38 protein-coding genes and 1 tRNA gene (2 of these 39 cut by a window edge) are annotated in these 57,671 nt (G+C 44.3%); 33 read left to right on the top strand and 6 right to left on the bottom strand.

Annotated features, from left to right (window positions below):
* Positions 1-631: the 5' portion of a hypothetical protein gene (locus CGSMWGV1500E_RS0106025; RefSeq protein ID WP_004127054.1), read on the bottom strand. 329 nt of this gene lie to the left of the window's left edge; 631 of the gene's 960 nt are visible here — the first part of the coding sequence; its start codon is at positions 629-631; its stop codon lies off the left edge, out of view.
* Positions 632-840: 209 nt separating this feature from the next.
* Positions 841-916: transfer RNA gene (locus CGSMWGV1500E_RS04615), tRNA-Asn, on the bottom strand.
* A 203-nt stretch (positions 917-1,119) separates the two neighbouring features.
* Between CGSMWGV1500E_RS04615 and CGSMWGV1500E_RS06475 the strand changes: the two genes are divergently transcribed.
* Positions 1,120-1,734 (top strand): M23 family metallopeptidase, encoded by a 615-nt coding sequence (locus tag CGSMWGV1500E_RS06475; RefSeq protein ID WP_004127056.1) that lies wholly within the window; start codon positions 1,120-1,122, stop codon positions 1,732-1,734.
* Positions 1,735-1,867: 133 nt separating this feature from the next.
* A complete protein-coding gene (locus CGSMWGV1500E_RS04605) occupies positions 1,868-3,679 on the top strand; it encodes an AMP-dependent synthetase/ligase (RefSeq protein ID WP_004127058.1) in 1,812 nt (603 codons plus the stop codon).
* Between the two features lie 8 nt (positions 3,680-3,687).
* Here the strand turns inward: CGSMWGV1500E_RS04605 and CGSMWGV1500E_RS04600 are convergent, their stop codons facing one another.
* From CGSMWGV1500E_RS04600 to CGSMWGV1500E_RS04590, 3 genes are all read right to left on the bottom strand, one after another.
* Positions 3,688-5,502, bottom strand: a complete 1,815-nt coding sequence (locus CGSMWGV1500E_RS04600) for a hypothetical protein (protein WP_004127060.1) — start codon at positions 5,500-5,502, stop codon at positions 3,688-3,690.
* A 65-nt stretch (positions 5,503-5,567) separates the two neighbouring features.
* Positions 5,568-6,374, bottom strand: a complete 807-nt coding sequence (locus CGSMWGV1500E_RS04595; RefSeq protein WP_004127062.1) for a fructosamine kinase family protein — start codon at positions 6,372-6,374, stop codon at positions 5,568-5,570.
* 104 nt (positions 6,375-6,478) lie between these two features.
* Positions 6,479-6,934, bottom strand: coding sequence for a hypothetical protein (locus CGSMWGV1500E_RS04590; RefSeq protein ID WP_004127064.1), 456 nt, complete (start codon positions 6,932-6,934; stop codon positions 6,479-6,481).
* 240 nt (positions 6,935-7,174) lie between these two features.
* Here CGSMWGV1500E_RS04590 and leuS point away from each other — a divergent pair, with 240 nt between their 5' ends.
* The 20 genes from leuS to pyrE all read left to right on the top strand — a co-directional run bounded on the left by leuS (position 7,175) and on the right by pyrE (position 41,218).
* Positions 7,175-10,159 carry a leucine--tRNA ligase gene (gene leuS / locus CGSMWGV1500E_RS04585; protein WP_004127067.1) on the top strand — a complete coding sequence of 995 codons (2,985 nt, stop codon included), beginning with the start codon at positions 7,175-7,177 and terminating at the stop codon, positions 10,157-10,159.
* Between the two features lie 529 nt (positions 10,160-10,688).
* The gene (locus CGSMWGV1500E_RS04580) at positions 10,689-11,531 is read left to right on the top strand and encodes a ComEA family DNA-binding protein (RefSeq protein WP_004127069.1); all 843 of its coding nucleotides are present in this window, start codon (positions 10,689-10,691) and stop codon (positions 11,529-11,531) included.
* Positions 11,532-11,538: 7 nt separating this feature from the next.
* Positions 11,539-13,221 carry a ComEC/Rec2 family competence protein gene (locus CGSMWGV1500E_RS04575; protein WP_004127072.1) on the top strand — a complete coding sequence of 561 codons (1,683 nt, stop codon included), beginning with the start codon at positions 11,539-11,541 and terminating at the stop codon, positions 13,219-13,221.
* Positions 13,222-13,287: 66 nt separating this feature from the next.
* Positions 13,288-14,286: a DNA polymerase III subunit delta gene (gene holA / locus CGSMWGV1500E_RS04570; RefSeq protein WP_004127075.1), complete on the top strand. Its 999-nt coding sequence runs from the start codon at positions 13,288-13,290 to the stop codon at positions 14,284-14,286.
* A 42-nt stretch (positions 14,287-14,328) separates the two neighbouring features.
* Positions 14,329-14,901, top strand: a complete 573-nt coding sequence (gene tsaE / locus CGSMWGV1500E_RS04565) for a tRNA (adenosine(37)-N6)-threonylcarbamoyltransferase complex ATPase subunit type 1 TsaE (RefSeq protein ID WP_004127080.1) — start codon at positions 14,329-14,331, stop codon at positions 14,899-14,901.
* 113 nt (positions 14,902-15,014) lie between these two features.
* Positions 15,015-15,842 (top strand): tRNA (adenosine(37)-N6)-threonylcarbamoyltransferase complex dimerization subunit type 1 TsaB, encoded by an 828-nt coding sequence (tsaB, locus tag CGSMWGV1500E_RS04560; RefSeq protein WP_004127102.1) that lies wholly within the window; start codon positions 15,015-15,017, stop codon positions 15,840-15,842.
* Between the two features lie 25 nt (positions 15,843-15,867).
* Positions 15,868-16,398 (top strand): ribosomal protein S18-alanine N-acetyltransferase, encoded by a 531-nt coding sequence (gene rimI, locus CGSMWGV1500E_RS04555; RefSeq protein ID WP_004127104.1) that lies wholly within the window; start codon positions 15,868-15,870, stop codon positions 16,396-16,398.
* Between the two features lie 12 nt (positions 16,399-16,410).
* Positions 16,411-17,454 (top strand): tRNA (adenosine(37)-N6)-threonylcarbamoyltransferase complex transferase subunit TsaD, encoded by a 1,044-nt coding sequence (tsaD, locus tag CGSMWGV1500E_RS04550; protein WP_004127109.1) that lies wholly within the window; start codon positions 16,411-16,413, stop codon positions 17,452-17,454.
* Between the two features lie 70 nt (positions 17,455-17,524).
* Positions 17,525-18,661: a tRNA (adenine-N1)-methyltransferase gene (locus tag CGSMWGV1500E_RS04545; protein ID WP_004127111.1), complete on the top strand. Its 1,137-nt coding sequence runs from the start codon at positions 17,525-17,527 to the stop codon at positions 18,659-18,661.
* A gap of 9 nt (positions 18,662-18,670) precedes the next feature.
* Positions 18,671-19,228: a SixA phosphatase family protein gene (locus CGSMWGV1500E_RS04540; RefSeq protein ID WP_004127113.1), complete on the top strand. Its 558-nt coding sequence runs from the start codon at positions 18,671-18,673 to the stop codon at positions 19,226-19,228.
* 656 nt (positions 19,229-19,884) lie between these two features.
* Positions 19,885-22,251, top strand: coding sequence for a 5-methyltetrahydropteroyltriglutamate--homocysteine S-methyltransferase (gene metE, locus CGSMWGV1500E_RS04535; RefSeq protein ID WP_004127114.1), 2,367 nt, complete (start codon positions 19,885-19,887; stop codon positions 22,249-22,251).
* Positions 22,252-22,254: 3 nt separating this feature from the next.
* The gene (gene metF / locus CGSMWGV1500E_RS04530) at positions 22,255-23,109 is read left to right on the top strand and encodes a methylenetetrahydrofolate reductase [NAD(P)H] (protein ID WP_004127116.1); all 855 of its coding nucleotides are present in this window, start codon (positions 22,255-22,257) and stop codon (positions 23,107-23,109) included.
* 819 nt (positions 23,110-23,928) lie between these two features.
* Positions 23,929-31,164 (top strand): FIVAR domain-containing protein, encoded by a 7,236-nt coding sequence (locus CGSMWGV1500E_RS04525; RefSeq protein ID WP_004127118.1) that lies wholly within the window; start codon positions 23,929-23,931, stop codon positions 31,162-31,164.
* Positions 31,165-31,275: 111 nt separating this feature from the next.
* A complete protein-coding gene (locus CGSMWGV1500E_RS04520) occupies positions 31,276-34,476 on the top strand; it encodes a bifunctional [glutamine synthetase] adenylyltransferase/[glutamine synthetase]-adenylyl-L-tyrosine phosphorylase (protein ID WP_004127135.1) in 3,201 nt (1,066 codons plus the stop codon).
* A 129-nt stretch (positions 34,477-34,605) separates the two neighbouring features.
* Positions 34,606-35,874 (top strand): aspartate carbamoyltransferase, encoded by a 1,269-nt coding sequence (gene pyrB, locus CGSMWGV1500E_RS04515; protein WP_004127138.1) that lies wholly within the window; start codon positions 34,606-34,608, stop codon positions 35,872-35,874.
* Positions 35,875-35,938: 64 nt separating this feature from the next.
* Complete coding sequence (locus tag CGSMWGV1500E_RS04510; protein WP_004127141.1) at positions 35,939-37,351, top strand: dihydroorotase; 1,413 nt, start codon at positions 35,939-35,941, stop codon at positions 37,349-37,351.
* Positions 37,352-37,403: 52 nt separating this feature from the next.
* The gene (gene pyrF, locus CGSMWGV1500E_RS04505; protein WP_004127144.1) at positions 37,404-38,447 is read left to right on the top strand and encodes an orotidine-5'-phosphate decarboxylase; all 1,044 of its coding nucleotides are present in this window, start codon (positions 37,404-37,406) and stop codon (positions 38,445-38,447) included.
* A 95-nt stretch (positions 38,448-38,542) separates the two neighbouring features.
* Positions 38,543-39,439, top strand: a complete 897-nt coding sequence (locus tag CGSMWGV1500E_RS04500; RefSeq protein ID WP_004127147.1) for a dihydroorotate dehydrogenase electron transfer subunit — start codon at positions 38,543-38,545, stop codon at positions 39,437-39,439.
* Positions 39,440-39,443: 4 nt separating this feature from the next.
* Positions 39,444-40,463: a dihydroorotate dehydrogenase gene (locus tag CGSMWGV1500E_RS04495; RefSeq protein ID WP_004127150.1), complete on the top strand. Its 1,020-nt coding sequence runs from the start codon at positions 39,444-39,446 to the stop codon at positions 40,461-40,463.
* 62 nt (positions 40,464-40,525) lie between these two features.
* A complete protein-coding gene (gene pyrE / locus CGSMWGV1500E_RS04490; protein ID WP_004127153.1) occupies positions 40,526-41,218 on the top strand; it encodes an orotate phosphoribosyltransferase in 693 nt (230 codons plus the stop codon).
* Between the two features lie 89 nt (positions 41,219-41,307).
* Here the strand turns inward: pyrE and CGSMWGV1500E_RS04485 are convergent, their stop codons facing one another.
* Entirely contained in the window at positions 41,308-43,866 is a 2,559-nt protein-coding gene (locus tag CGSMWGV1500E_RS04485) for a BspA family leucine-rich repeat surface protein (protein WP_004127156.1), read from the bottom strand.
* Positions 43,867-44,063: 197 nt separating this feature from the next.
* Here CGSMWGV1500E_RS04485 and CGSMWGV1500E_RS04480 point away from each other — a divergent pair, with 197 nt between their 5' ends.
* From CGSMWGV1500E_RS04480 to CGSMWGV1500E_RS04430, 11 genes are all read left to right on the top strand, one after another.
* Positions 44,064-45,014: a hypothetical protein gene (locus CGSMWGV1500E_RS04480; protein ID WP_004127165.1), complete on the top strand. Its 951-nt coding sequence runs from the start codon at positions 44,064-44,066 to the stop codon at positions 45,012-45,014.
* Between the two features lie 127 nt (positions 45,015-45,141).
* On the top strand, positions 45,142-45,705 hold the full coding sequence (gene efp, locus CGSMWGV1500E_RS04475) for an elongation factor P (RefSeq protein WP_004111770.1): 564 nt from the start codon (positions 45,142-45,144) through the stop codon (positions 45,703-45,705).
* Between the two features lie 166 nt (positions 45,706-45,871).
* Positions 45,872-46,354, top strand: a complete 483-nt coding sequence (gene nusB / locus CGSMWGV1500E_RS04470) for a transcription antitermination factor NusB (protein WP_004127168.1) — start codon at positions 45,872-45,874, stop codon at positions 46,352-46,354.
* Positions 46,355-46,831: 477 nt separating this feature from the next.
* Positions 46,832-48,043, top strand: a complete 1,212-nt coding sequence (carA, locus tag CGSMWGV1500E_RS04465) for a glutamine-hydrolyzing carbamoyl-phosphate synthase small subunit (RefSeq protein ID WP_004127171.1) — start codon at positions 46,832-46,834, stop codon at positions 48,041-48,043.
* Between the two features lie 51 nt (positions 48,044-48,094).
* Positions 48,095-51,475: a carbamoyl-phosphate synthase large subunit gene (gene carB / locus CGSMWGV1500E_RS04460; protein ID WP_004127173.1), complete on the top strand. Its 3,381-nt coding sequence runs from the start codon at positions 48,095-48,097 to the stop codon at positions 51,473-51,475.
* An 18-nt stretch (positions 51,476-51,493) separates the two neighbouring features.
* The gene (gene pyrF / locus CGSMWGV1500E_RS04455; protein ID WP_004127176.1) at positions 51,494-52,405 is read left to right on the top strand and encodes an orotidine-5'-phosphate decarboxylase; all 912 of its coding nucleotides are present in this window, start codon (positions 51,494-51,496) and stop codon (positions 52,403-52,405) included.
* A gap of 16 nt (positions 52,406-52,421) precedes the next feature.
* Complete coding sequence (gene gmk / locus CGSMWGV1500E_RS04450; RefSeq protein ID WP_004127179.1) at positions 52,422-53,039, top strand: guanylate kinase; 618 nt, start codon at positions 52,422-52,424, stop codon at positions 53,037-53,039.
* A 116-nt stretch (positions 53,040-53,155) separates the two neighbouring features.
* On the top strand, positions 53,156-53,440 hold the full coding sequence (gene rpoZ, locus CGSMWGV1500E_RS04445) for a DNA-directed RNA polymerase subunit omega (RefSeq protein WP_004127189.1): 285 nt from the start codon (positions 53,156-53,158) through the stop codon (positions 53,438-53,440).
* Between the two features lie 156 nt (positions 53,441-53,596).
* Positions 53,597-54,817, top strand: a complete 1,221-nt coding sequence (gene metK, locus CGSMWGV1500E_RS04440; RefSeq protein WP_004127191.1) for a methionine adenosyltransferase — start codon at positions 53,597-53,599, stop codon at positions 54,815-54,817.
* Between the two features lie 66 nt (positions 54,818-54,883).
* On the top strand, positions 54,884-57,313 hold the full coding sequence (locus CGSMWGV1500E_RS04435; RefSeq protein ID WP_004127194.1) for a primosomal protein N': 2,430 nt from the start codon (positions 54,884-54,886) through the stop codon (positions 57,311-57,313).
* Positions 57,314-57,322: 9 nt separating this feature from the next.
* Positions 57,323-57,671, top strand: partial view of a shikimate dehydrogenase family protein gene (locus tag CGSMWGV1500E_RS04430; protein ID WP_004127196.1) — the beginning only. The gene runs 830 nt beyond the window's last position; 349 of the gene's 1,179 nt are visible here — the first part of the coding sequence; the start codon lies at positions 57,323-57,325; the stop codon falls past the right edge of the window.

The raw sequence follows: 57,671 nt of genomic DNA on the forward strand, positions 1-57,671 counted from the left end.
TGTTCTTGTCCTTGTCTTTGTCCTTGTTCTTGTTCTTGTCCTTGTCCTTGTCTTTGTCCTTGTTGTTATCCTTAGGTGTGGTATTCGTCTTTTGAGGAATAATGTTAGAGCGCCTAATCACACTGCTGGTTGTTTTCTGTATTTCCTTTTTCTCTTCCTTCTTTTCTTCTTTCTTATCTTTGTCTTCAGCTTTTGTGTCAACGCTATCTACTAATTCAATAGCTAAAGCTCTAATTTCTTTTGCTTTAACCGCATACCATTCAGAAGCTGCCAAAGCCTCAGCGCTTTGGCTACCAAGCTCTTCCGGAGAGTTTGCTGTGCAGCTTACAGCTTCAGGAGTTTTCTCTTTTATTATTTCCGCAAGCTTCTTGCCATTTTCAGACTTATCTTTCGAAAGCTTAATAAGAATTCTGTTTTTTACTAAAGCGTCCCACGTTTTCTTAGCTTTCATAACTTGGGCAACTTTAACTTCGCACTGTTTACGTGCAGCCTTTGTGCGCTCGGTTTGTTTTACGTACCAAAATGCGCCAAGTGCGCTAAGAGCTAATGCAAGTACAACAATACCTACAATAAGGATGATTAGCTTCTTCTTTTTGCCTTTATCGGCACTTTCGGAGGTGTGTTGAATCATTGTTTTCCTCTGTTTGTTAATGATTGCCCAATGCGTATCTTCTGATGACACATTTGTATCTATTTTACGACAAAGCTTTTAAGTTAGCCACTTTGTTAGGCGTATATCTTGTTGATATTTGAGGGTGTTGCCTTAAGCCTAATTAGCAATTCGCGGGGTATTCTCGTGTTTTTAAAAACAAAAAAGCCACTGGACTTCCAGTGGCTTGATGGCTCCTGCGGCTGGGCTTGAACCAGCGACCATTCGATTAACAGTCGAACGCTCTGCCAACTGAGCTACGCAGGAATATTTTGTGCAGGCTTACTGCCGCGCACAAGACATTTATATTACACGGAATTTTTGAAGATGCAAATATGGCGTGTTTTGGCGTGTCGAAATAGTGATTATAAGCATATGTTTTATCCACAATGCGCTAAAAGCTTATGATTTTGGCAAATTAGCTGCAAAACTTTTATAAAAGTCGCTTTATAAATATTTATGGGGGATATATGTGTATTCGCAAAAATTATGAATTATATTGCCGAATAGCTGCCTGCTTGGGGATTTTTATAATCTCAGTTATTTTATTAGATACGCTGTTTTCGCAATACGAAATGCAGCAAAATAATCCTGCTAAATACTACGCTTCTAAATCTTTAGGCGTATGCTGTAAAAGCTGCGCTCTTGCTAAAAGTTTTTATAGTGAAGAAACATGCAAATCTGCTATGAAGTGGCCGGTAAAGCCTCCTCGTATTGTAAAAGCTTTTAATCCGCCGCCTAAGCCTTGGATGGCTGGGCATCGCGGTGTGGATTTAGCAGCTTCAAAAGGAACTCCTCTTTATGCTCCTGCAGATGGTGTTATTAGTTTTGTTGGTAAAGTTGCTAGAAAGTCTGTTGTAACAATTAGGCATGGTGAGCTTACTTCTACTTTTGAGCCTGCGGTAACAAATCTTACTGTTGGAGTGTTTGTAAAGCAGGGGCAAAAATTTGCTCATGTTGAAGGTGGGTCGGATCATTGCGCAAATCGCTGCGTGCAATGGGGTCTAAAACGAAAGAATCGTACTTACGTAAACCCTGCAAGTATGACTGCTCGCAAAAAAATCGTTCTTAAGCCAGTCAACTAAATAGCATAATTAATATTCATATTTGTAGAAAACTGAACAAAATCTGCGTCAATCTTGTAGATATTGCCATAGTGTGAGGGTGTGAACAGCGTATAGTAAAGATTAATATCGATTATGCAACACAGGAGCGCATATGCAAGAATATTCTCGTCCACTTGATGAAGCTATTGATACAGATGTTAATATTTTTTCTCTGCTAGAAGATCGAGTTTCTCGCTGCGCGAATGATTCGTTAATTGAGTATGTTGATTCTTTAGGTTCGTGGAAGTCTTATTCTGCTAAAGAATTTCGAGATATGGTAGTTGCTGTTGCTAAAGGTTTTATTGCGCGCGGAGTTATGCCGGGGGATTCTATTTCGATTATTGCGCATACCTCATGGCAGTGGACGGTTCTTGACATGGCTATTATGTCTATTGGCGCTTTAACCGTGCCAATTTACGAAACTAGCTCATCTATTCAAATACAGCATATTGTTGAGGATTCTAAAGTTTGCTCAATATTCGTTGAGTCTGCCGATATGCTTCCAAAAATAGAAGCTGTTAAGGATGATTGCTCTACTCTTCACGACGTTTATGTTATAAACCGTGGAGCGCTTGATGCTTTTATTGAGTACGGTAAAACTGTAACTGATTCGGAGTTTTACGAGCGAGTTCACGCGGTTTGCGGAAGTGATTTAGCAACAATTGTCTACACTTCCGGTTCAACAGGCGAGCCTAAAGGAATTGAGCTTACGCATAGTAATTTTGCTTTTATTGCAAAGTCAGGCGTTGTTTCTATGCCAGATATTGCCTTAAAAGGTAATCCTCGCTTAATGCTGTTTTTGCCTCTTGCTCACGTGTTCGCAAGATTTATGCAATTCTTCTGCTTTGCTGGAAACGTTACGCTTGGTTTAACGAGCAATTTGAAAACAGTTTTGTCTGATTTTCAAACGTTTAAGCCGACTTTTATTCTTGGCGTTCCTCGTATTTTTGAAAAAATCTATAACGCTGCTTCGCAAAAAGCCGGCAGGGGAGTTAAAGGTTTTATTTTTGCTTATGCGGCAAAAGTTGCGCGTCAATGGTCTTATTCTCAGCAGTCTAAAGCGATGGTTCCACCTATGCTTGCTTTAAGCCACGCATTATGCAAAAAATTAGTTTATAAGCCACTTTTGCAAGTCTTTGGCGGTTCTGTTTCGTACGCTATTTCCGGAGGCGCTCCTCTCGATATGTCGATTGCGCACTTCTTTAACGGCATCGGTTTGCCTTTGCTTGAAGGTTACGGAATGACTGAAACTTGCGCTCCGTCTATGGTGAATCCTACAAGCGGATACCGTATTGGAACTGTTGGCTTGCCGGTAAAAGGCGTGTCTGTTGCAATTGCGGATGATGGTGAGCTGTGTATTAAAAGCCCAGCAGTATGCAAAGGGTATCATAATAATCCGGAGCTTACTCGTCAACAAATTGTAAACGGCTGGTTGCATACGGGTGACTTTGGTTCTTTAGATGATGACGGTTTTGTGCGTATTACCGGCAGAAAGAAAGATCTTATTATTACGGCTGGCGGAAAGAATTTATCTCCAAACGCGTTAGAAGCTTCGTTAATGTCTTCTCCAATTGTTTCTCAAGCGGTTGTTATTGGAGACAGAAAGCCATTTGTTGCGGCGCTTATTGCGCTTGATTTGGCGGAAGTAAATTCTTGGCTTGCTTCCAGAGGAGCGTGCAAAGTGCGCTCGCTTAAAGAAGCGTCAGTAAACGGAATTGTGCGTGCAGAAGTTGAGCGTGCCGTCACTAAAGCTAATTTGCTTGTTTCTAGGGCGGAGTCTATTCGTAAGTTTGAAATAGTGCCGGACGCTTTTACGCAAGATAACGGTCTGCTTACGCCAAGCTTAAAAGCTAAACGTCAGGCAGTTGTTGAGCGTTACCACGAGCTTATTGAGCGCGTTATTTACGCTCCTCGAAAGCACTAAGCGTAACTTTACAATCCTGCATCAGCTAGGGAAATGTAGCCCGGGTCTATTAGGCGAGCCTTCAAATTCGTTGCACTAACTGCTATCAGCTGTTCATAAACAGTTGGAACCGTAATTCCAGGCTCAATTGTCGATTGTTTTGTTGCAATCTTTGTAGAAAGATTTCCGGTGCTATTTAACGAATCGCACATTTCTGTAATATCTTTACTAATCTGTGCCTGATGCTCAATAGTTGTCATCCACTGCTTGCCGCTTACAATATTTGGCATAATATTCTTGTATGCTCCGTAGCCGGTTATTGCAGGCCATTTTTTTGCGTTAGCAGCATCGTTAGCATCTTCGGACTGTTCCTTGCTAATTTGCGCGTCTTTTGCGTTCTTATTGGAGCTGTTTTTAGGAGAAGGAACAGGGCGCTTAATAAGATTTCTTTTACCAATGAAGTTTCCAATAACATTCGGCAAAGTAAACGAAGGATTTATGTCTGCAGCGCTTCCTTCGTAGCCTAAATCGCTTAAAGTTTGCGAAGCTTGCAAAGCAACTTGATCGTCAAGAGCAATAATGCCGTCAACATGCATTGGTGAAGGAGTTAGAAGATTATCGTTTTTAGTAATACGATTCTTCAACTCAGTTTTTACAGCATCCGAATTATCTGCGTCAAAAGCAACGTTAATCCAGTCTTTTTCGCTACTATTTGCATGCAATTTTCCGGAAGTGCTAAGCAGAGTGCCAGAAGCAAAATATGGTCTAAGTACTTTCCACATTCCTGCAAAAGCTTCTTTTGCAAACTCGTCTTCTAACTGTGTTGAGGAGCTGTTATCTGCATTATCTTTTGAACTATTTTCGCCACTATTTTGAGATTCTTGATTATTATTTGAGGAAGAATTTTGGTTTTCACTGTTAGAATCTGCATTATTTGAGTCAGAATCGTTTGAACCGTTTGAATCGTTTGAGTTTTGACCGTTTGTGCCACTATTAGTTTTTGCGTGCAAATTTATATTTTTCTGATTGTGGCATGGCAAAAGAACTTCAATATAGCGCGGATTTTCGCGAGTAGCACGGTCGAGAGCAAGTTTTTGAACTAATGTTTCTGCTTGAGTTTCGCCAATGCTACTAGCGTCAGAAAGGTGGAAAAGAACATCTGGCTTAAATCCTGGAATTGAACGCGAAAGCATAACTACGTGCATTCCAGATTTTTGAGCAAGTCGAAGAGATGAGGCTAAACGCTTTTGAGAAAGAAGAATATTTTTGTCTGTGTCTTCAGAATCGTTTTTACCCGCTAAAAGACCCTGCTTATTTTTTGTGTCTTCTGTTTTGTTTGACGTAGGCAAAGTTGCGTAATCCCCATAATTATTATTGCCATTCTTATTAGTCCATGGAGCAATAACAATAGTGGTTTTACTCAGCTTCTTCTTAATTTTTTCGTTTGAATTGCCAGTATTTTGCTTATTTTTATTGTTATGATTTTCTAAATGCAATGGTGTTAGCAAATTCACAACATAATCCTGCACGTCTTGACTCTGCTGCGAAAGACTAGAAGAAGTTTTTGTAGTAATAGAATCATCGTTAAAACCCTTATTTTTTAAGTCTTTAACGATTTCTGGAACAAGATGATCCCATGTGCTTAGTGGCTTGTGTCTTGTTAAAGCTAAACCATCTGAAGGGGTGAAAATAACAACATTTCCGCGATACGTTTGCTGCACGTTTTTAGGACTGGAAGAAGTTTTAGAAGTAGTTCCGCATGCACTAACAACAAATAGTGTTGAAACTAGTGCTGTTAGCACAACTATAATTCTTTTCCAAGTGCTTACACGCAAACGAATCATACTAATGGCCTTTCGTAATTTTTACGATTAAGTCTTTAAATGTTTTATTTGTTTACTGCTGAAAATCAGCTATTTAATAATCTTCTGCACATTTCTCGATACTCGCTTACGTATCCGCCGCCAAAGAATACGCAGTGGCCTGCAATAGGGTAGAGCTGCCAAATAATCATGCGCTGCTCAAAACCTGCCTTAAGTGGATGTACAGACTGGTATCCGTCCAAAATCTGCTTAAAATAGCTGATTCCAAACAGGTGAAGCATAGCTAAATCTTCTTCGCGGTGCCCGCCGTGGGCTGCAGGATCAATCAGCACAGCCTCAGTATGCTCTCCATCCTCGCTTTTAGTCCACAAAACGTTTCCGCTCCACAAGTCGCCGTGAACGCGCGCAGGCTTATCTTCCGCAGTCTTTCCTAATAAATCAGGCAGCGCATCAATAACTTCGTTCGTAAGAGCCAAATCGCTTTTAGTAAGCTCTCCGCGAGCAATCCCAAGCTCAACCATAGGACGCAAACGCCCATCCGCAAGATAGTCAATAACGTTATTCCACTCGCCAGTTGGCATATTAACAGGGTCGCTTAAAGGTCCAAAATAGCATGTTCCATCATAATCAGCAGGAGCTTGACCAAAATATTTCGCACCATAGTCGTGCATGTGTGCAAGAGCTGCACCGAACTCAAAAGCAGCTAAAGGAGTTGGGGAAGCAGTGTCAATTCGCTCAATATTAAGGTAGTCGTTTCCCCAATCAAACACTTTTGCAACTCTAGGGCCGCCAAACTTATGGGCTTCTTGCAACCATTGCAAACCCTTGCCTTCGCATTCAAAAAAACGCTCAGGTGCGTATAATCTGCTTTTTTTATACACATTATTGTCCATAGCAGCCTTCTTAACGTACTAGCATATACAGCTTATGCATATACGGCTTATCGTTACACACTTAATAAATATTTTACGAATAAACTAAATTATTCCCAATCTCACTATTTTACTGAAGTATTAGCACAATCAGACAAGCTGTGTTTAAATGCAGGGCAGAATGTTTTTGCAAACTGATAGCCAAAAAGCAATCCTGCTAAAAATAGTGCAGAACCCAAACCGGTGTAAAACACTGCAATAAACTGTTCGGGAGCTATGTTGGTTGCGCGCAAAACAATTCCAAAAGTCATCATAAAAGCCATGATTATAAAAGATTTAACGTCAAAGAATTTGAGGAAAAATTGTTTTTCTTTGTATGCGAGGATTCTTTGAGTATGTTTTTTAACGAGTTTTCCAAAAATCAGGAATTGGAATATTGCAAAAACAACTAGAGACAAAGCGTAATTCAGCGGTTGCAAATAATTCTGGTAAGCCAACAAGCCAATCTTAAGAATATTAAAACCAGCAGCGCCCCAAACTAAGCAAGCAATAAGTAGTAACGTATTTTTTTGTACTTTCAATTCACAACCTCTTTAATATTTATAGTTTTATTGAATTTTACCTAATTTTCTAATCTTTATTCGCTTAAAAAGTTTATTTACTATTGTAATGATTTATTTTGCAAAATAAGCATAAAATCTTAATTTTGTGCGCGTATTAGGAAAACTTACGTTAAAACTACATATTTTCTCAATAAAATATCAATAAAACTTGTAAAAAGTGTTGCATAATGACTGCATAAGACGCTATAGTCCTAGGGTATGAACGACAACGATCAACAGTATGCAACAGCTGACAATAAAGCTACTATTGCTGAGCCAGCTTTTCGTTACAACGCGCAGCTCGCACAAGATATTGAGCAGCGCTGGCAAAAAACCTGGGACGAGCAGGGCACGTTCTGGGCTGCTAATGTTAAGGGCAATTTGAAGGATGGCGAAGGCAGGAATGCTGACGGTCGTCCTTCTTTCTTTGCAATGGACATGTTCCCGTATCCTTCCGGTAAAGGCTTGCACGTTGGGCATCCTCTTGGATACTTGGCAACGGATGTTGTAAGCCGCTACCACCGCATGAAGGGTGAGAATGTTCTTCACGCAATGGGTTACGACGCTTTTGGTTTGCCGGCTGAACAGTATGCTGTGCAAACTGGTCAGCATCCGCGCATTACTACCGAGGCAAATATTGCCAATATGCGCAGGCAGCTGCATCGCATGGGCTTGAGCTTTGATGATCGTAGGTCTTTTGCAACGATTGACACGAATTATGTGCGTTGGACGCAATGGATTTTCTCCAAGCTTTATGACGCTTGGTACGACCCTGATTTTGTTCGCAAAGACGGCGGAAAGGGTTCTGCTCGACCAATCTGCGAGCTCGTTGACGAGTTTAAGAGCGGTAAGCGTGAAATCCCAGGATTTGCAGGCAAAAAGTGGGAAGAGCTTAACAAGGTAGAACAAGCGGACGTTTTGAACGACTTCCGTATTGCTTATATTTCTAAATCTCCTGTAAATTGGTGCCCAGGTTTGGGAACTGTGCTTGCAAACGAGGAAGTTACTGCAGAAGGTAAGTCTGAGCGCGGAAACTTCCCAGTATTCCAGCGCAACCTTCGCCAATGGTCCATGCGAATTACAGCTTACGGACACCGCTTGGTAGAAGATTTGAACACTATTGATTGGCCAGAAAAAGTTAAGCTTATGCAGCGAAACTGGATTGGTGAATCTCACGGCGCGTCCGTGCACTTTGAAGTGCCATGTGCGGACGGCGAAACACGCGATTTGGAAGTGTACACTACTCGTCCAGACACGCTTTTTGGCACAACTTTTGCGGTTGTTTCCGTAGATCATCCAATTCTTAAACATATTCCAGAAGCTTGGGAAGCTAGCGTTCCAGAAAGCTGGAAGGGTGGCTACGCAAGTCTTAAAGAAGGCTTGGCAGAGTATCAAGCTCAAGCTCGCGCAAAAACAGCTAAAGATCGCACAGAAGACGCAGGCGCAAAAACAGGCTTGTTCACTGGTCTTTACGCAATTAATCCTGTAACTGGAGCAAAACTTCCGCTCTTTACTGCCGACTACGTGCTTATGGATTACGGCACCGGAGCAATTATGGCAGTTCCTGGCGGAGATCAGCGCGATTACGATTTTGCAAAAGCCTTCGGTTTACCGGTAATCTACACGGTTGAGCCTCTGCCTGGTTCTGACGAAAAGTTGGCAGATTACGAAGGTAAAGCTCCGTTCGTGTCACACGACGGAATTGTTATTAATTCTGCAGTAGAGCATACGCACAAGCTTGGTGACGCTTTGTCTATTAACGGTTTGCGCGTGGATGAAGCTATTAAAAAGGTGACGACCTGGCTTGAAGCTGCAGGCGTAGGAAAAGGTAGGGTTTCTTACCGACTTCGCGACTGGCTGTTTTCTCGCCAGCGCTACTGGGGTGAGCCATTCCCAATCGTTTACGACGAGGATGGTGTAGCTCACTTAGTTCCAGATAGCGAGCTTCCGATTGCTTTGCCGGACGTTCCAGACTATCAGCCAAAAACTTACGCTCCAGACGACGCAAATTCGGAGCCTGAAGCGCCTTTGAGCAGAAACGATGATTGGGTAAAAGTTCAGATTGATCTTGGAGACGGTGTAAAAACCTACTACCGCGACACCAACACTATGCCGAACTGGGCTGGTTCCTGCTGGTACTACATGCGCTACTTGGATCCAAATGACGCTGAGCACATGGTTGACAGCGACGAATATGACTACTGGATGGGTACGAAACGTCCAGGCAAAGAGCATGTATCTGGCGGCGTTGACCTTTATGTTGGTGGTGTAGAGCATGCAGTTTTGCACTTGCTTTACTCCAGGTTCTGGCATAAAGCGCTTTATGATTTGGGTTACGTGGATTCTGCAGAACCATTCCACCGCCTGTTTAACCAGGGCATGATTCAAGCTTATGCGTACACGGATGAGCGCGGACAGTATGTTCCAGCAGACGAAGTTGAAGAAGTCGCATCAAACGGCGCTGGTGAACCAACGTTTACTTGGCATGGCGAAAGTGTGAACCGTGAGTTCGGTAAAATGGGCAAGAGCTTAAAGAATATTGTGACTCCGGACTACATGTACGAAAACTACGGTGCAGATACGTTCCGCTTGTACGAAATGAGCATGGGTCCGCTTTCTGAGTCTCGCCCTTGGAACACGCGTAACGTTGTTGGTGGCATGCGCTTCCTTCAGCGCTTGTGGCGTAACGTTGTGAACGAAGAAACCGGCGCTTGCGTAGTAACAGAAGATGCACTCGATGAGAAAACGCTTAAGCTTCTTAACAATACAATTGCAGAAGTGACTGTGGAAATGGAAGCAATGCGTCCAAATACTGCAATCGCTAAGCTGATTGTGTTGAACAACCACTTGACTTCGCTTCCTCACGTGCCACGAGCAGCTGTTGAGCCACTAATTCTTATGCTGGCTCCAATTGCGCCGCATATTTGCGAAGAAATGTGGAGCAAGCTTGGGCATGATAAGTCTATTGCTCACGCAGATTGGCCTGTTGCGGATTCTCGCTACGTTGGTGAGGATACTGTTACTGCCGTTGTGCAAATTAAGGGCAAGGTTCGAGCAAAGCTTGAAGTTGATCCAAATATTGACGCTTCTGAGCTTGAAAAGCTCGCTTTGGAAGCTGTAGCTGATCGCTTGGGTGGTAAGGCTCCGCGCAAGGTGATTGTGAAGGCTCCGAAGATTGTGTCTATTGTGCCTGACGAGAGGTAAGATTCGGCTTAATTAATGCTGTATTGCGCGACGGCCTGCTTTCGCGCTTTACAGCATTTTTTGTTATTCTTGGGTTTCGTCTATGAGTTTTGTAACTGATTTAGTTTTTTGGTTTTGACGAGGCTGGAAAATTTGTGTTTGCGTGCGTCCCGTCCTTCGGGCGCTCTGGTTGCTAAAGACGCTTATTGTGTTCGCCTATATTTAAAGAATGTAGCTTCTCAGTCCTCTTTTAGCACTGAACACAATTTTTCCAGCCTCTCAACACATTAAACCGCAACACAAAACTCATAGACTAGTTAAGTTTGTTACGCAAGTGCGTGGTTTACTAAGTGCAACTAAAGTCACACAATTAAGCTGCGGGGTAGTTTGTGGTTTTTGTGTTTAGTGTGGTGTCAGCAGAGCTTTAATTTTAGTGTTCTTTGAACAGTAGAGAATGTTAAAGGTTTTAACCACAGGGGATGATTTTTGTTGCGAAGTGTTATAAGTTTCCCAATAGTTAAGTTAAGAACTTTAAGATTTGGGGGATTTAATGGAAGACTTTGGGCAAAATTCTGGTCGGCATTATTCTAATAATTTGCCTATTGATAGGCCTGGTATTGACTTGCCTAGGCGGCGTATTGCATCTTCTTTAGAAGAATTTTCTAAACGAAGTTTTGACGACGACTTTAGCGAAAATATGCGCGAAAGTATGCGCGAAAGTAAGCGCGAAAATTATTTTGACTCTTTTAACTCTTTTGACGAAACTATTAGAAACATAAAATCTTCTCCGCGTTTTCATATGAAGCCAGTCCATACTTTGGCAATTATGTTCGTGCTTGTCGTTGCATTGTGTGCGAGTCTTACCATGCTTATTTCGCAGTCGTTAACGTATCAGCGTGTGCAAAATAGTAAGTCTGAATCATTGCAAAAAATAGAAGATAATGCGGATTATTCAAAGCGTTCTTTTGACGATTTAGAAGATAGTAATTCTAAGAAAAATAACGAAAATGGTGAATCTGACTACGGTATCGAAAGTAGTGAAAGTAGCGAAAGTATCGAAAGTAGAGAAAGTATCGAAAGTAGCGAAAGTGGCGAAAGTGGCGAAAGTAGCGAAAGATCTGAAAACGGTCGAAACAGTCAAAGCGGAAAAAGTAGGAAAAGTAGAAAAAGCAAATCTGTTTCTAATAAGAGTGATACTTTTCGCATAAATATTAACACTGCAACAGTGGATCAACTGCAAAGCTTAAAAGGAATCGGCCCAAAAACAGCTGCGCGCATTATTGCTCATAGAAAACGAGTTGGCGGTTTTAACAGTTTGGAAGATTTGCTGCAAATAAAGGGCATTGGTCCTAAAACTTTGAATAAATTCCGCGGAAATGTTGAAGTTAAATAGGTGAATTATGCGAGAAAAAGTAGAAAACGTTTCTGGAAGTCGAGATTTTAGAATGATTCCTGTTGCTGCAGCTTACTGGGCTGGATGCCTAATAGGAAAATGGTTGAGCCAAATGCGAGTAATCCACGCAGGAATAGTTGCAATAATAGGATTTTCCTTCGCTTTTTTAGTAGCATTTTTTCTGCGTCGTAAATGCAATGATTGGAGCAGAACTATTCAAACAGTAGCGTACGTTTCTTTAGCAGCATGCATGATTTCATACCTTGGCCAATGCGTGCTTTCAAAAGACGTTATTATGCAAGAAATACGTGCAGAAAACCTTACTAAAATTCATTATTCTAACTATAAATCTACTTTGAATACTCATATTGCGGAGGCGGAAGTTAGAGTGTTGACTCCTTTTAGAGCTTCGAAAAGTTTTAATGGAGATTGTCAAGCTAATGTGCGCGTCTACAAATTTGCAAACACTCAAAGTTACGTTAATGCCAGGTTTTACGCATACAATCCAGTTTGCAGGAATATTAGTTACGGTATGAGGATTCGAGTTCCTGTTAGCTTAAAATCTTCGCGTTTTGACAATAAGCCTGAATTGCATGTGCAAAAAACTCAGCAAAATGTGCAAATTATACAAGGCGCAAACTTTTGGCAAAACTCTGCTAACAATTTGTGGAAATCATTTTATAACGTAACAAATAACCTTGATACTCAAGGAAGAATGTTGGTTCCGGGAATAACTATTGGAATGTTGGGGCAAGAGTATGTGCCAACGGAAGCAACAAATTCGCTAAATCCAATAGACGCAACTTATTCAACTATGACTCGTCAGCATTTTCAGCATGCTGGAATTATGCACGTTATGGCTGTTTCAGGAGGCCACTTTTTGCTACTTAGCATGATTATTTACAGATGCTGCTCATATTTACTACTTCCGCGTTGGGCTACTTCTTCAATACAAATTGCGTTGCAGATTTCTTTAGCCGCAATAGTTTACCCTTCAGCATCTGTACTTAGGGCGCTGATTATGGGAATAATATCCGCGGTTGCGTGGTGCTGCAAGCGCCCATACCAGTCGGCAAGCGCGCTAAGTTGGACTGTTATTGGAGTGTTACTAGTAAACCCTTCGTACGCTTGGGACTATGCTTTTGCGCTTTCTTCTGCAGCAACTTTGGGAATTGTTGTTATGGGAGTGCCGTTGTCGAAAACATTTTCGCAATATGTGCCGCATTTTATCGCTTCTGCGCTCGCAATAACTTTGTCTGCACAATTGTGGACGATGCCAGTGCAAATTCTTATGCAGCCGGAAGTTTCTTTTATGTCTGTGCCGGCGAATCTAATAATTGCGCCTTTTATGGATTGGGCAACAGTATTCGGCTTAATTTCGCTTGCTTGCGCGAGTTTTAATGCTGGGGCATCGCTTGTTTTTGCGAGAGTTTCATCAATTGGAACAAGTTTTATGGAAAAGTGCGCGTATTGGTGTGATGAAGCATCTTTTGGCGTGTTTCCTTGGATGAAGGGTGCTGCTGGAGCGTGGATGATGGCATGTGCAGAAGTTGTAATATTTGCTGTTTTTATGCTTGTTTTTCGCAGTTTTCACAATCGTTACTACGTTCAGCGCATAAGCATAATCGGGCAATTATGGGCATCTTCTGTAAAGCGAACCATAAGTGAAGCCGCGCAAATCTTCGAGTAGTTAAATATGTACGCATATTCTAGAGGAATATTATGATGGTTAAAGTTAGTTTGTTTAAGGAGCATTATGGCAGCAAGTAATAATCGCGCACAACGTATTATGCCGGTGACTCTTGTAGTTGGCGGGGATGATTACTTAAATAATCTTAATGCTAGAACTTTGCGAGAAAAAATACAGAAGAATGCTCCGGATGCTGAAATTATTGAGCTTGACGTTTCATCCGCAGATAAGTACGCGTTTGACGAAGCTGTTGGCCCTTCGCTTTTTGGCGACGGCACAATCGTTACTATTAACGATTTGCAAAATGCGGATGAGTCTTTAGTAGAAGCGATTGAAAAATTCTGCAAACAAGCTCAAAATAACGAAAATAATTTTGTAGAATCTTCTGCAAGCTGGGTTATTGCTCGTCATGAAGGCGGTCTTAAAGGAAAATCTATTGTTATTCGTCTTACAAAAGCTGGTGCTCAAATAATCACAGTGCCGGATCTTAAAAAAGACGATGCAAAACTCAACTTTGTTATGAGCATATTTGATCGTTACAATCGAAGCGTTGAGCCGCAAGCTGCGCAACGACTTGTGGCGGTTTTGGGTGGAAAAACAGGCGAGCTTGCAGCATTGTGCTCGCAATTATGCTTCGACTATGACGATAATCCAATAACTCTTAATATTGTTGACCGCTATCTTATTGCAGATCCGCAAGTTACCGGCTTTTTTGTGGCAGATAAAGCTGTTACAGGTCACTTAGGCTCTGCGGTGCTTTCTGCAAGAACTGCAGTTGCGCAAGGAGTTGACCCTATAGCGTTAATCGGCGCTTTGGCTTCAAAAGTTCGTTTAATTGCGCTTGCAATGGCAGTTCGTAACGGCACGATTTCTAGTGCGGAAGCGAAAGCAAATCCGTGGGCGTTTAAAATGGCAATGCGTCAGCTTGCAGGCTGGAGTAGTGCTGGAGTTTCTAAAAGTTTACAAGCTTTAGCTTGGGCGGATGAGCAGTGCAAAGGCGGATCTAGCGACGCGAATTATGCGCTTGAAAAATGCATTATGATAATTTCGTCTAAAGGAAATTAAAAATCGTAAATTACAAATATTATGTGAAAGATTGTGTTAAGTATGAAAGAAGAAACGGTGTTAGAACAGCAAAAAGTTCGTACTGTGCCTACGGATACTAATATGCGCGAGCTTGGTAAATCTGTGGCAAAACTGGTTAAAGAAGGAGACGTTTTGCTGCTTTCTGGTCCTCTTGGGGCTGGTAAAACAACGTTCGCTCAAGGTTTTGGCGCGGGTCTTTCAATTAGTGAGCCGATTGTGTCTCCAACTTTTACGATTGCGCGTGAATTGCACGGCACTTTTGCGGATGGTAAGCCTGCAACTTTAATTCACGTTGACGCTTACCGTTTGGGTGGTGAGAATTTTGCCCCGGGCCAAGATACTGTTTCGCGTTTGCTTGACGAGCTTGAATCTTTGGGTCTTGACGAAGCTTTGGAAGAGCCAGGAGACGGCACTGTTGTGCTTATGGAGTGGGGTGAGCAAATGGCTGGAGTGCTGGCATCTGAGCGCTTAGAAGTTCATATTGCAAGGCCTATTGATTCTTCGCAAGTTGACGACTTTACTAGTGATGGTGAGCGAATCGTAACTTTGAAAGCTGTTGGCAAGGATTGGCTTAATCGACTTGCAAAATTGTAATTAAGAAATACACGGAAAATATAGCAGAAAATATTACAACAAATATCGCAATAAATAAAGCAAGTTGTGGTAAGCGAGTAAGCTAGTCAGGTACATGACTTCGAGGAATAAACATGAGTAATACGCTGATTATTGACACATCATTTGGTTCTACTGTTGGAATTGTGGGCCATGAGCCAATCGTTGAAACCGACTCTCGCACTCACGTGGAGCGTTTGCAAGTAAATATTGCGAAAGTTGTGGAAAATGCGGGGCTTAAGCCTTCGGATATTAATCGTGTGGTTGTTGGAGTAGGTCCTGCTCCTTTTACTGGTCTTCGCGCGGGATTAGTTGCTGCGAAAGCAATCGCGTTTGCAAATAATGCCCAAATTTTGGGGTGCGATAGTCTTCTTCCTCAAAGTCTTATGATGCGCTCTGGTGCATTTAAAGAAGCTGTAAAAAATGGCAGTATAGAAAAGAATTTGCTGCTAAATCTTCCGGATTCTGCTGATTCTTGCGATTCTAATATTCGTAACTATGTGCTTTCGCTAAACGATGCGCGCCGTCGCCAAGTGTACATGTCTTTGTACGACGATGAAGGAAATACGTTAATCGATATGGATATTGACTATCCGCAGAATGTTGTGTCTCGTGTGAATGAGTATTTAGCTAGCGTAAATGACGAAAATTATTGCGTGGATGTGCTCGGACACGGTGCTAAAAAGTATGCTGAAGATTGGCGAAATATTGCTCGCGTTGGCGTTATTGCCGAAGTTTCTGCACTTGATTTGGGTGTGAAAGGCTTGCAGATTTTCGAACAGTGCTCTTTGGAATGTGCAAATAAAGATGAGCACGTAAAAGCTGTTGAACCGCTGTATTTGCGCCGTCCGGACGTTTCCGTTCCAAATCCGCTTAAGCACGTACTTGGATCTGGCGAAGCAAATAGAGCTAAAGAAAAATAGAAGCGTTGTAACGATTTGAGTAATTATGATTGTTGATATAACGCGTTCTAAATTTCCAGCAGTAGCCGAAGGTTGCAATATAGTGTCGAAATGCGATTTTACTTGCGATGAGTTAGCGCAAAAAATAGCGCCAATTGAAGCCGATTTGTTTGGAAAAGGCTCATGGAATGAGAGCATGATTTCGCAAGAATTGCAAGCTCCTATGCGCGCGTATTATGCTCAAATCGACGAAAATACGCATACGTTATGCGGGTATGCTGGCTACTGGTTTGACGGCGATGACGCACAAATCATGACAATTGGCGTTGCAAAGCAATATCAACGAAAAGGAGTAGCCTCTAAGCTTTTATTAACCATGATTAAAACCGCAAAACAAATTGGCGCTAAACGCATGCTTCTGGAAGTGAGAGTTGACAATGTTCCTGCGCTCGCACTGTATAATCGCTTTGGTTTTGCGAAAATGGGTTTGCGAAAAAGATACTATCAGCCGGAAGGTGTTGATGCGTACACAATGTGCGCTGATCTAACCACAAAAAATAACGGAACTGAGGAATAACGAGGAATAGCAATGAGCGAAGCAATCGTATTAGGAATTGAATCGACTTGCGACGAAACAGCCGCAGCTATTGTGCGCGGACGTACGCTGGTGTCAAATGTGGTGGCATCTTCAATGCAGGAGCACGCGCGTTACGGTGGTGTAATTCCAGAAATTGCTTCCCGCGCTCACGCTGAAGCTTTTGTGCCGGTTGTTTCTAAAGCTTTGGCAGACGCAAACATGGATTTAAGCGATGTTGACGCGATTGCAGTAAGTGCAGGCCCTGGTCTAGCAGGCTGCTTAGCTGTGGGAGTTTCTGGAGCTAAAGCCTTGGCTTGGGCTGCAAATAAGCCAATTTATGGCATTAACCACGTAATCGGGCATATTGCAGTAACGCAATTGCAATTCGGTGACGTGCCGGAAGATGTGTTGGCTTTAATTGTTTCCGGCGGCCACACTTCGCTTCTTCACGTGAATGATATTGCTAGAAGCATTGACGTTGTTGGCACAACTTTGGACGATGCTGCAGGCGAGTGCTTTGACAAGGTTGCGCGACTTCTTGGATTCCCATACCCGGGCGGTCCTCATATTGATAGGCATGGCAGGCTTGGCAATCCGGATACTTTGAAAGTGCCGCAAGGTTTGACGCAAGGTCGTTCCGGCAAGGAGCATCCATACGATTTCAGTTTCTCGGGTGTAAAAACTGCTGTTGCGCGCTGGGTGGAGGCACGTGAGGCTCAGGGTCTTGAAATTCCAGTTGATGACGTGTGTGCTTCTTTGGCTAATTCTGTGGCGGATGTGCTTTCACGCAAAGCTATGATGGGCTGCGAGCAGTACGGTTCTAAAACGCTTATGATTGGCGGTGGATTCTCCGCTAACTCGCAGCTTCGTGAGCATTTGCTGGCTTGCGGCAAGGAGCATGGAATTGAAGTGCGTTTGCCGGAATTGAAGCTTTGTACGGATAACGGTGCGATGGTTGCAATGCTTGGCGTAAATTTGGTGGAAGCAGGGGTTCGCCCTTCAGCGCCTGACTTTGCTATTGATTCTGCTATGCCGCTTACAACGGTGAGTTTATAATAGTAGAAATAATGAAAGTCGCGCTAAAAAGTCGCTCTAAAAAGTCGCTCTAAAATAAGTGAGGTGTTTTGTGCAGTCAGTTAATTCGCGTAGTGGTGTGTTGCGAGTAGGTGAAAAGATTCAGTTCACCGATCGTAAAGGTAAGCGAATTACTGCACAACTTGTTTCAGGCGGGGTTACGCAAACTGAGCATGGTCTTATTTGTCACGATGACGTGATTGGTCAAAGCGAAGGCGTTGTAATTACTACTGTTAGTGCGAAGCGTGAAGCTCAACAAACTATTGCTGATCCTTCTAAATCGTCCAACAAACCTTGGAAAGCAGCGCGCGCTATTGGTGGCTGGGATTACGTAGTCATGCGACCGCGCATGGTTGACTACGTGCTTTCTATGCCTAGAGGCGCGCAAATTATGTATCCTAAAGATATTGCGCAAGTAATCGCTTTAGGAGATATTCGCTCCGGTATGCGCGTTTTGGAGTCGGGCGCTGGATCTGGCGCTATGAGCTTAAGCCTTTTGGACGCAGTTGGGGAGAGTGGAAAGCTGACTACTATTGAGCTTCGACCGGATTTTGCGCGTATTGCCGAGTCCAACGCAACTTTGTACTACGGTAAGCGTCCAGAATGGTGGAATTTACTTACTGGCGATTTTGATTCTGTTGCAAAAACTTTAGACGCTCACAGCGTGGATCGAATTATGCTAGACATGCTTGACCCTTGGAATCGACTTGAACAAGCGCATCGCGTTATTGTGCCTGGTGGCGTGCTTATTGCGTACGTTACGACTACTACGCAAATGTCTCGAATGGCTGAAGCTTTGAGAGAAAGCGGCGTGTGGACTGAGCCGGAGATTCAGGAAACATTGGAGCGCACTTGGAAAGCGCAAGGTTTGGCTGTTAGGCCGGATCACGCGATGATTGGACACACTGGATTTTTGATTGTTTCGCGCGCAATGGCTGAAGGTTTTAGCGCTTTGAAAAAACGTGAGCATGGTACTAAAGATACTGTGAGCGATATTGACGATATGACAGCCGAAGAGCGCGCTGAGCAGTTGGAAGACTTGTCTTTGCGCGATATTTCGGATCGTAAACTTCGTAAAGTATTGCGCGATTTAGACGTGCAGCTTGCGCAATTGCCGCAAGATTTGCAAGCTTTACAATCGCAAGTAACTGTGCAATCGCAAGAAATAGAGCATAGTCAAGCTAAGTAGGAGATCATTATGGCATCACCAATGAAAAAGCTTATGAAGAAAGCACATCATAGTAAGTATGTTTTGTTGCTGATGCGTCACGCTAAAGCTGAGGCGCCTGAAATGGGTGATGACTGGGGTCGTGGCCTTACCGATAAGGGTTTGAAGCAGGCGAAAATTATGGCAAAAGGCTTGGAGTCTTTGAAGCTTGTGCCGGATTATATTGTGTGTTCTAGTGCGAATCGCACTGAGCAAACTTTGAAGCGAATGTTGAAGCGTTTTGGCGATGCGCCTGTGGTTGAGTCGCGCAAAAGTCTTTACGATGGTGGTATGCAGTCGGTTATGGACGAGTTGCAGGCGGTTCGAGGTGATGTTCATACGACGATGATTGTGGGTCATGAGCCGACGATGTCTATGGCTGCGCAGTGGCTTTCTTCGCCTGATTCGGATCCGGATGTGCTTGGGGCGATGCGTTTGGGGCTTGCTAATGCGTCGATTGTGGTGCTTGCTTCCGATCGACCGTTTGCAACTTGCGGCTTGCGAGGCGCCACGGCTCTCGCAATCCTAACCCCCAAATCCTTCGCCTAGCTTTGCAGTATTGCTTTTGTGAACAGTGATTTTGTGGCTTTGCAGTATTGCTCTGCGGACGGTGATTACTTGTTGCTTAGCAAACACTAGCGTCATTGCTGCTGCACACATCGCACCAACCACTCCTACCTACCGCGCACCCACCCATAGCTTAATTTCGTTACTTTAGTGTACGAATACTCGTGTGGTGAGATTTGAGATTTTTCGCACTGAGCGCGGCGAACGTCAGAGCCGTAGGCTGCTGATTCGTCGAGCGAAGAAGAAAAATCGAAAAATCTCTGCGATGTGCATGGTTATTAACGAATTAGCATGCAGAGTTTGGGGGATTTCTTTACGAGCACTAAAAGAGGACTGAGAAGCTACATTCTTTAAGAAAGGCGAACACGCTAAACTCTTTTAACAGCCAGAGCGCCCGAAGGACGGGACGTGCGAGGAAAGAAATCCCCCAAACTCGCACCACATTAAACAAGGTGGCGCGCTAGTAATTCCCATTGCTCACAACTGGTTAGTTCATACGAAATTAAGCATATAAATTAAGCTTATAACGACACCCCAAGTTCTTTAATGACCACAGTCGCGCATTTCTTTGCTAGGCTAAAGCGAGTCGAAAGAAACAAATGTAAATGTGAGTCGAAAAGAAATTTTTTGGAGGATGTATGTCTACGGTTTTAACTTCGGTGTCTGGTTTTCCACGTATTGGTGCTGATCGTGAGTTGAAGAAGATTATTGAATGCTACTGGAAGCAGGATGCTTCTTTGGATGATGTGCGTGATGTTGCTCAGTCTTTGCGTGCTAAGCATTGGCGTTTGCAGGCGGAAGCTGGAATTGATTTAATTCCAAGTAATGATTTTAGCTACTATGATCAAATGCTCGATACTGCTATTTTGCTGGGTGCTGTGCCGGAGCGTTATCGTAAATTGAATTTTGAGCATGCTGAGGATACGCTTTTTGCTATTGCGCGTGGATACCAGGGTGAGCGCGGCGATGTGACGGCGTTGCCGATGAAGAAGTGGTTTACTACTAACTACCATTATATTGTGCCGGAAGTTGAGAATCCGCAAGACTTGCGTTTGGCTGGAACTAAGCCTTTTGACGAGTTTTTGGAGGCTCGCGCGCAGGGCTTGGAAACGAAGCCTGTGTTGATTGGTCCTTATACTTTTTTGAAGTTGGCTCGTACTCCTGAGGCTCAGGAGTTGGAAGTAACTGAGTCTGTGATTTCGGCTCTGGCTAACGCTTATGCGAGTATTGTTAAGCGTTTTGGCGAGCTTCGCGCAACTTGGCTGCAGTTTGATGAGCCTTATTTGGCGCTTGATAAAGAAGATGGCGATTTGGAGCTTTTTGAAGCTTTGTATAAGCCTTTGCTTGATGCTAGAAGTGGGGAAGTTAAGATTCTTCTTAACACTTATTTTGGAAATATTGCTGACGCTTACGAAACTGTGAATAATCTTGGTTTTGACGGCGTTGGTGTTGATTTGGTGGAAGGCAAGGATGAAAATCTTGCTGCCATTGAGCGTTATGGTGTGAACAATAATACTACGCTTTTTGCAGGCGTTGTGAACGGCCGTAATATTTGGCGTAACGATTATGCTGTGAGCCTTGGGCTTATTGACGCTTTGCGTGAGAATGTTACGGATCGCGTGGCTGTTTCTTCTGCTTGCTCGCTTCTTCACGTGCCTTTTAGCACTGTTGGTGAGGATGCTTTGGGCGCGGATGTTTTGCGGCATTTTGCTTTTGCTGTTGAAAAGTTGAAGGAGATTCGCGATATTGCAAATCTTGCTGCAGAAAGTGACGAAAGCCGCAAATCAAGTAACGTTTTGGCTAAAAATCAGGCTTTGTTCGACGGTTCGCGCGTGAAGGCGGATGCTGCTGTTGCTAATCGTCTTTCGAATCTTAAAGATTCTGATTTTGTGCGACTGCCGGAAAGGGCTGAGCGCCAGCGTTTGCAAAAGGAAGCTCTTGGCTTGCCGGATTTGCCAACTACTACTATTGGATCCTTCCCGCAAACTAAAGATATTCGTAACGCTCGTGCCGCTCTTCGTAAGGGTGAGATTTCGCGCGAAGCTTACGACGAGTTTATGCGCGATCGCATTGCCAAGTGCATTGAGCATCAGGAGCAGATTGGCTTGGATGTGCTTGTTCACGGCGAGTTTGAGCGCAACGACATGGTTGAATATTTCGGCCAGCATTTGCGCGGCTTTAAGTTTACGAAGAACGCTTGGGTGCAGTCTTATGGTACGCGCTGCGTGAAGCCTCCAATCGTTTGGTCGGATGTTTCTCGCGAGTCTGCGATTACTGTGGCTTGGAGCGCTTACGCTCAAAGCTGCACTAAGCATATTGTTAAGGGCATGCTTACTGGCCCTGTGACGATTCTTAACTGGTCTTGGCCTCGCGAGGATATTACTCACGAGCAGCAGACTCAGCAGTTGGCTCTTGCTATTCGCGATGAAGTGTTGGATTTGGAGCGCGCTGGTATTCGCGTGATTCAGATTGATGAGGCTGCTTTGCGCGAAAAGTTGCCGCTTCGCCGCTCTGATTGGCATAAGAAGTATTTGGATTGGGCGATTGCTGCTTTCCGCTTGGTTCATTCTGCAGTTACTGCGACTACGCAAATTCACACGCATATGTGCTATTCGGAGTTTAATGACATTATTCGCGACATTGATGCTATGGATGCGGATGTGATTTCTTTCGAGGCTTCTCGCGGCGACTTGGTTGTGCTTGACGCTATTCATGACGCGCATTTTGAAACTGAGGCTGGCCCTGGCGTTTACGACATTCATTCTCCGCGCGTTCCTGGTAAGGCTGAGCTTGTGGAGCGTATTCACGAGATTTTGCGCAAGATGCCTGCTGAGAAGCTTTGGATTAACCCGGATTGCGGTCTTAAAACGCGTGGCGACGCTGAAACTTGGCCAAGCTTGGAGAATCTTGTTGCTGCAGCTAAAGAAGTGCGCGCAGAGCTTTCTAATGCTCAATCGAGCAATCAACTGAGCAGTCAGCAGTGCAACAATCTAAATAGGGGGTGAGTTGTGACTTATAAACCAAAGTTTTCGCTGGAAGTTTTTCCTCCTAAGCGCACATCTCCTATTGGTACGATTTACGATACTTTGGATGGTTTGAAGGGTCTTGATCCGGATTTTATTTCGGTTACTTACGGCACTGGAAAGCTGCAGGATCGTACTGCTACTGCGCGTATTGCTCATACGATCCGTTCCGAATATGGCATTGATGCTGTTGCTCATTTAACAGCTCGCTACCTTAATTATGATGCTGTTGATGAAGCTTTGGAAATGTTTAGCAATGCTGGCGTTTCCGGCGTTTTGGCTTTGCGTGGCGACGTGATTGCAGGCCAGGAAGCGGCCGGCGTTTTTGAGCACGCTAGTGACTTGGTTTCCTACATTCGTTCAAAGCACCCGGATTTGCCTATTCTTGGCGCTTGCTACCCGGAGAAGCATCCGGAAGCGGAAAGTTTGCAGGCGGATATTGAGAATCTTAAGCGCAAAGTTGATGCGGGTGTAACTCACTTAATTTCGCAACTTTTTTACGATAACGAGGATTTTTTGCGCTTCCGTGATTTAGCTCGTGCGGCTGGCATTAACGTGCCGATTGAGGCTGGCGTGATGCCTGTGGCGAATGCTTCGCAAGTGCAGCGCATGACGAGCTTGTGTGCGTCTCGTATTACTTCACAAGTTTCCGCAATGATGGATCGTTGGGGGAGTAACGCTGAGTGCTTGCGCGATGCCGGCAGTATTTTTGCTTCTCAGCAGATTAACGATTTAATTGCTGAAGGCGTGGATGGCATTCACTTGTATACCATGAATCATCCGGGTATTGCGCGAAGGATTTGGTCGAATGTGAAGCCGCTGTTTACGAAAATTGGGTAGGAGCGCGACTTTTTGCGAGTTTCGTAGGTTCTTTAGTATCGTCTATGAGTTTTGTAACTGATTTAGTTTTTTGGTTTTGACGAGGCTAGAAAATTTGTGTTTGCGTGCGTCCCGTCCTTCGGGCGCCCTGGCTGATAAAAGAGTTTAGCGTGTTCGCCTATCTTTAAAGAATGTAGCTTCTCAGTCCTCTTTTAGCACTGAACACAATTTTTCCAGCCTCTCAACACATTAAACGACAACACAAAACTCATAGACTCGTGCAGAAAGTTACGTAAAGTGCGTGGTTTACTAAGTGCAACTAAAGTCGAAAAATTAAGCTGCGGTGTGGTGCGTGGTTTGCGTGCCTGGTATAGTGTGTGCAGCAGCAATGATGTTAGTGTTCTTTGAACAACAGGCAGTGAGTATTGAAATTTAACATAGAGTGTGTAATGTATATAAATGCGCAAAAATGTATAAATGCATAAAATAATCGCGTTCTATATTAAACATGTGTTTAGAATCGCCATTAAAACTGTAATCTAGCTTACACTTATTATATTAATTTTGATCACAAAAACCTGACGAAAACGTTGGAATAAAGCCCCGCGGGGGGGGGGTCTAGTAGGCTATACATCATAACAAATATGTTGCAAAAGCCTTGTATATTCAGTATTATTGAATATAAATATCAATAAAAGAGATAGCGATTCAGAGAGCTGTGCAGAAGTTTCATATGTGTTTGACCGTAGTTCAATCAGCGTTTGATTGCTGCAGCAAGCTCTTCACTAATAAATTCATAAAGACTTGTTAAGAGAGAATCTGGTATTAAGGAGATAGATCATGGCCAGCTCAAATTCTAGGAAACACGCACGCAAGGTTACATTGGATGCTGCAGTAAGTAGCGCAATTGAAAAGGCTGTTGACGCTCGCAAGATGGCTGCGTTTACAGTTGGTGCAGCAGGCGTGATTGCTGGTGCAGCGTTTGCTTTTGGTGCAACTCCTGCAATGGCGGCGGAGACTGGTGCTGCTACTACTTCTACTGATGCAGCCCAGACTCCTGTGACTGCTGGTGAGAAGGCTGGGGCTGCTGCTGAGAATGCTGGTGAGAAGGCTGATGCTGACAAGAAGAATGAAGCTGATAAGGCTGATAAGAAGAATCAGACTGACGTTAATAAAGAGGATGGGGAGCAGTCTGACAATAAGGAAGATAATAAGTCTGAGAATACTGAAAATACTGACGATACTAAAGATAAACCGACTGCTACAAAGAAGCGTGTAAGGCGTGCGGCGGTTGATGAAAATAAGCAAACTGAGACTACTGGATCTGAAACTCATGATCGCGCTGCTAATGGTGCAGAAAATCAAGATCCTAATAAAATTAAGCCAGCGGCTCAAGATGATGGCAGCACCAAGATTGATATTAACGAGAATAACGCTGACACTGTACCAAATGCGTATGCTTGGGGAAGCTCAGATAACACGTATAGCGTAGATGGCGAAAAGCATACTGTTACTTTCCACTTTGCAGCACCAAAAGATGGTAGCAAGATTACCAATATTGCTATTTTCCCTTCTAAGACAAATGGTTTCAATAATGAAAAAAGTGAGAGAGGTATTGATTTTTACTCGAAAGATAAAAACAAACACCAAGCTTATTCTGGCGAATATGAGTTTAATGCGAATGGCGACGGCTCTGCTGATCTTAAGATGACGACTCTTTTTAGAAATGGAAATATCGGCGGCGCTGAGAAGTATACAGCCAGTCGCTCTATTTTCGTGTACGTAACTAAAGATGGCAAAGAAACGATTGCGTATAAAACAAACGTATTCCGCGCTGTAACGCTTGTTCCGCCAAAAACTTCTGGCTCTGTGGTGCTTAAGTATAACCAAGAGCTTACTCCTGAAAAGGTTCAAGCAGCAATCACTGAAGCTGGCAATATTAATACTGAGCGTAGCGATAAAAAGTCGGTAAATGATCAGCTTTCTGGTAAATTTACAGAAAATATTAAAGTAAAAGCTGATGGTGCTTACGACAAGACTACGTTTGATGCTATTAATGCTAAAAAAGCTGGCGATACAAACTCTTATGTAGCTGGCGCGAAGACTCTTAACACCTATATGGTTACGGATTTGGGCTTTAAGTCGCAAGCTATTCCGCTTACAGTTGCGCGCTACGATACGCGCATTGATAAGCCGATTGTTGAGGACACTGACCCGTCCAAGGTGTCCGACGAGGTAAAAGCCGATATTAAACGCAAGCTTGCGCGCCTTAATAACGTAAGCCTAGATCAGGTGACTATTAACGACCAGGGTGAATTCACTATCAACTTTGCTGGCGTGGATCCAAACGACGCGCCAAAGATTGCTTTGCGAGACCTCGTTTTGAAAAAGCTTGAAGAAAAGGATATTTCTGTTCCTACAGACGACAAATCAGTCATTGTCGCTAATCCTCTTGGATATTCAAGCGCCGAACTTGACCGAATTAAAACAGCTATTTTTGACGCTAACAAAGACAACAAAGAGCTTGGCCTTACCAGCAAAGATCAAATTACACTTTCCTACATTACGGGTGACCTTACTGGCGCAGGCGATGCTAATAAAGGCCGTTCAAACGGCTTACAAGAAAATAATATTAATGTAACCATTAAGACTGATAAAGCACTTGCGAAGTTTACATCAGACATAACCAAAGATAAACTCACGCGTCTCCCAGATATTCGTACTGATTATAACGTTGAGCTGGTAAAGAAAAAGCTCGATGGTCGCGATAGCGATGAGGGTTTCTCGTGGAGTGACGATAAACACACTACACTCATCTATCGTTATGACCCAACCAAAGCTCAAAAGTTCACCGCTCCTGAGATTGTGAAACTTATCAAAGCCACACCTAAGGATCAGAAAACAGGTTTGCGTCCGCTTACGGGTGGTGAAGAGCTCGATCACGAAGGTTCGCACGGCAAGCCGACCAAATCTCATATGCATTATTCAATTGATAAAAATGGTGAACCTACTACCGAGCTGACCCTTGGTATGATGAATGGCGCATATTGGATAGGCGATCCACAAGTTGCTAACTCAGATGCGAATATGGGTGATGAAGAGTCGCAGGTGGGTAAGTATACATGGGACGACGAGGCTGGTTCTGTAACTGTTGCTGCTAAGCAGAACAAAGTTTTTAAGACACGTCTTTTTGTTGCACCATATGCTTTGACATATTATCGCGGTGTATACACAGATCCGTATAAAAAGAATCCAAACAACACGCCTAAGGCAATTAACGTTATCTTTGTGCCGCAGACGAATCATAAGACAAAGGATCTTTCTAAGTCGATTGGCGAGCACAAGACTATTAAGGTTGATAATACTGATGTTCCAACCGAGTCTACGTACTACAACGCATCTGATGCTAAGAAGAATGCGTATGATAAGGCGCTTGATGCTGCCACTAAGCTGTATGCACAAGTAAAGGATACGGACGAGTCGAAGCTTACCGAAGAGCAAAAGGCGCAAATCGATAACGCGACGATTAACCTTAATAAGGCACGCGCCGAGCTTGATGGTGATGCTACCAAGAAAGAAGAGCTTAAGAAGTCCATCGACGAGAACGGCACAGCTGCTCAAGGCTCTAGCGCTGCAACTGGTACGCAAGCAACGAACCAGTTCAAGAACGTAAGCGATCCCGACTTCAAAGATGCTGATGGCAAGCCTGATACCAAGAAGAATGAGGATGCTAAGAAAGCTAAAGAAGCCTACGACAAGGCTCTCGAAGACGCTAAGACGTTAAATGACGACGAAAACGCCACGCAAAAGGCTGTTGACGACGCCAAGGCGAAACTCGACGCTGCACGCGCAAAGCTTAACGACTTCACCACCAACAAGGATGAGTTGAATAATGCCATCGCTCAGCATGGTCATGTGAACACGGGTGATGCTACGCAAGCTGATCCTAACGAAAAGCTCAAGACTGCCGACCCAACCTACCAGAACTCGAGCGAGACAGAACGTACAGCTTACGATAACGCTGTGACTGAAGCAAATAGGGTTGCGGCCGATCCAAAAGCTTCGCAGAAGGAAGTAAACAAGGCTATTGAGGATCTTAAAAAGGCTAAAGCGGATCTCGACAAGAACGCAACCGACAAGTCTCCTCTTGACGCTGCCGTGCAGAAGAGCTTCGATAATCCTGATCCAACCAAACCTGACAAGCAAAGCGTGTTCTACAAGAATGCAAAGGCGAAGACTAACGATCCTGATGCCCAGCAAGTCGTTAAGAATTACGACGACGCGCTAAAGAAAGCTAAAGAAGTTCTCGCCAATGACAAAGCTACAAAGGCAGATGTAGAAAAGGCCAAAAAAGATCTTGAAGACGCTGAAGCAGCACTTCATGCTGATAAGTACTCTACGGATAAAACCGATCTTGGTAAAGCGCTTGCTGACAACTTCAGTGGTTATTTGATGCCAGCGTACTTCAATGCCTTTGATAAAGCGCAAGCTGAGGGCAAAGATTCTCAAGCTGCAAAGGACTTCAAAGCCTATAACGACGCTTATCACGCTGCCAAAGACTTGATGGATGAATTAAATAAGCCGGGGAGCACCGTAGATCAGAACAAGGTTGATGCAGTTAAGAAACAACTTCTTGACGCCCGTAAGGCAATCGATAAGTACGCCACCGACACCAGCAAGATTTCGGCGGCGTTGCTTCAGAGTTTGGCTATTCATAATAGCCCAGCGTATAAAAACGCGTCCGCTGGTGCTGAAGGATCGGATGCTAAGAAGGCTAAAGACGCATATGACAAGGCACTTGAACAGCTGCAAAAAGCCTTCAATGATGAAATGCCCCAAGATACGGTCGATGGTAAGCCTGATAGTGATCCAATCTCAACAAATAATATTCCTGCAAAGGATGGAGATACTAGTAGCCCTGACTATCTTAAGAGCATCCAGTCCCACGCTAAGGGTCAGCCTTTGAATAGGGATGTTACAAAGCTCCTTGAAAAGCTTAACAAAGCTGTTGAAGGTCTGGATAAGTTTAAGACTAAGACCGATGAGCTGATTAAGTCGATTAACAAGGATTCGGATACGCATCCAAGCCCTGCGTTTAAGAATGCTTCGCGGCCCGTGTTCCAAAAAGCCGATAGCTCGGGAGCAGATGACGAGAAAAATGGGCAAGCAAAGCAAGCATATGACAAATATGCCGAAGCACTTAACATAGCAAAAAAGATACTTGCAAAAGTTGGTGTAACGCAAGAAGAGGTAAACAAAGCTAAAAAAGACCTTGATGACGCGCGTAAAGAGCTTGACAAGTACAATACTGATACCACCAAGCTCACAGCAAGTGTTGGCGAGCACGGTAAAGAGAAGCAAGGCAATGTGCCTGCTACCGAAGGTACGGTTACATCTGATGCTTATCGCAATGCGTCTGATCCTCACTTCCTAACTGCTGATGGCAAGCCTGATGATAATAAGAACAAGCAGGCGGCAGAAGCTAAGAAGGCATACGACAAGGCATTGGCCGAAGCTCAAGAGCTTTTGAAGAAGCATGACGATAAAGATACGCCACAAGACGCAAAGCCAACGCAAGCAGAAATCAACGCTGCACTTAAGACTCTCGATGAAGCACGTACCAAGCTGGACACGTACAAGACTGATACAACTGCTCTGAGTACAGAAGCAGCGAAGTCTACTGCTGACGGTTCAACCGCAGCTGGTACTGACTTCGAGAATACGCCGGAGTTCAAGAACGCCGACGCAGATACGAGCGAAGACGCCAAGGGGGATGTTAAAGCCTACAAGGATGCTCTCAAGACTGCGCGCGATCTTGTAAAGGCTGCTACGGAGGCAGGCAAGAAGAACAGCGAGCGTCCAACGCAGCAGCAGATTAACGATGCGCTTGAGGCTTTGAAGAACGCCAAGAAGCAAATCACCGACAACTACAAGACCGATGCAGCTGCGCTTAAGGATGCTAAAGACTTTGCAAATGGCGCCTTTAAGAAGACGCCTGAGTATAAGAATGCTGTGGCTCTTAAAGATGATGATAATGCAAAACAAGACGATAAGGATAAAGCTAAAACTGCCGTTGAAGCTTTGGATGAGAGCACTAACGACAGCGCATTGAAGAAGGCCATCGAGATTCTTCAGGCATTCGACGATAACGGCAAGCCAAATCAGGAGGGACCAACGGGAGGCAGAATCCCAACTCAGGCGGAGGTCGATGCAGCGCTTAAGACTTTGCAAGAAGCCATGAAGACTGTTACCGATGGCTACAAGACTAATGCCGACAAGCTTAAGAACGAGGTAGGCGATAAGGATCAAGACGGCAAGCCGGTTGTTCCTCCGTTTGAAGCGTCTGTGCCATACAAGAATGCGCTTGAAAAGGCAAAGACGGAAACCGGCGATGCTGCAACTGCCGCTGACTCTGCAACTAAGAAGCTAGAAGCCTACAACAAGAAGCTCAAGGATGCTCAAGACTTGATTGCTCAGGTAAATAGCACCGACCCTAACGCCGATCCAGATAAAAAGCCAACGCAAAAGCAGGTAGACGATGCTCTTGAAGCTTTGAAGAAAGCTAAGAAAGACATTGATGATGCCTTTGCGACTAATGCTAGCGATTTGAAGGATGAGGCTGCGAAGTCTACTGCTTACGGTGCAACTTCCGTTGGTGACAATGACTTTGAAAATACAACCGAGTTCAAAAATGCGGATGCTAAGAAGACTGATGATGGCAAGGATAATGCTGATGTCGATGCTTATAAGAAAGCGTTGAAGAAAGCTAGGACTTTGCTTAACAAGTTCGATGAGAACGGTAAACCGAAGTCTGGTGAAAAGGATATCCCATCCCAGCAAGAAGTTGACGAGGCTCTTAATAATCTGAAGGAAATCAAGAAGAAGATTCTTGCCAACTACGTCACCAGCCCGAAGGATCTGTATGACGAAGTTGATAAGTCTAAGGACGGCGATACTGACACCAACACAGACGTATTCGAGAACACTCCTGCGTTCAAGAACGCGACTGCTAAGGGTGATGATGCATCTAAGCAAGCTCTCGACGACTATAACAAGAAGCTCAAGGCTGCTAAGGAGATGCTTGAGAAGTTCGATCGAACTACTGGCAAGCCAAAGGCTGGTGCAACTGGCGTACCAACCCAAAAAGAGCTCGACGATGCTCTAAAGGCCTTGCAAGAAGCCAAGAAGAAGATCGAAGATAACTACAGCACAAGCAAGTATGATTTGCGCCAAGAAGCTGGTAAGGATTCTGACTTCACTAAGTCTCCTGAGTATCTAAATGCTCAAGCTAAGGGTGATGATGCGTCTAAGCAGGCTCTTGACGAGTACAAGAACGCGCTTGACGAAGCTAATTCTGTGCTTGCAGATCCTAACGCAACTCAGGCTGAGGTTGATGCGGCTTTGAAGCGTCTTCAGGATGCTAAGGCTAAGCTTAAGGCTGGAAATAGCACGGATAAGTCTAAGCTTCAGTCCGAGGCTGACGGCGATGCTGACTTCCGTAAGTCGCCGTACTTCATTATTGGCAATAAGGCTGATATTGAAGCGTATGAGAATGCTTTGGCTGAGGCTCGTCGCGTGCTTGCAGATCCTAATGCTACGCAGGCCGAGGTTGATGCGGCTTTGAAGAAGCTTAAAGATGCTAAGAAGCGTATTCTTGACTTCTTGAGTCACTTCGGCGGCTCTGGCAATGGTACTGGAGATTGGAATGGCTACGGTTTTGTAAACGGCCATGAGTCTTATGGTGCTTTGGTAGATAAGACTGCTTTGCAAATCGAAGTTAACAATGCTGTGGAAACTAATGCTAATACTGCTCAGGCTGTGGCTTACAGGCAGGCTTTGGCTGAGGCTAAGAGCGTGCTTAACGATCCTAATGCTACCCAGGCTCAGGTTGATGCGGCTTTGAGGAAGCTTCAGGCGGCTAAGGCTGCGTTGCTTAATAGTTTGAGTGGCGCATCTGGCCATAAGATTGCTAAGACTGGTGCTGCAACTGGCTTGTTTGCAGGATTTGCTGCAATCTTCGCAGGTCTTGGTGCTGCAGGCGTGGCTTCTCGCCGTCGCAAGCATTCTAACGAGTAAGCTCTAGCGTAACTAGCGTAACTAGCTAGCGTAACTAACTAATCCCTCGCGATTTATCTTTCGATAATCCGCGAGGGATTTTTGTACGCCACCACAGTGTAAAGTTGCGGTATGGAAAGTGCGAATAGAACAGATAGTGCAACTGCTGAAACCAACTTAAACGAAAGCAGCGCAAACTCTTCCGCACTCACTTCCAGAAGTCTTATTAGAGCCGGCTTTGCTCGTCCGGATTTTGCGCGCGAAACTATCGTAAATATTTGCGAAAATTGCATGAATCATGCTGTTAGTCTGCAGCAATTTCTTGAATGCGTAAGTCGCTGCGCAGATCCGGATGCTTCTTTAGTTGCGCTTCAAAATATTATGCAGGCGCAGCCGCAAACTATTGCTGATATTGCTTCAATGTCTACAATATCGTCTATGAATTGTCCGCTTGCTTCGCTTATGCAGGTGCTTGGTGCTTCTAGCGCTATGGGAATGTTTATGCGCACGCATCCGGATCTTATTAAAGCGGCTTCATATGATCCTAATCATCTGTTTTCAATGACTTTAGATGAGCGTTGCGCTGATCTGCTTTGCGCAATTCAGGCTTACAAGGCTACTGTGGTTTCTTCGGCAAATGATGCTTCTAACACAATTTACTTGACTTCTCTTGGCTTTGCTCAAGCTGTTTCTGCTCTTCGTGCGCGCTATCGTGAGCATGTTGCTGCAATTATGGCGGCTGATTTAGCGAGCGCTGACCCTGTTGAAGTGCAGCCGGATATTAGCCGTAAGCTTTCCGACTCGGCGGATGCTGTTTTGGAGGCTGCTTTAGCGATTGCTCGCGGACAGGTTACTGGTTCCTCCGCGTGTAGGTTTGCGATTATTGCTATGGGTAAGCTTGGTGCGCAAGAAATTAATTACGTTTCCGATATTGATTTGATTTATGTTGTTGAGCCTGCAGATTCCGGAAACAAGCAGAATCAGGATGCTGCTTTGCGCGTTGGCGCGTCTATTGCGATGGTTTTACAAAAAGTGTGTCAGTCAACAGTTGTTGGCTCTTTGGAGCCGCCTCTTTGGCAGATTGATACTGCGCTTCGACCGGAAGGTAAGGATGGTCCTCTTGTTCGAAGTCTTGAATCTCACCGTGAATATTACGAAAAGTGGGCGAGTAGCTGGGAGTTTCAAGCGCTTTTGAAGTCGCGTCCTGCTGCGGGTGATGCGGATCTTGGAAAAGCTTACCGTGCTATGGTTGAGCCTCTTATTTGGAAGGCTTCTCACCGCGAGCATTTTGTGGCAGACTGTCAGCATATGCGTCAGCGTGTGGAGTCGCTTATTCCATCTTCGCAGCGCGATTTAGACATGAAGCTTGGACGCGGTGGTTTGCGAGACGTTGAGTTTACTGTGCAAATGCTGCAACTTGTGCACGGAAGTGAGGATGAGTCGCTTCGAGTAAGGGATACTATTTCTGCTTTGCAGGCGTTGGCTCAAGGCGGATACGTTTCTAGGTCTCAGGCAGCGCTTTTGGCGGAACACTACCGTTTTGAGCGTGTTCTTGAGCATCGTCAACAAATGTGGAACATGCATCGCACGCATTTATTCCCTGATTTGGGTGCGCAAGGAAACGGCGGTTTGGATCGTGCGCGCACAATTTCTACCGAGCAGCTTAATAATAATGATCAGATTCGTCGTCTTGCGCGTGCTGTGCGGCTGCGGCCGGAAGAGTTGGTTGAGCGTTTTGATAAAGCTCGCCGCGAAATCCGCAATTTGCATAAGGATATTTACTATCGTCCTATGCTTCCGATTAATGCTCAAACGGATGCAGATCCTATTGTGCTTTCGCCGGAAGCTGCTCGTGCGCGCTTTGCTTCTATTGGTTTTGCGGATGCTGCAGCTGCACAATTGCATGTTGAAGCGCTTACAGAAGGGCTTTCTAGGGCTGCTAAAATTCATAGAATTCTTCTTCCAGCGGTGTTGAAGTGGCTTGGTGACGGCCAGAATCCGGATATGGGTTTGCTTGCGTGGCGGCGTCTTGCGGAGCGTTTTGGCGGTAAGAATACGTATCTTGGTTTTTTGCGTGATTCTCCTTCCGCGGCTCAGCGTCTTTGCCACGTTTTGGCAGATTCGCGCTATCTTGGTGACGCCATGATGCAGTCTATGCAGTCTATTACTTGGCTTGGCGACGATGAGGTGCTATCTGCGCGAGATAGAGCAAGTCTCGACATGCAAACTAGCGCAATGGTTGCTCGTTATGCTAGTAATATTGCGGATTTTGCGCAGTCTTTGCGCGCTCTTCGCCGTCAGGAAATTGAGCGCGTTGCTTTAGCTTGGATGTGTGGTCTTATTGATGACGATACTTCTATGCGCGCTATGAGCGATGTTTTTGACGCTGTTTTAGACGCGGCTTTGTGCTGGTCTATGCGCGAGGCTGCTTTGCGCATGAATTTTACCGCTCCTCAAGCAGAAATTGCGATTATTGCTCTTGGCCGCTACGGCGGTAGGGAAGTAAACTTCTGTTCGGATGCAGACATAATGGTAGTTTACAAGCCGGTTGGTGAAGATTGCGATTTAGAAGCAGCTCACCGTTTTGCGCAAACAACTGTAGATATTTTGCGAAATATTTTGCAAGGTTCTCTTACTCTTGAGCCGAAAATCATGGTTGATTTGGATTTGCGTCCGGAAGGAAAAGACGGTCCGCTTGTTCGTTCGCTGGAGTCTTGTGAAAAGTATTATCGTCAATGGGCTAGTACTTGGGAGCATCAAGCTTTGCTTCGAGCACGTTTTGCTGCAGGTTCAAAAGAGTTGGCTGATGCGCTACTTGATGGCGTTGTGAACGATTTGCGTTACGCCAAAAATCCTCTTAGTGAATCTCAGCTTGCTGAAATTCGTAAGCTTAAAGCGCGTATGGAAGCTGAGCGTTTGCCTAGGGGAGTTAGTAGGGACAGGCATTTGAAGCTTGGCCGCGGCGGTTTAAGCGACGTTGAGTGGACTGTTCAGCTTTTGCAATTGCAATACGCTGGCACTTACGAGTCTTTGCGCGTGGTCGGCACAATGCAAGCTTTGAAAGCTTTACAATCTGAGCATTTGATTGAGAATGAGGATGCTCAAATTTTGGAGCGCTGCTGGCATATGTGTTCTGCAGTGCGCAACGCGAACTTCCTGTGGTCTGGGTCAATGTCTCGCGCGGATGTGATTCCAACAGACTCGTATTCTTTGGGCGGAATCGCCACTTACCTTGGCTACGAGCCGAATCAGGGCCGCGTTTTTGAAAACGATCTTTTAGCAACCATGCGTCAGTGCCGAGAAATCATGTCTCGTCTTTTCTACGCTCGCTAATTTTTGCTGTAGTTAATGCTAGTATGTCGCCACTCCGGATGTGGGATTCGTCAACGCTAATCAGTAAAATTGTGTAGGTCGCGTGTGATTGCGGCCGTCTTGCCAACTGACGAAAGGTAAGCGATATTTATGACGAACGCAATGAACGCCTCTAGTTCTTCTAATTCATCTAGTTCTTCTAATTCTTTGCATCAGACTTTTTCTTGCAGCACGATTGCAAATTCTCTTGCCGGTAAAAGTGTTGTTACATTAGATGATATTTCAACTGCGCAAATACGAATGCTTTTAGACAAAGCGCGATACATTGATTCGCACCGTAAAGAAGTGGCTCACACTTGCGATGGCAGAGTGTTGGCCACTCTTTTTTATGAGCCGAGCACGCGCACTCGTTTAAGCTTCGAAACCGCAATGCTGCGTTTAGGCGGAAAAGTAATCGGTTTTGCAGGCGCGCAACTTTCCAGCGCAAGTAAAGGTGAAACTGTAAACGATACTTTGAAAGTCGTTTCTAACTACGTTGACGTAGTCGCTATGCGTCACCCAAAGGAGGGTGCTGCTTTTGTTGCAACGCAAGCTGTGAGCACGCCTATTATTAACGCGGGCGACGGCGGACACATGCATCCTACGCAAACTCTTGCAGACTTGGCAACTATTCTTGCTCGTTTTGGTCGACTCAATAATCTCACTGTCGGCTTGTGCGGCGACTTAACATATGGTCGTACAGTTCACTCGCTTATTGAAACTTTATGCCGCTTTGGAAACGTTCATTTTGTGCTAATTAGTCCTGATGAGCTTAAAACTCCGCAATATGTTATTGATCGCATAAACGCAACCGAATCGTGCTCTTACGAAGAAACTCGCGACTTGATGGAAGTAATTGGCAACTTGGACGTGCTTTACATGACTCGCGTGCAAGAAGAGCGTTTTACGGATCGCGAGCAATACTTGCGACTTCGCGACACGTATATTTTGACGGAAGAAAAATTGCAGAAAGCTAAGTCGCATATGCCTGTGCTGCATCCGCTTCCTCGAATTAACGAGATTGCTGTTGATGTTGATAACGACCCGCGCGCAGCATACTTTGAGCAGGTTAAAAACGGTATGCTTATGCGCATGGCTTTGGAAAGTTCCGTTCTTGGCGACGAGCTTTGCGGCTACGAGCCAACCGATTTTGTGAACGTTACAGAAGACGAGCTGCAATCGGTTGACGCGCACGGAATTTCCTTGGCAGATCCTCGCGTGCACACAACCGACGAGAATGCGCCTGAAACTCTTACTTGCCCGAATCCTCGCTGCATAACAAACAGTGAGCTAACTCTTAAACGCAAGTTCTACAAGGCTGATTCCGTAAGGCATGAGTATCGCTGCATGTATTGTGACGAAGAAGCAGAAAATAAGTAAAATTTACGAAAACTTACGCAAAATTTACGAAAACTTACGAAAACTTAGGCAAAACGGGAGTGATATGAACGAAGCTGGCACATTAACTTTGCGCAATATCTCCGTGTGGGATACTGGCGAGCGAATTGATCTTATTGTTGATGGCGTTCGTCAGGATGCGCTTATAGAAGGCAATGCGCGCATTTCTGGTGATATTGATGCAAGCGACTTGGTTGTTGCTCCTGGTTTTGCTGATCCGCACGTGCATTTTAGGGATCCTGGTCAAACTGAAAAAGAAACCATGATGACCGGCGCAGATTCTGCGGCGGCAGGCGGCTATACGCAAGTTTTGATTATGCCGAATACTGTTCCTGCTCTTGACTGCGAGCCTTGGGAAGATGCTCCTTTTGATGTAGAAAACGTAGTTGACTATTTGCAGCGTTACGGCTGCATTTACGGCGTAAAATTACCGGTTCGCTACGATTTAAGCGTGTGCGCATCTTTGGGTCGTAAAGGCTTAAAACCAAGCAATATTGAGCTTTGGGAAAAGTATGTTGCAGGAATTAGCGACGCCGAAAAAACTTCTCCTATGAAAAAGCATCCTATTACCGCCATAAGCGACGACGGTGCTGCAGTTCCTGAACCGATTTTGCGAGATGTTTTAGCTATGGCGAAGAAAACTGGTTTGCCTTTTGTTGAGCATTGTGAGCATCATGATACGGGAGCAGTAAACGATGGGCCGGTTGCAAAAATGCTTGGCGTTGGCGGAATCCCAGCTTCAACAGAGCTTGCAATAGTTCAGCGAGATATTGACGCTTCCCGCGAAACTGGGGTGCACGTGCATTTTCAGCATGTGAGCACGGCGGCAGCTTTTGAAGCGATTCGTAAAGCGAAAAAAGAGGGATTGCCAATTACTTGCGAAACAGCTCCGCACTACCTGGCTTTGTGCGACGAGGATGTGCTGAAGTACGGTTCAATGGCAAAAATGAATCCGCCGCTTCGTTCTAAAGCAGATCGTCAAGCAACTCTCGCTGCTATTGCAGACGGCACAATCGACATGATTGCAACAGATCATGCGCCTCACACGGCGGAAGAAAAATCGGGCGATTTTGCAGAAACTCCTAACGGAATTATTGGGCTTGAATGCGCGTACGGCGTGTGCCGCAAAGTTTTGGTTGATGCAGGATACACGGATGACAAGCATTTAATCGAATTAATGGCAGTAAATCCAATGCAATTAATGAGCAGAAGACCTACGGATATTGCGGCTTTGCTTAACGTTTCTTCACGCTGCGCAAACAAGCGAACTTTGCGCTTAAATATTACTGAGCATCCTGAAAACGTTGATTTAGTGCTGATTAATATGCGAGAAAAGTGGGTGGTTGACGCAAATTCCTTCCATTCTAAAGCTCGAAACACTCCTTTTGACGGCTGGAAGCTTACAGGCAGGCCGGTTGCGACGATTATTGGTTCGGAAATTGCGTTCTCAAGACTGTGATTGAAGTTTTTTCAATAATGTGATTGAAATAAATAATTTAGGTTGGTAGTAAATGGATGAATTAATTGATGCGATTGCAGCAAAGCAAAATCCTAGCGTTGTGGGATTGGACCCTAAACCTGGTATTGTTCCTGCGGAAGTTATTAGCGCTCTTGCAGACGAAGTTTTGCAAGAAGTAGAAGGCGAAGAAGCGCTGCCAACGCTTTTAGCTACGGCTTATTTTGAGTTTAATCGTGCGATTATTGACGCGGTTGCGGATTTTGTGCCTGCTGTAAAGCCACAAATAGCAATGTATGAAGCGCTAGGTTCTGCCGGAATGGACACGTACGCAATGACTTGCGAATACGCAAAATCGCGTGGACTAATCGTAATAGGAGACGCAAAGCGCGGAGATATTGGCTCTACAGCTGGTCAATATGCGGCTCATTTAAGCGGTTTTGCTAACCTTTCTGCATATTTTGAAGACGAAAATGCTACTGGTAACGTACTGCCTCAATCTATTAAAAATCTTCTAAAAAGCTCTAAAAATCTGGACGTTTGGCATGAAGATTCGCTTACAGTAAACCCTTATATGGGTTCGGATGGTGTGAAGCCTTTTATTGATGAAGCAGTTTCGCATAATAAAAGCATTTTTGTGCTGCTTCGCACTTCGAATCCTTCTAGCAAGGAGCTTCAGGAGCTTATTTTGCAAGACGGAAAGCCAGTGTATGAGCATATGGCGGATTTGATTGAAAACTGGGGTACTTCAAGCATTGGTAAGCACGGTTATTCCAAGGTTGGTGCTGTTGTGGGCGCTACGCATCCGGAAGAAGGAAAGCGTTTGCGCGAGATTATGCCGCACACTTTCTTCCTAGTTCCAGGCTACGGCGCTCAAGGTGGCACGGCTCAAGATGTTGCTGGAATGTTTGATGCAAACGGTGATGGTGCTATTGTAAACTCTTCTCGCGGTATTATTGGCGCGTGGAAAAAGTCTGAAGATTACGCTAAAAATCAAGGAAATATGTCTCTTGATAATATTCTTGATATTGTGTGCGAATCTGCAGCTGTTGCTGCTAGAAATATGCGCGACGACTTGCGGACTGCGGTGTATCGCTAGAATGTATAACTAAAATAAATATAACTAAAAATATAATTAAAACTTAAAAATAAAACGCAACGGTACAAAACACATACAAGGGTAGGGGAAACCACATGAGTGATGGCATGTTTATTCCAACGCGAAAAGCCTATGGAAACGCCATAGTTACGTTACGTGAAGACGCTTTTGACTCTTCCGGTTCAACTTGTGAGGATGAAAGTAAAAGCGCAAAATATTCGCGTCTTTGGGGGCGCAGGTCTGTAGAAGTGCTTAATAACGAGCAGCTTGACGAAGGCGTGTATCGTTTGACTTTGCGGGATGCGGAGATTGCGAAGAAAGCTACTCCTGCGCAGTTTGTGAACTTGTATTCCCCTGACCCAACTGCTATGCTTCCGCGTCCTTTTGGAGTTGCAAGCGTTGATGGAGATACTTTTACGCTTATTTTTGCGGTTGTTGGCAAGGGTACGGAAGTTTTTTCGCATCTTCGCTCTGGAGATAAAGTTGACGCATTAGGTCCTTTGGGATTGGGCTTTAATATTGATTCTCCTGCGCATTACGTGCTAGTTAGTGGCGGATTGGGTGTGCCGCCTTTAATGTTCGCAGCTCAGGCTTTGGGTGCGCGCAAGGATTCTAGCGTAACGGCAGTTCTTGGCTACCGTAGTAAGCGTTTTGCAGACGACTTAATGAAGGAATATATTTCAGACGTGCACAGTATTACGAATGCTGAAGGAACTGTTATTACGCTTCTTGACGAACTTGAAAAAGTTAAGCATTTTGATTTCGACGACGATTTGCCAACGGTTATTTTGTCTTGCGGACCATTGCCAATGATGAAAGCTGTGGCTCACTGGGCGCATGAGCGCGGCGTTAAATGCCAGCTGAGTCTTGAGGCGCGTATGGGATGCGGTTATGGAACTTGCGTTGCTTGCGTGGTTGACACTTTGGAAGGCAGGCTGAAAGTTTGCAACGACGGTCCTGTTTTTGATGCGAATCGTTTGGGTTGGGAGTAAAATCATGAGTTCTGTAAATAATTCTGTAAATAGCGTAAATGCCGAAAATAATTCCGAAAATAGCGTAAATTCTGCAACAAATTCCGCTGAAACTTTAGGCTTTGACACAAGCCATGTGTGGAAGCATCCAACTCAAGTTGCGGGCGTTAAGTGGAAGAACATGGTTGGTACAGCTTCCGGAACCTTCCAACTCGCAGCATGCAGGCGCTTTTACGACGTGAGTCAACTTGGCGCAATCTGCACTAAAGGCGTTTCTCCAGTTCCTTGGGAAGGAAATCCTTCTCCGCGCACTGCAGAATCTCCTTCTGGAATGGTAAACGCAGTCGGCTTGCAAAATCCGGGAGTTGACCATTATCTTATTGACGAGTTGCCAAAACTAAAATCCATGGGAGCGCTTGTTATTACTAATGTTGCTGGACACAGCGACGACGATTATGCGCAAGTTGTGGAAAAGCTCGCTGATTCTGCGGCCGACATGCTTGAAATTAACGTTAGTTGCCCGAACGTAACTCACGGCGGAATGAGCGTTGGTACGGATCCGGTTGCATTGCACCGCTTAATTACGCGTCTTCGCGCAATGACAGATAAGCCGATGATTGTAAAAATGACGCCAAACGTGACGGATATTGTGTCGATTTGTAAAGCTGCGGTTGATGCTGGAGCAGACGCTTTAAGCATGATTAACACGCTTGTTGGTTTGCGAATTGATATTCGAACCGGCGAGCCGATTATTGCAAACCGCACGGGCGGCGTTTCCGGTCCGGCTATTTTCCCAATTGGACTTGGATTCGTGTGGCGAGTTCGCCAAGCTATGCCAGATATTCCAATTATTGGCATTGGTGGCATTGATTCTGGCGAAAAAGCTTTGGAATACTTGTATGCTGGAGCGAATGCTGTAGAAGTTGGTGCTGCCGCTTTGGTGGACCCTACTGCTCCGATTCGCATTGCTCGCGAGCTTGATAATTTGCTTGATTCGCGTCCAAAGCTTGCGTCTTTGCTTGCTGAAGGCAAAACTTGGCGCTGAAATTAAGAAAGTAAGCGTATTTAGAAAGTATTTAAAAAATATTTTAAGAAAGAGAGCTAATTATGGCAGAATTAGACGAGCGTTTTACAAAGTTTTTGCTCGATTCAGGCGCGCTTAAATTCGGTGACTTTACGCTAAAATCTGGTCGTAAATCGCCTTATTTTATTAACGCGGGCGCTTTTGACGACGGCATGAAAATCGCAAATCTAGGCGCATACTACGCTCAGCGCGTAATTGCAGGAATCGAAGACGGCAAACTTCCGAAAAATATCGACACTGTTTTCGGCCCTGCTTATAAGGGCATTCCGCTGGCAGTTTCTACAGCAATGGCTTTAACAAATAATCACAATATGCCAGTCGGCTTTACTTTCGACCGCAAAGAGCGTAAAGATCACGGCGACGGCGGAATTATGGTTGGAAAACCGTTAAAAGACGGCATGAAAGTTCTGCTTGTTGACGATGTGATGACTGCTGGAACTGCAGTTCGCGAAACTTTGCCGAAGCTTAAAGCGGAAGCAAAGGTGGAAGTCGTTGGCTTGATTTTGGCAGTAGATAGAATGGAGCGCACAAAAGACAGCGAGCTTTCAGCAGTAAAAGCAGTAGAGCAAGAATTCGGATTCCCAGTTTTGCCGATTGCAAACGTGCGCGAAATTTTCGCCGCAGCTGAGCGTATTAAAGGCGACGACGGAAATCCTGTAATGAGTGAGGAATTAGCTTCGCGCGCTGCTAAATATCTTCTTCAATATGGCGCTTAATAAATATCTAAAAATCTTAGAGTTTTCCGCAAAATGTTGTAAAACGTGTCGTGTAGAACAACATTTTGCGGAAGATTATTGCAAATGTTTTAGTTTTTCTTTAAAACAAAGGTCACAATTCCAGAAATTGTAGAACCAAATACAACTAATATAGCAATCGCTAATACATTCGTATTCTTGTTTGAAGAGGCTGATTTTGCGATAGAGTTATTATTTTTTAGTGCGCCCTTCTTTTTATTTACGATTTTACTTGAATCATCATCTTTAGAATTGTTTTCTTTAGAATCATTGCTTTGCAAATCTTTGGAATCAGCCTTATTGCTGCTCGATTTGCTGCTTGGCTCGGTATGCTTCTTATTTGTTGCAGTTTTTTTGGTGATTTCTGCTTTGTAAGAAGTATCTTGATTTTCTTGTTGCGATTGAGCTGATTCTGCAGTCTTAGTTTCTGCAGTCTTAGCTTCCGCAATTTTAGATGGTTCTGCAGAATATGCTTTTGCAGCAGCGCTAGCTTGATAATAACGGCTATAGTTATAGTCATTTTGATTGAACGAAGCTAATAGTCTATATAACTTGAGCAAACTGTAATCAGAATCAGAATCCGAATTAGAATCCGAATTAGAATCCGAATTAGAATTCGAGTCAGAATCCAAATCAGAGCCCAAAGATTCATCTGCACTAGGCTCAACAACGTTTGAATTTTCCGTTTGAGTACTTTGAGTTTTAACAGTTGTTTTAACAGTCAAATTAAAATCTTTACTGAAATCAAGATTGCTTAAATCTGTGTTAAAAACAGAGTTGCCATTATTCCAATCTGTAATCACTTCATCTTTTAATCCGAGCATTGCAGCTAAAGTTGTATTTGCTGCGTTTGTATCTAGATTATGGAAGTCAACTATTTTGTTGTCTGCATCTTGGCAATTAACAATTGCATCAACAAAATTATTCTTTCCATTTGTATTAACCAAGCAACTAATACTAGCATCACCGTGCTCTATTGCGGCCATAAAGTATCCGCGTAAGAATCTTCTAGGAGCCTTATTATCGCTTGATTTTGCGTTATTTTTTATTAATTCTTCTGCACTATTTGAGAATCCACCTTTTTTAATACGAAGATTTCCACCTTGTGCGCTTGCTTCTTTCCAAATGTCAGTAAGTGCCGAAAGATTTGTTTGCTTAAGGTCAACTCCAGATTGAATAGTAATATCATCGATTTTGCTGCCGCCAAACATGTTTTTAACACCTTGGTTTAATGAACCAGTTTGAATATTAAGAGCTTGCGTTAAATCCCACTTAGAAATATCTAGCGAAGTTATAGAAGAGTTTGCAAACATATCGTTCATATCTGTTGCGCTAGAAGTGTTCCATTTTTCGATTCCCGGTATTTGCATTAAATTAAGAGTATTTGAAAATACTTTTCCCATATTCCAAATGTTTTTTGTATCCCAATTTTCTAAGCCAGTTATCTTTTTAACGCCACTGTTTTCAAAAAGACCAACAATATTTCCAACATAAGAAGTTTTCCATTTTCCAAGATTAGCTTCTTTAAGCGCGGTTGTTCCAGTAAACATTCTGCCAATGTCGTTAGTATTGCTAATATCCCAGTTTTCAAGCGCTTTAATGTCTTCTAGCTTGTTGGCGTTCATAAACATTCTTCCCATTGAAGAAAGATTGTTGTTTGTAAACACTTCTAGGCCTTCGGTAGTTGTTAATCCACTTTCTTCAAACATTCCAGTTGCTTCATCGCAGTAGGTGTTGTCCCAAGTAATTCCCTTAACGTTTGAAAGGTTATGTGCTTGGTAGAACATGTTGTTCATATGATGAACATTGCGCGTTTTAAAGTTTCTAATGCCGTCTGCAGATTCGATTGCGCTACCTTCGAACATGCTAGTCATGTCGGTAACGTTGTTAGTGTTCCACTTTTCGTCTAATCCGTGAACTGTGTGCAAATTTTTTGTGTTTCTAAACATTAGCTGCATGTTTTCAACGTTGCTAACGTCCCAGTTAGATATTGGATTTATGCTGATTATTCCGCTATCTTCAAACAGGCTGCTCATATCTGTTACGCGGCTTGTATCCCAGTCTTTAGTTCCATTAATGTTTTTTAGCTTAGGAGTTGAAGAAAACATTCCAGACATATCTTCTACATTAGAAGTGTCAAATAAATCCAAATTGTTTATTGTTTCTAGATTTGCAAAGTTTGAAAATAGATTGCTAGCGCCATTGCCGAGTTGTATTTTTCCAGCATTTTCAGTTTGATCGCCTGATTGAACAATATTTATGACTTTGACTTTAGATGTATCAAAATTTACGCCATCTGGATTATTTTTATTAGATGAAATTATCTTTTCAATTGAGTTGGATGCAAAATCTGTTCCGTTAATTTTTGATATTTCAAGAGTATTGGTGGATTCGTCAAACTTCCACTTTAGCCCAGTAGGAGTTGGATCAAAGAATCCCTGATATTTTGCTTCATGCCAAGTGTTTAGTGTGTTTTCTTTGTTTTCTTTGTTTTCTGGATTAGTCGCAACAGATTCTTTTTGCTGCGTTAACCCTGTGTTTAATTCTTCGCTAGCAATGGCTTGATGAACTGGTATTAATGAGCAAATCATTGCTGCGCATGCGCAAGATGCGAATATATGTTTCTTCATGGTTTTCCTTCTGGGTTAAATCATGTGTATGTTCGTTTTTGTTCGAACGTGTTCATTATATAGACGCATGTAAACAAAAAAGGAAGTTATGTTAGTTTATGTTCTTTTTTTGTAAAAATAATTATAAATTAATGTTTTGTAATGATGCTTTTATATGTGATTGAAAAATATCAAAAGATTGTAATAATCTCTATAACATGGAAGGCAATGATAATCGATATCAAGATACTAGCGATTTGGATTCTTTTAATAATCCTGCTCAGTATGAGCAAGAAAATATTTTTGGATCTTCTAATGATGATTCAAACAACTCCTTGTTAAGCGATAAAAAGGATATTGCTGTTATTGTTTGTGTATCTCTTATATCAATCGGAGTTGTTGCTGGATTATGGTTTGCATTATTTGCTAATAACTCTAAGCCTAATCTAAAAGCAAGTGAGCCTTCTAAAATTTGCATTCAATTGCGCAAAAAAGTAATCGATGCTAAAGAAGAGCTTAAAAAAATTGTATCAAGTCAAGATGTTAAAGATGCTTCTAATATAAAAGCTGCTGATTTTGATGAAGATTTTGATGCCACTAAAGACGCTGCAGATGATTTTGAATCTTCTCTAAGCTATGCTAATGATGACTTAAATGATGATATTCCAGTATGCCCACTTGGCGCGGATTCTTACGATTCTACAACAGTTGAAAATAAGCTTTCAGACAAATTGGATGCTTTGCGTAAAGATGCTAATTCTGTTAAAACGCATGCAAAGAATTTACTAAAAACTAGCAGAACTGCTTTTGGTGATCAATTATTAAATCTTGTTAAAAAAGCTAGAGAACTTGTAGAAAAAGCGAAAAATTTGCCTATTTTAGCTGCTGCTTCTAAAAGTCTAGAAAATGCTATTAATGATGCTGGCAATGCTCTTGCTAAAAGCAGCAATAATTATCAAGAGTTAAAGCAAGCTTATCAAAAAATAAAAGCTGTTATAAGCAAGTGCGAAGATAGAATTAAAAAAGTGAGCGATAGATTTTTAAGTAGAGATGGCAATGGGTATCCTTTTGATGCTCCACATCCTAAGGATGATCAAGGTGGCTATATTCCAATGGGTCGTAGTCAAAACTCAGAGTCTTCGGAACAAAACGATCAGAGTAACAAATAATTGCGTTAAATGCGGTTGTTATTTTAGTTGTTATTTTAATTAGTTGACGCTTTGTGGCATAATAAGCAAGGTTTATTTCTTAAGCTGCTAAAATTGCAGCTTTATTAGCGAAAGAAACGGGTAACTCGTGGCACAGACTACCAATGATATTAAGAATGGTTCGGTTTTGAACCTTGATGGTCAGCTTTGGACCGTCGTTAAATTCCAGCATGTGAAGCCAGGCAAGGGTCCTGCATTCGTGCGTACCACCATCAAGAACGTGCTCTCGGGCAAGATTGTCGACAAGACTTTTAACGCCGGCATGAAGATGGAGTTCGAGACCGTTGATAATCGTACCTTGCAATACTCCTACGAAGATGGCGACAACTTTGTATTCATGGACATGACCACTTACGACCAGGTTTATATTCCTAAGGTTTTGGTTGGTGAGCAGAGCAAGTATTTGCTTGAAGGCACCGACTGCATCGTAAGCTTCCATGACGGCACTCCTTTGAGCGTTGAGCTTCCAGCTTCCGTAATTTTGACCATTACGCACACTGAGCCAGGCTTGCAAGGCAACCGTTCTAACGCTGGCACTAAGCCTGCAACCGTGGAAACCGGTGCTGAAATCCAGGTTCCACTCTTCGTGGGTGAAGGCGAAAAGGTGAAGGTCGACACTCGTGACGGCTCTTACCTTGGTCGCGAAAACTAAAGAATTAATTATCTAATTAAAAAATTAGTTATCTAATTAAATTAGCTATTTATTTCTAAATAATTTTTATAGTGTGACCCGGTGGCGATTATTCGTTGCTGGGTCGCGTAATTTTTAATACAACTTTATTAAGTAATTTTTATACGTTACACAGAAGGGCGCTATTATGGCACGTTCCACTGCTCGTAAGAGGGCTTTGAATACGCTTTATGAGGCGGATGAAAAGAATCAGCCTATTCTTTCTTTGCTAGAGGAGCGCGTTAAAGAGCCTGGCGCTCAAACTCCGCTTCCAGAGTACGCTATTGAGATTGTTCGAGGCGTAGGAGAGCGACGCAACAGAATCGACAAGACGCTTAACCGTTATTCAACCGGCTGGAAAGTTGGCAGAATGGCAGTTATTGACCGCAATATTTTGCGCATTGCGGTGTGGGAAATGCTTCTTAACGAGGAAATTCCAGACAAGGTTGCGATTGACGAGGCGATTGCGCTCGCAAAAATGTATAGCGATGAGGAAGCTATTGCGTTTATTCACGGTCTTTTGAGCGCGATTATGGCAGATAAAGACGCTTGCTTAGCAAAGTTTAATGGCGAAGCTTCTACTGACGACGCTGCTACGGAAGAGTCTACCGAAGAAGCTGCTGCCGAGTAATAAGCTTTGCAGTTGTGCTCTGTTTCCATCGATTTCTGTTGATTAGCTAACACTAGCACTAATGCTCTGCTTATGCCACACTAAACATTCCTATCAATTACAAGACAAAGCGTAAGTTATTGCGCTATTCCACGCACTTTGCGTAACTTTTTGCACGAGTCTATGAGTTTTGTGTTGTTGTTTAGTATGTTGAGAGGCTGGAAAAATTGTGTTCAGTGCTAAAAGAGGACTGAGAAGCTACATTCTTTAAAGATAGGCGAACACAATAAGCGCCTTTAGCAGCCAGAGCGCCCGAAGGACGGGACGCACGCAAACACAATTTTTCCAGCCTCGTCAAAACCAAAAACTAAATCAGTTACAAAACTCATAGACGAACTCAAGAATGCAGGATGCGCAATAACTTATCGCCGGCGCGTCGCCCGTCCGCCAATCTGAGTAGACTTGCCACGAATATCCTAAAGCCATAAGGGGGTTAAGGTGGATTACAACGACACCTTTGCCGGATTCGGCAGTGATGATGCAGTATTGGTGTTGGAGGATGGTCAGGTTTACGTTGGTAAGCCTTTTGGTGCGCAAGGTTCTACGCGCGCTGAGATTGTGTTCTCCACGGGCATGACTGGTTATCAAGAAACATTAACTGATCCAAGTTATGATCAACAAATCGTAGTTCAAACATTCCCACACATAGGTAATACGGGAATGAATCACGAAGATCCTGAATCTAATCGCATTTGGGTTGCGGGTTACGTGGTTAAGGAGCCAAGCCCAGTAGTTAGCAATTGGCGCGCTGAAGGTTCCTTGGAAGACGATTTACAAAAGCAAGGTATCGTTGGCATTAGTGGTATTGATACTCGAAAGCTGGTACGTCATTTACGCTCGGTAGGCGTTATGCGTGCCGGCATTTTTTCTAATAAGGCCCTGGTTGATTCGTCAACCGGGGCTTTTCGTACCGTCGCTTCTTTCGTTGACGAAATTAAGCAGACTCCTCAAATGCAGGGCTTGCGTTTAACGGATGAAGTCAGTACTAAAGAAACGTATACGATTGAGCCTTGCGGAGATTTTGAAGGAAAAGATTCGCTTTACACGGTTGTAGCAGTCGACTTTGGTATTAAATCTATGACTCCTCACCGTTTGGCTGAGCGCGGCTGCCGCGTGCATGTTGTAAGCTCCTCAATAAGCTTCGAATCGCTGCAGGCTCTTAACGCAGACGGCGTATTTTTCTCGAATGGTCCTGGAGACCCTGGCCAAGCAAATCGCGAGGTTGAGCTTTTGCGTAAAGTTTTGGACGCAGGATATCCGTTCTTTGGCATCTGCTTTGGAAACCAGTTGCTTGGTCGCGCTCTCGGATTTGGCACTTACAAGCTAAAGTTTGGCCACCGTGGTATTAACCAGCCTGTAAAAGACGTTACAACCGGAAAAGTGGAAGTTACGGCTCACAATCACGGCTTCGCAGTGGATGCTCCTCTTGACGGACCTGTTCAATCTCCTTACGAAAACGGTCACTTTGGTCGCGTGCTAGTTTCCCATATTGACTTGAACGACAATGTTGTAGAAGGCTTGCAATGCCTTGATATTCCAGCGTTCTCTGTGCAATATCATCCGGAAGCTGCAGCAGGCCCGCACGACGCTTCCTATCTGTTTGACCGCTTTGTGCAATTGATGCGCGAAAACGCTCGAAAAAGCAAGTAATACTCGAAAAAGCAAGTAAGATTTTAAGATTTACGGAAAGAGAAATTTACTATGCCAAAACGTACTGATATTAAGTCGGTTATGGTAATTGGTTCAGGCCCGATTGTTATTGGTCAGGCTGCAGAATTTGATTATTCTGGAACGCAAGCTTGCCGAGTTCTTCGCGAAGAAGGCATTCGCGTAATTTTGGTTAATTCCAACCCGGCTACGATTATGACCGATCCGGAGCTTGCGGACGCAACGTATATTGAGCCAATTGACACTTCGATTTTGGAGCGAATTATTGCGAAGGAGCGTCCGGATGCGCTTCTCCCAACGCTTGGTGGTCAAACTGCGCTTAACGCTGCAATGGATTTGGGTCGTGCAGGAATCCTCGAAAAATATAACGTTGAGCTTATTGGTGCTTCTTTGGAAGCAATCGACCGCGGCGAAGACCGTGAGCTTTTCAAAAAAGTAGTTGAAAAAGCTGGAGCGGAAAGCGCAAAATCCTTTATTGCTCACTCAATCGAAGAAGTAGACAAAATTGTTGAAACTTTAGGATATCCGGTAGTAGTACGCCCAAGCTTTACAATGGGCGGACTCGGCTCTGGTATTGCTCATAACGAAGAAGAGCTTCACCGAATTGCAGGAGCCGGCATTCACTATTCTCCAACAGACGAAGTGCTTATTGAAGAAGGCATTGAAGGCTGGAAGGAATTTGAGCTTGAGCTTATGCGCGACGCAAAAGATAACGTCGTAGTTGTTTGCCCAATCGAAAACGTAGATCCTGTAGGTGTTCACACCGGCGACTCAATTACCGTAGCTCCATGCTTTACTCTTACAGACCGCGAATATCAGAAGATGCGCGATATTGGTATCGCTATTATTCGAGGCGTAGGCGTTGACACAGGCGGCTGCAATATTCAGTTCGCAATCAACCCTCAAACCGGTCGCATTATCGTAATAGAAATGAACCCGCGCGTATCTCGCTCTTCCGCGCTCGCATCTAAAGCAACCGGCTTCCCAATCGCAAAAATCGCAACGAAACTTGCTCTCGGCTACACTTTGGACGAAATTCAAAACGATATTACGCGTTCAACTCCTGCAAGCTTCGAGCCAACAATCGACTATGTTGTAACGAAGATTCCGCGTTTTGCTTTCGAAAAGTTCCCAGGAGCAGACACCACGCTTACAACTTCCATGAAGTCAGTTGGCGAAGCAATGGCTTTGGCTGGAAACTTCCAGGAGTCCCTTGGAAAAGCAATGCGCTCAATCGACAAGCGTCACGCATGCTTTAGCTGGGACGGAGAGCGCCCAAGCAAGGAAGAAGTGATCAAGCTTCTTGAAGAAATGCATACTCCAACAGAGCATCGTTACTTGCAAATTCAGCGCGCGCTTTGGGGCGGGGCAACGCCGGATCAGATTTTTGCCGCAACAAAAATCGACCCTTGGTTTGTTGAGCAGCTGGCTCAAATTAACGAGACTGCGCTCGCAGTTCGTGAAGCTGAAACTTTAACTCCTAAAGTTTTGAAGCGCGCTAAGCTTGCTGGTCTTTCGGACGTTCAAATTGCGCATTTGCGTAATCTTGGTGACGAAGGTGAAAACATGGTTCGTGAGCTTCGTTGGGCTTACGGTTTGCGCCCTGTTTACAAGACGGTTGATACTTGCGCAGCCGAGTTCGACGCGGCAACTCCGTACTACTATTCTTGCTACGCTGACGAAAGCGAGTTGAAGAAGCGCGATCGCGAAGCTGTTATTATCCTTGGCTCTGGCCCGAACCGAATTGGTCAGGGTATTGAGTTTGATTACACTTGCGTTCACGCTGTTCAGGAATTGGGCAAGGATTACGACACCATTATGGTTAATTGCAATCCTGAAACAGTTTCTACAGATTACGATATGTCTGACCGCCTTTACTTTGAGCCGCTTACTTTCGAAGATGTGCTTGAAATTTACGAAGCAGAAAAGAAGCTTGGTCCTGTTAAGGGCGTGATTGTGCAGCTTGGTGGTCAAACGCCGCTTTCGCTTGCTGCTCGTCTTAAAGCTGCAGGAGTTCCAATTTTGGGAACAACTCCTGAGGCTATTGATTTGGCGGAAAACCGTGAGCTTTTTGGTGAGGTTCTTCGCCAAGAAGGCATGAATGCTCCTCGCTACGGCACAGCTTTAAGTCTTGAGGAAGCAAAAGATGCGGCTCACGCAATCGGCTACCCGGTTCTTGTGCGCCCAAGCTACGTGCTTGGCGGTCGTGGCATGGAAATCGTGTACGATGATGCTCAGCTTGCAAAGTATGTTGATCGCGCTTTGGATGAGGCTCGTGCAGACACGGTTGTTTCTGGCCGTTTGCCTTCGCCGCTTTTGATTGACAAGTTCCTGCAAGACGCTATTGAAATCGACGTTGACGCACTTTACGACGGCAACGAGCTTTATATTGGTGGCATTATGGAGCATGTTGAGGAGGCTGGCGTGCACTCTGGTGACGCAGCTTGCACTCTTCCTCCAAGCACTCTTTCGGACGATCAGATTCGTCGCCTTCGCGAAGGTACGCTTTCGATTGCTCGCGGATGCTCTGTTCGTGGTCTTATTAACGTGCAGTATGCTTTTATGGCAAATACTTTGTACGTAATCGAAGCAAATCCTCGCGCTTCTCGCACGGTTCCGTTTGCTTCTAAAGCAACGGGCGTTGCTCTTGCTAAAGCTGCTGCAAGAATTATGGCTGGCGAAACCATTGCTCAGCAGCGTAAGCGCGGACTTCTTCTTCCAAAGGGAGACGGTGGTGATATTCACCCAGGTCAGCAGGTTGCTATTAAAGCTTCTGTGCTTCCTTTCAAGCGTTTCCGCACTCCTGTTGGACGCACGGTTGATATTTTGCTCGGCCCAGAGATGCGTTCAACCGGCGAAGTTATGGGCTTCGACCGTGACTTCCCTCACGCTTTTGCTAAGAGTCAGCTTGCAGCATACAAGGGCGGTTTGCCAACCAGTGGCAACGTGTTTGTGTCTGTAAGCGATGCGGATAAGCGTCAGCTTCCGCTTCTTGCAGTGCGCTTAGTAGAACTTGGTTTTACTATTTGGGCTACTGAAGGTACTGCTTCTGTGCTTCGACGCTACGGCATTGATTCTGTAATCGTAGACAAGCTTTCTAGTCAAGGCGACACGGCGAAAGATGTGTCAAATGGCAGGAATGCTCACGAAAGAATCGGCAAAAATGTTGTGGAGCTTATTGAGAATGGTAAGATTGACATGGTACTCAATACGCCGAATTCAAGAGGGTCTCGCACGGACGGCTACGCTATTCGCGCAGCAGCTGTTGCGGCAGATCTTCCGCAATTCACAACTATTACCGAATTTGCGCCAGTATTAATGGCTATTGAGGCTGTTAAGAACAACGATTATCAGGTGATGAGCATTCAAGAGCATGCTCAACAACTGTTTGCAATTGAACAGGCAGAAAGTTAAGAAAGTCGGGCTTAATACATGACCGAGAGCATTCGTGATCAAGAATTACAAGCGCAGCGATCCGATTTTGGCTTGCGCTTGAAGAACGCTATGGCCAAGTATGGTCCGCTATGTGTTGGTATTGATCCTCATCGCAAAATGTTGCTTAATTGGGGATACAACATGGATGCTCTCGGCGCTGAACTGTTTTCAATGCGCATGCTTCAGGCTATGAACGGCAGGGCAGCGGCAGTAAAATTCCAGTCCAGCATGTTTGAGCGCTACGGTTCTAAGGGTTTCGCAGCGCTTGAACGTGTGCTTTACGCGGCTCGTCAAATGGACGTTATTACGATTGTTGACAGCGGCCATGGTGGATTGTCTACTACGATTTCTGCGCTTGCGGACGCATATTTTAAGCCGGGCGCTCCTCTTCTTGCCGACGCTATTACTCTTCTTCCGTATTACGGCGCTAGCTCAATGGGCGGCTTAATTAACGAAGCGCTTAATAACGGTCGCGGCGTTTTTATTGCGTCGCTAACTTCTAACCGCGAAGGCGCAAGCTTGCAAACTGCAATTCGCCAAAGTGGAACTTACCGCGGAACTACAGTAGCTCACGGAATTGCTCAAACAGCTCAAAGTTTTAACAATAAAACTAAGGGCTTGGGTTCAGTCGGCTTAATTGTTGGCGCTACTATTGGAGATTGGATGAACGGCGGCGGAATTGACGTAGCAAGCTTTACCGGCCCAATTCTTTCCCCAGGTTATGGCTGGCAGGGTGCTGAAGCTAACGACTTAAAGCGTGTTTTTGCCGGTACGCATGGTAATGTGTTGGTAACTGTTTCTCGCTCTATTGCGTCTCATGGGCCAAGTATTGGCGAACTTTCTGCCGCAACAGAGCGAATAGCGTGGGATATTCGTCAGGCTCTTATTGATTCAGGCGAACATGCGTAATTGAGAGGTGAGGTAAATGTCTACCAAAGATGATGCGGCTGCTTCTGAGTCTTCGAAGACTAAGCGTCGCCTAATCGTATTAACTGGTCCTACTGCAGCCGGTAAAGGTACGGTAGAAGGCATACTTCGCGAGAAACATCCTCATATTTGGTTGTCTGTTTCTGCAACTACGCGCGCGCCTAGACCTGGTGAGTTTAATGGGATTCAATACTGGTTTTTAGATGAGGAAGAGTTTGAGCGGCGTAAACGCAATGGAGAATTTTTAGAAACTGCTCTTGTTCACGGCATGGCACACTATGGCACTTTGCTGCAGCCTGTTTTGGAACATCTTGAGCAGGATATTCCAACTTTGCTGGAAATTGATTTGCAAGGCGCTAGGCGAGTAAAGCAAGAGGCTTCGCGGCTCGGTCTGGAAGTTGTATATGTGTTTATTGCGCCTCCAAGTTTTGAAGAGCTTAGGCGTCGTCTTATTGGCAGAGGCACTGAAACACCTGAGCAGCAGGCAAAACGTTTGGAAACAGCAAAGGTTGAGATTGCTGCAGCCAGCGAGTTTGATGTTGTTATTGTAAACGACAATGCTGAGCGAGCGGCGGACGAACTTTGGAACGTTATTGCTCGTGAATACGATCTGTAAATAACTTATAAATAGTTTATAAAGAAGTTATAAATAGAACTTACCGCAATATCCAATCTATAGCCTATAATAGGCGTTTTGGAACTATTGTGGCACCATAGAATTTGGAGAATATCATGGCATTAGGCACTCAGCCAACACCTACGGGTCTTGCGAATCCACCAATTGATGATCTTATGCAACATGCGGATTCCAAGTATGCGCTTGCCTTATTTGCTGCAAAACGAGCACGTCAAATTAATTCTTATTTCACGCAGCTTAACGAAGGTTTGCTTCAAAATGTTGGTCCATTAGTTGAGTATCAAAATCAAGAAAAACCTTTGTCTATTGCTTTCCGTGAGATTAATAGAGGCTTGCTTGAAGAGACGCTTGGTGAAGACGATTTAAGCGAAGGCAATTAATTTATTTATTAATTAGTTAAGTGATTGATTAATAAAGCTTATACTTATTGCTTTAGCGTCTTTTTATGCGCATAATCGCAGTCGTATCATCTGTGCTTGAAACTCGGATGTGCGGCTGCGTTTTTCACTTTACGAGTATTTGTATTGGAGGGGATTGTGGAAGAACTTAAGTTAATTTCTGCAGAATCTGTTACTGAAGGTCATCCGGATAAGTTGTGCGATCAGATTGCCGACGCTATTTTGGACGATATGCTCCGTCAAGACGCTCACGCTCACGTTGCTGTAGAAGTTTGCGCTTCTGTAGGCCAATTTGTGGTGTTTGGTGAAGTTAGAGGCGAAGTTTATAGCGATATTCCAGGAATTTTGCGCTCTGTGGTTCGTAATGTTGGGTATACGAGTTCCACTATTGGTCTTGACGCTGATTCTTGCGGAGTCATGGTTTCTTTAACTGAGCAGAGTGATGAAATTAATCAAGGTGTTACTCGTTTAGATGCAAATAGCGAAAGTGCTGCTTCTCGCGAGGAACGTTATGCTGCTCAAGGTGCTGGAGATCAAGGTGTTATGTTTGGCTACGCAAGTGACGAAACTGACACTTTAATGCCGCTTCCAATTTATCTTGCTCACCGTTTAGCGCAAAGGCTTTCTAAAGTTCGAAAAGATGGTATCGTTGCGCATTTGCGTCCGGATGGGAAAACTCAGGTTACTATTGAGTACGATTCCAAAGGCGCGCCTAAGCGCTTGGATACTGTTTTAATTTCCACGCAGCATGATCCTGAAGTTTCCAGCGATTGGCTTCAGTCTCAGCTTGTTGAGCATGTTGTTAAGCCTGTGTTGGACGAAGTTCTTGCTCAAAAAGTTGCGCACGATTCATACCGTATGCTTGTGAACCCTACTGGCTCTTTTGTTTTGGGCGGCCCTGCTGCAGATTCTGGTTTGACTGGTCGAAAAATTATTGTTGACACTTACGGTGGTGCGGCGCATCATGGCGGCGGAGCTTTTTCTGGAAAAGATCCAAGTAAAGTTGATCGTTCTGCGGCTTATGCAGCTCGATGGGTTGCTAAGAATATTGTTGCAGCAGGTCTTGCTCATAGGGCAGAAGTGCAGGTTGCTTATGCTATTGGTATTGCGGATCCTGTAAGCGTAAACGTTGAGACTTTTGGTACTGAAGCTGACGGTATTACGCGTGCTGATATTGCTCGTGCTGTGCGTGAAGTATTCGATTTGCGTCCGGCTGCAATTATTGACGAGCTTAATTTGTTGCGCCCGATTTACGCTAAAACCGCGGCTTACGGCCATTTTGGTCGCACGGATGTTAAATTCCCTTGGGAAGAAACGAATAGAACTGATCAGCTTCTAGCCGCATTAAATCTTAAGTAGAATCTTAAGTAGAATCTAATTTAGAATCTAAAAAGCTAAAAGTACGAGCTAAAAGTAGAAGCTAAAATGGCAGAGCAACCTTCGTTAGACGGATTCGCGCGTAAAACTAAACGCAAGCGTAATGCTGTTTCGCGCGTTCCTGCAGACGATTGTGCTATTGCTCACGTAATGCTAGATGTTCAGGCTTCACATTTAGGTCGTACTTTTGACTATTTAGTGTCCAAGGATCAAGATGATGCTGCTCAGTCGGGAGCTTTCGTGCGCGTACGTTTTGGTGCGCAAAGGCTTACAGGTGTTATTTGGTCTCGTTCTTCTAATAGTGATACTCCTTCTTCTGCTTTGCGATTTTTAGAGCGTGTGCTTCCATCGGATGTGCTGATTTCTAAGTCTTTGCGCGAAGATATTGACGCTATTGCAAAAGCTTATGGTGGAACTAGCGCGAATATTCTTCGTCTTGCTGTGCCTCAGCGAGTTGCCAGAGTTGAGCATGAGGAAGTTTTTGATAGCATACGCTTGCATCGTAGAAAAGATTGGTGCATAAATCTTAAAAAGCTTTTGGAAAGCAGTAATAAAGCTTATAAGTCTAATGAAGCTAATGAAGCTAATGAAGCTGATTCTTCTATCGCTACTTTCGCTAGAATGATTGAATCTTACGAAAATGCGGATATTTTGCATGACGCTTTAGTTAAAAAAGCTAGTAACGCGGATTTTGACGGCGAAAAAATCGAAAATAATAATTCTAAATCTACCACTAAATCTGATGTTAAATCTTTTGTAGTTGATGCACCTGCCGGCTCTTTAAGAATGGCTCAAGATTTAGCTTGGATGATTGTAACGGCTGTAAGTCAAGGGAAGCAGGCTGTTGCTGTTTTGCCAACGCTTAGGGAAGTAAATGACGTTATGCGTGCGCTTATGGCTTACGGATTAAAACCGTATAAGCGCGTTAGTGAAAATCACCGTGGTTTTTCTGCAGGCGGTTTTGATGGAGATGTTGCGCGTCTTTGTGCGGCGGATGCTCCGGCTGACCGTTATAGAGCTTGGCGTGCAGTAGCTTCCGGAATAGTTCCTTGCGTGCTTGGAACGCGCGCTGCAATGTATGCTCCGGTTGAGGGGGATGCTTTATTCGCTATTGTTGAAGATACCGCATACCAGTATGCAGACGGAATGATGCCTTACGCTCAAGCTCGTGGCGTTATGAGACTTCGCGCAAAAAAGCATGGTGGCGTTTTTGTAGCAATGTCGTATTCTAGAAGCGCGTTAAGTCAAAGCGAAGTAGATTCGTATTCTTCCAATACGCAAGTTGCAAAAGATGTAAGTGGAAGTAGCGTTCCTGTAACAGTTCGCAAAGAATTGCGTGAAAAAATAGTTCCGTGGGTTCGCTGGCTTAATCGAGAAACTTTGTCAAAACTTGCTGACCCAAGCATTGGAGCTAGAATACCGCATACCGCTGTAAGAGCAATAAACGAGGCTCTTGCAGACGGAAATCCTGTGCTGCTTTCTATTGCTCAAGATGGCGTTACTCAGTCTGCAATGTGCTCTTCTTGCCTTCACCAGGCTCGTTGCAGGCGTTGCACTGGACCTTTGGATATTAGTTCGGGGATTAAATCCCTTCGATGCTTATGGTGTGGTGCAAGCGCAATCAATTGGTCCTGTGCTAATTGCGGAAGCACTAACCTTCGTGCAATACGCGTCGGTGCTGCAGGTATTGCGCAAGAAGTGTCAAAACTGTTTAGAAACGTGCCTATTTTGCTTTCTTCGCCGCATCAGCCGAACGGAATTATTCAGTTCATAGATAAAAAGCCTGTAATTGTTGTGGCAACCTCCGGTGCAGAGCCGCGCGTTCAATCTCAAAATGGTGCGCAAAGCGGCTCGTATGGCGTTGTGGCAATACTCGACACTTGGGTGAGCTTGTATGCTTCGGGGCTTGATTCCAGAATTGACACACTTACCGCTTGGATGAAAGCTGCAAGCTTGTGCGCTCCTAGAATTAGCGGCGGAAGTGTTCTTTTGATTGGCGAAACGTACCCAATTTTGGCTAGAGCGCTTACTTTGTGGGACACAACGCAACTTTCGCTAAACGAGCTTTCGGAGCGTAAGCAGGCTGTTTTGCCGCCATTTGTGACTGCAGCATGTGTGTGGGGAGAGCGCGATGCGGTTATGCGTGCGCTTGAAAATATTGGGGCAATGCAGGAAAATCTTGGGTGCGAAATTAGTCAAAATAATCAAAGTGCTAAAGCTAATATTTCTGATCAAAATGCTGATTTTTCAACAATTCCTCCATTGTTAGGCGTTGTTCCAATGCACCCGCCTGTTACAGACAAATACCAGCATTTTGACGATTTTGACGACCGTGTAAAAGCTGTAGTAAGAGTTCCGCTTTATTTAAGACAAGAATTAGTGAGCCGATTGCACAAGGAAGTAGCGCATCATGTGGCAAAGCGTGCCGCAGGAGAGTTGCGTTTTTGTGTCGATCCAAAAGATTTATTAGCGTACTGAGGAGTGATTATGCCAAAAATATATCATTGCGCAGTTTTAGGAGATCCTATTTCGCACTCGCTATCTCCCGTATTGCACAACGCGGCTTATAAAGCTTTAGGGCTTACAAATTGGCAATATAGCAAAGAAAAGGTAAGCGAAGCTGAGCTAGCTGATTTTATTGCGCATCTTGACGATTCTTGGAAAGGCTTAAGCCTTACAATGCCGCTTAAAAAAACCGTAATGAAACTTGGTACTCCTTGCGACTACTGGTCTCAAACGCTTAAAGTCGCAAACACAGCGATTTTTACCAGCAATCCTGCAACAGCTTCGCCTTCGCAAATTGAACTGTGCAACACAGACGTAAGTGGCATAATCA

The sequence above is a fragment of the Gardnerella vaginalis 1500E genome (genome assembly GCF_000263595.1).
In the GTDB taxonomy this organism is placed as follows: domain Bacteria; phylum Actinomycetota; class Actinomycetes; order Actinomycetales; family Bifidobacteriaceae; genus Bifidobacterium; species Bifidobacterium vaginale_E.

Excerpts from the sequence above, each read along its gene's own strand:
- CGSMWGV1500E_RS04495 (WP_004127150.1), top strand. The coding sequence starts at position 39,444 with ATGAGTTCTGTAAATAATTCTGTAAATAGCGTAAATGCCGAAAATAAT.
- nusB (WP_004127168.1), top strand. The coding sequence starts at position 45,872 with ATGGCACGTTCCACTGCTCGTAAGAGGGCTTTGAATACGCTTTATGAG.
- leuS (WP_004127067.1), top strand. The coding sequence starts at position 7,175 with ATGAACGACAACGATCAACAGTATGCAACAGCTGACAATAAAGCTACT.
- CGSMWGV1500E_RS04435 (WP_004127194.1), top strand. The coding sequence starts at position 54,884 with ATGGCAGAGCAACCTTCGTTAGACGGATTCGCGCGTAAAACTAAACGC.
- holA (WP_004127075.1), top strand. The coding sequence starts at position 13,288 with ATGGCAGCAAGTAATAATCGCGCACAACGTATTATGCCGGTGACTCTT.
- CGSMWGV1500E_RS04580 (WP_004127069.1), top strand. The coding sequence starts at position 10,689 with ATGGAAGACTTTGGGCAAAATTCTGGTCGGCATTATTCTAATAATTTG.
- CGSMWGV1500E_RS04575 (WP_004127072.1), top strand. The coding sequence starts at position 11,539 with ATGCGAGAAAAAGTAGAAAACGTTTCTGGAAGTCGAGATTTTAGAATG.
- CGSMWGV1500E_RS04600 (WP_004127060.1), bottom strand. The coding sequence starts at position 5,502 with ATGATTCGTTTGCGTGTAAGCACTTGGAAAAGAATTATAGTTGTGCTA.
- pyrF (WP_004127176.1), top strand. The coding sequence starts at position 51,494 with ATGACCGAGAGCATTCGTGATCAAGAATTACAAGCGCAGCGATCCGAT.
- rimI (WP_004127104.1), top strand. The coding sequence starts at position 15,868 with ATGATTGTTGATATAACGCGTTCTAAATTTCCAGCAGTAGCCGAAGGT.
- pyrF (WP_004127144.1), top strand. The coding sequence starts at position 37,404 with ATGGATGAATTAATTGATGCGATTGCAGCAAAGCAAAATCCTAGCGTT.
- CGSMWGV1500E_RS04480 (WP_004127165.1), top strand. The coding sequence starts at position 44,064 with ATGGAAGGCAATGATAATCGATATCAAGATACTAGCGATTTGGATTCT.
- CGSMWGV1500E_RS04605 (WP_004127058.1), top strand. The coding sequence starts at position 1,868 with ATGCAAGAATATTCTCGTCCACTTGATGAAGCTATTGATACAGATGTT.
- CGSMWGV1500E_RS04540 (WP_004127113.1), top strand. The coding sequence starts at position 18,671 with ATGGCATCACCAATGAAAAAGCTTATGAAGAAAGCACATCATAGTAAG.
- CGSMWGV1500E_RS04500 (WP_004127147.1), top strand. The coding sequence starts at position 38,543 with ATGAGTGATGGCATGTTTATTCCAACGCGAAAAGCCTATGGAAACGCC.
- tsaE (WP_004127080.1), top strand. The coding sequence starts at position 14,329 with ATGAAAGAAGAAACGGTGTTAGAACAGCAAAAAGTTCGTACTGTGCCT.
- CGSMWGV1500E_RS04520 (WP_004127135.1), top strand. The coding sequence starts at position 31,276 with ATGGAAAGTGCGAATAGAACAGATAGTGCAACTGCTGAAACCAACTTA.
- CGSMWGV1500E_RS04485 (WP_004127156.1), bottom strand. The coding sequence starts at position 43,866 with ATGAAGAAACATATATTCGCATCTTGCGCATGCGCAGCAATGATTTGC.
- pyrB (WP_004127138.1), top strand. The coding sequence starts at position 34,606 with ATGACGAACGCAATGAACGCCTCTAGTTCTTCTAATTCATCTAGTTCT.
- CGSMWGV1500E_RS04595 (WP_004127062.1), bottom strand. The coding sequence starts at position 6,374 with ATGGACAATAATGTGTATAAAAAAAGCAGATTATACGCACCTGAGCGT.
- gmk (WP_004127179.1), top strand. The coding sequence starts at position 52,422 with ATGTCTACCAAAGATGATGCGGCTGCTTCTGAGTCTTCGAAGACTAAG.
- metE (WP_004127114.1), top strand. The coding sequence starts at position 19,885 with ATGTCTACGGTTTTAACTTCGGTGTCTGGTTTTCCACGTATTGGTGCT.
- pyrE (WP_004127153.1), top strand. The coding sequence starts at position 40,526 with ATGGCAGAATTAGACGAGCGTTTTACAAAGTTTTTGCTCGATTCAGGC.
- tsaB (WP_004127102.1), top strand. The coding sequence starts at position 15,015 with ATGAGTAATACGCTGATTATTGACACATCATTTGGTTCTACTGTTGGA.
- CGSMWGV1500E_RS04510 (WP_004127141.1), top strand. The coding sequence starts at position 35,939 with ATGAACGAAGCTGGCACATTAACTTTGCGCAATATCTCCGTGTGGGAT.
- CGSMWGV1500E_RS04525 (WP_004127118.1), top strand. The coding sequence starts at position 23,929 with ATGGCCAGCTCAAATTCTAGGAAACACGCACGCAAGGTTACATTGGAT.
- carB (WP_004127173.1), top strand. The coding sequence starts at position 48,095 with ATGCCAAAACGTACTGATATTAAGTCGGTTATGGTAATTGGTTCAGGC.
- tsaD (WP_004127109.1), top strand. The coding sequence starts at position 16,411 with ATGAGCGAAGCAATCGTATTAGGAATTGAATCGACTTGCGACGAAACA.
- CGSMWGV1500E_RS06475 (WP_004127056.1), top strand. The coding sequence starts at position 1,120 with ATGTGTATTCGCAAAAATTATGAATTATATTGCCGAATAGCTGCCTGC.
- rpoZ (WP_004127189.1), top strand. The coding sequence starts at position 53,156 with ATGGCATTAGGCACTCAGCCAACACCTACGGGTCTTGCGAATCCACCA.